66 protein-coding genes (2 of these 66 running past the window's edge) are annotated in these 56,195 nt (G+C 46.4%); 28 read left to right on the top strand and 38 right to left on the bottom strand.

What is annotated here, in order from left to right; translation table 11 throughout:
* Both ACNA6I_RS11665 and ACNA6I_RS11670 read right to left on the bottom strand, forming a co-directional pair.
* Positions 1–318: the 5' portion of a tripartite tricarboxylate transporter TctB family protein gene (locus tag ACNA6I_RS11665; protein WP_048005135.1), read on the bottom strand. Its footprint begins 129 nt before the window's first position; 318 of the gene's 447 nt are visible here — the first part of the coding sequence; its start codon is at positions 316–318; its stop codon lies off the left edge, out of view.
* A 65-nt stretch (positions 319–383) separates the two neighbouring features.
* Positions 384–1,379 (bottom strand): tripartite tricarboxylate transporter substrate binding protein, encoded by a 996-nt coding sequence (locus ACNA6I_RS11670; protein ID WP_048005136.1) that lies wholly within the window; start codon positions 1,377–1,379, stop codon positions 384–386.
* Between the two features lie 221 nt (positions 1,380–1,600).
* Here ACNA6I_RS11670 and ACNA6I_RS11675 point away from each other — a divergent pair, with 221 nt between their 5' ends.
* Together ACNA6I_RS11675 and ACNA6I_RS11680 are read left to right on the top strand one after the other, a co-directional pair.
* Complete coding sequence (locus tag ACNA6I_RS11675) at positions 1,601–2,626, top strand: ArsR/SmtB family transcription factor (protein WP_063190749.1); 1,026 nt, start codon at positions 1,601–1,603, stop codon at positions 2,624–2,626.
* A complete protein-coding gene (locus ACNA6I_RS11680; RefSeq protein WP_416313334.1) occupies positions 2,616–3,812 on the top strand; it encodes an MFS transporter in 1,197 nt (398 codons plus the stop codon). The genes ACNA6I_RS11675 and ACNA6I_RS11680 overlap by 11 nt, the downstream gene beginning before the upstream one ends.
* Positions 3,813–3,845: 33 nt before the next feature.
* On the opposite strand, the gene ACNA6I_RS11685 is transcribed toward ACNA6I_RS11680, so the two are convergent.
* On the bottom strand, positions 3,846–4,541 hold the full coding sequence (locus ACNA6I_RS11685; protein ID WP_416313335.1) for a lysostaphin resistance A-like protein: 696 nt from the start codon (positions 4,539–4,541) through the stop codon (positions 3,846–3,848).
* A 227-nt stretch (positions 4,542–4,768) separates the two neighbouring features.
* On the opposite strand from ACNA6I_RS11685, the gene ACNA6I_RS11690 reads away from it, so the two are divergent.
* Both ACNA6I_RS11690 and ACNA6I_RS11695 read left to right on the top strand, forming a co-directional pair.
* On the top strand, positions 4,769–5,698 hold the full coding sequence (locus ACNA6I_RS11690; protein ID WP_416313336.1) for an RNA polymerase sigma factor: 930 nt from the start codon (positions 4,769–4,771) through the stop codon (positions 5,696–5,698).
* Positions 5,695–6,288: a dienelactone hydrolase family protein gene (locus ACNA6I_RS11695; RefSeq protein WP_416313337.1), complete on the top strand. Its 594-nt coding sequence runs from the start codon at positions 5,695–5,697 to the stop codon at positions 6,286–6,288. Before ACNA6I_RS11690 ends, ACNA6I_RS11695 begins: the two co-directional genes overlap by 4 nt.
* Positions 6,289–6,295: 7 nt before the next feature.
* Here ACNA6I_RS11695 and ACNA6I_RS11700 read toward each other — a convergent pair whose 3' ends face one another.
* Together ACNA6I_RS11700 and ACNA6I_RS11705 are read right to left on the bottom strand one after the other, a co-directional pair.
* On the bottom strand, positions 6,296–6,478 hold the full coding sequence (locus ACNA6I_RS11700) for a DUF4083 domain-containing protein (protein WP_048015129.1): 183 nt from the start codon (positions 6,476–6,478) through the stop codon (positions 6,296–6,298).
* A gap of 63 nt (positions 6,479–6,541) precedes the next feature.
* Positions 6,542–6,991: a GNAT family N-acetyltransferase gene (locus tag ACNA6I_RS11705; protein ID WP_416313338.1), complete on the bottom strand. Its 450-nt coding sequence runs from the start codon at positions 6,989–6,991 to the stop codon at positions 6,542–6,544.
* Between the two features lie 226 nt (positions 6,992–7,217).
* Between ACNA6I_RS11705 and ACNA6I_RS11710 the strand changes: the two genes are divergently transcribed.
* Entirely contained in the window at positions 7,218–7,901 is a 684-nt protein-coding gene (locus tag ACNA6I_RS11710; protein WP_416313339.1) for a DUF421 domain-containing protein, read from the top strand.
* Here ACNA6I_RS11710 and ACNA6I_RS11715 read toward each other — a convergent pair.
* Together ACNA6I_RS11715 and ACNA6I_RS11720 are read right to left on the bottom strand one after the other, a co-directional pair.
* A complete protein-coding gene (locus tag ACNA6I_RS11715; RefSeq protein WP_048013555.1) occupies positions 7,870–8,325 on the bottom strand; it encodes an NUDIX hydrolase in 456 nt (151 codons plus the stop codon). The two genes, ACNA6I_RS11710 and ACNA6I_RS11715, sit on opposite strands and share 32 nt — an antisense overlap.
* A gap of 2 nt (positions 8,326–8,327) precedes the next feature.
* Positions 8,328–8,825, bottom strand: coding sequence for a GNAT family N-acetyltransferase (locus ACNA6I_RS11720; protein WP_416313340.1), 498 nt, complete (start codon positions 8,823–8,825; stop codon positions 8,328–8,330).
* 55 nt (positions 8,826–8,880) lie between these two features.
* On the opposite strand from ACNA6I_RS11720, the gene ACNA6I_RS11725 reads away from it, so the two are divergent.
* The gene (locus ACNA6I_RS11725; RefSeq protein WP_063190755.1) at positions 8,881–9,180 is read left to right on the top strand and encodes a TIGR04104 family putative zinc finger protein; all 300 of its coding nucleotides are present in this window, start codon (positions 8,881–8,883) and stop codon (positions 9,178–9,180) included.
* A 32-nt stretch (positions 9,181–9,212) separates the two neighbouring features.
* Here ACNA6I_RS11725 and ACNA6I_RS11730 read toward each other — a convergent pair whose 3' ends face one another.
* From ACNA6I_RS11730 to ACNA6I_RS11805, 16 genes are all read right to left on the bottom strand, one after another.
* Positions 9,213–11,288 carry a DUF4179 domain-containing protein gene (locus ACNA6I_RS11730; RefSeq protein WP_416313341.1) on the bottom strand — a complete coding sequence of 692 codons (2,076 nt, stop codon included), beginning with the start codon at positions 11,286–11,288 and terminating at the stop codon, positions 9,213–9,215.
* Between the two features lie 63 nt (positions 11,289–11,351).
* Positions 11,352–12,062 (bottom strand): alpha/beta fold hydrolase, encoded by a 711-nt coding sequence (locus ACNA6I_RS11735; RefSeq protein WP_252266254.1) that lies wholly within the window; start codon positions 12,060–12,062, stop codon positions 11,352–11,354.
* Between the two features lie 16 nt (positions 12,063–12,078).
* Positions 12,079–12,207 carry a hypothetical protein gene (locus tag ACNA6I_RS11740; protein ID WP_317949686.1) on the bottom strand — a complete coding sequence of 43 codons (129 nt, stop codon included), beginning with the start codon at positions 12,205–12,207 and terminating at the stop codon, positions 12,079–12,081.
* A gap of 46 nt (positions 12,208–12,253) precedes the next feature.
* Entirely contained in the window at positions 12,254–13,936 is a 1,683-nt protein-coding gene (locus ACNA6I_RS11745; RefSeq protein ID WP_416313342.1) for a M3 family metallopeptidase, read from the bottom strand.
* On the bottom strand, positions 13,933–14,502 hold the full coding sequence (locus ACNA6I_RS11750) for a 2'-5' RNA ligase family protein (protein WP_063190759.1): 570 nt from the start codon (positions 14,500–14,502) through the stop codon (positions 13,933–13,935). The genes ACNA6I_RS11745 and ACNA6I_RS11750 overlap by 4 nt, the downstream gene beginning before the upstream one ends.
* Positions 14,503–14,625: 123 nt before the next feature.
* Positions 14,626–15,834, bottom strand: coding sequence for an ABC transporter permease (locus tag ACNA6I_RS11755; protein ID WP_416313343.1), 1,209 nt, complete (start codon positions 15,832–15,834; stop codon positions 14,626–14,628).
* Entirely contained in the window at positions 15,827–16,756 is a 930-nt protein-coding gene (locus ACNA6I_RS11760) for an ABC transporter ATP-binding protein (protein WP_317949682.1), read from the bottom strand. Before ACNA6I_RS11760 ends, ACNA6I_RS11755 begins: the two co-directional genes overlap by 8 nt.
* Positions 16,749–17,624, bottom strand: coding sequence for an ABC transporter ATP-binding protein (locus ACNA6I_RS11765; RefSeq protein WP_367037377.1), 876 nt, complete (start codon positions 17,622–17,624; stop codon positions 16,749–16,751). Before ACNA6I_RS11765 ends, ACNA6I_RS11760 begins: the two co-directional genes overlap by 8 nt.
* Entirely contained in the window at positions 17,621–18,007 is a 387-nt protein-coding gene (locus ACNA6I_RS11770; protein WP_048005151.1) for a GntR family transcriptional regulator, read from the bottom strand. Before ACNA6I_RS11770 ends, ACNA6I_RS11765 begins: the two co-directional genes overlap by 4 nt.
* 16 nt (positions 18,008–18,023) lie before the next feature.
* The gene (locus ACNA6I_RS11775; protein ID WP_048005152.1) at positions 18,024–18,746 is read right to left on the bottom strand and encodes an ABC-2 transporter permease; all 723 of its coding nucleotides are present in this window, start codon (positions 18,744–18,746) and stop codon (positions 18,024–18,026) included.
* A 138-nt stretch (positions 18,747–18,884) separates the two neighbouring features.
* Positions 18,885–19,418, bottom strand: coding sequence for a cysteine hydrolase family protein (locus ACNA6I_RS11780; RefSeq protein ID WP_367037378.1), 534 nt, complete (start codon positions 19,416–19,418; stop codon positions 18,885–18,887).
* Positions 19,415–19,885, bottom strand: coding sequence for a DinB family protein (locus ACNA6I_RS11785; RefSeq protein ID WP_048005153.1), 471 nt, complete (start codon positions 19,883–19,885; stop codon positions 19,415–19,417). The genes ACNA6I_RS11780 and ACNA6I_RS11785 overlap by 4 nt, the downstream gene beginning before the upstream one ends.
* A complete protein-coding gene (locus ACNA6I_RS11790; protein ID WP_367037379.1) occupies positions 19,872–20,282 on the bottom strand; it encodes a nucleoside 2-deoxyribosyltransferase in 411 nt (136 codons plus the stop codon). Before ACNA6I_RS11790 ends, ACNA6I_RS11785 begins: the two co-directional genes overlap by 14 nt.
* Positions 20,283–20,287: 5 nt before the next feature.
* Positions 20,288–20,710: a GNAT family N-acetyltransferase gene (locus tag ACNA6I_RS11795; protein ID WP_048005634.1), complete on the bottom strand. Its 423-nt coding sequence runs from the start codon at positions 20,708–20,710 to the stop codon at positions 20,288–20,290.
* A 23-nt stretch (positions 20,711–20,733) separates the two neighbouring features.
* A complete protein-coding gene (locus tag ACNA6I_RS11800) occupies positions 20,734–21,435 on the bottom strand; it encodes a GNAT family N-acetyltransferase (RefSeq protein ID WP_367037380.1) in 702 nt (233 codons plus the stop codon).
* 8 nt (positions 21,436–21,443) lie between these two features.
* Entirely contained in the window at positions 21,444–22,163 is a 720-nt protein-coding gene (locus tag ACNA6I_RS11805; RefSeq protein WP_416313344.1) for a hypothetical protein, read from the bottom strand.
* Positions 22,164–22,341: 178 nt separating this feature from the next.
* Between ACNA6I_RS11805 and ACNA6I_RS11810 the strand changes: the two genes are divergently transcribed.
* Both ACNA6I_RS11810 and ACNA6I_RS11815 read left to right on the top strand, forming a co-directional pair.
* The gene (locus tag ACNA6I_RS11810; RefSeq protein WP_416313345.1) at positions 22,342–23,064 is read left to right on the top strand and encodes a 3-ketoacyl-ACP reductase; all 723 of its coding nucleotides are present in this window, start codon (positions 22,342–22,344) and stop codon (positions 23,062–23,064) included.
* Positions 23,065–23,126: 62 nt separating this feature from the next.
* Positions 23,127–23,561, top strand: a complete 435-nt coding sequence (locus tag ACNA6I_RS11815) for a GNAT family N-acetyltransferase (protein WP_416313346.1) — start codon at positions 23,127–23,129, stop codon at positions 23,559–23,561.
* Between the two features lie 29 nt (positions 23,562–23,590).
* Here ACNA6I_RS11815 and ACNA6I_RS11820 read toward each other — a convergent pair whose 3' ends face one another.
* From ACNA6I_RS11820 to ACNA6I_RS11840, 5 genes are all read right to left on the bottom strand, one after another.
* A complete protein-coding gene (locus ACNA6I_RS11820) occupies positions 23,591–24,580 on the bottom strand; it encodes a S66 family peptidase (protein WP_416313347.1) in 990 nt (329 codons plus the stop codon).
* A gap of 65 nt (positions 24,581–24,645) precedes the next feature.
* Positions 24,646–25,104 (bottom strand): DUF664 domain-containing protein, encoded by a 459-nt coding sequence (locus tag ACNA6I_RS11825; protein WP_416313348.1) that lies wholly within the window; start codon positions 25,102–25,104, stop codon positions 24,646–24,648.
* Between the two features lie 2 nt (positions 25,105–25,106).
* Complete coding sequence (locus tag ACNA6I_RS11830) at positions 25,107–25,727, bottom strand: class I SAM-dependent methyltransferase (RefSeq protein ID WP_416313349.1); 621 nt, start codon at positions 25,725–25,727, stop codon at positions 25,107–25,109.
* 60 nt (positions 25,728–25,787) lie between these two features.
* The gene (locus ACNA6I_RS11835) at positions 25,788–26,339 is read right to left on the bottom strand and encodes an ATP-binding protein (RefSeq protein WP_416313350.1); all 552 of its coding nucleotides are present in this window, start codon (positions 26,337–26,339) and stop codon (positions 25,788–25,790) included.
* Positions 26,336–26,761, bottom strand: coding sequence for an NUDIX hydrolase (locus tag ACNA6I_RS11840; protein ID WP_416313351.1), 426 nt, complete (start codon positions 26,759–26,761; stop codon positions 26,336–26,338). The genes ACNA6I_RS11835 and ACNA6I_RS11840 overlap by 4 nt, the downstream gene beginning before the upstream one ends.
* A gap of 155 nt (positions 26,762–26,916) precedes the next feature.
* Between ACNA6I_RS11840 and ACNA6I_RS11845 the strand changes: the two genes are divergently transcribed.
* Positions 26,917–27,333, top strand: a complete 417-nt coding sequence (locus ACNA6I_RS11845) for a VOC family protein (RefSeq protein WP_416313352.1) — start codon at positions 26,917–26,919, stop codon at positions 27,331–27,333.
* Between the two features lie 40 nt (positions 27,334–27,373).
* Here ACNA6I_RS11845 and ACNA6I_RS11850 read toward each other — a convergent pair whose 3' ends face one another.
* Both ACNA6I_RS11850 and ACNA6I_RS11855 read right to left on the bottom strand, forming a co-directional pair.
* Positions 27,374–28,048, bottom strand: a complete 675-nt coding sequence (locus tag ACNA6I_RS11850; RefSeq protein WP_416313353.1) for a response regulator — start codon at positions 28,046–28,048, stop codon at positions 27,374–27,376.
* Positions 28,045–29,631, bottom strand: coding sequence for an ATP-binding protein (locus tag ACNA6I_RS11855; RefSeq protein WP_416313354.1), 1,587 nt, complete (start codon positions 29,629–29,631; stop codon positions 28,045–28,047). The genes ACNA6I_RS11850 and ACNA6I_RS11855 overlap by 4 nt, the downstream gene beginning before the upstream one ends.
* A gap of 296 nt (positions 29,632–29,927) precedes the next feature.
* Here ACNA6I_RS11855 and ACNA6I_RS11860 point away from each other — a divergent pair, with 296 nt between their 5' ends.
* The 15 genes from ACNA6I_RS11860 to ACNA6I_RS11930 all read left to right on the top strand — a co-directional run bounded on the left by ACNA6I_RS11860 (position 29,928) and on the right by ACNA6I_RS11930 (position 45,476).
* Positions 29,928–30,854: a DUF1672 family protein gene (locus ACNA6I_RS11860; protein ID WP_416313355.1), complete on the top strand. Its 927-nt coding sequence runs from the start codon at positions 29,928–29,930 to the stop codon at positions 30,852–30,854.
* A gap of 74 nt (positions 30,855–30,928) precedes the next feature.
* The gene (locus ACNA6I_RS11865) at positions 30,929–31,654 is read left to right on the top strand and encodes a DUF1672 family protein (RefSeq protein ID WP_416313356.1); all 726 of its coding nucleotides are present in this window, start codon (positions 30,929–30,931) and stop codon (positions 31,652–31,654) included.
* 20 nt (positions 31,655–31,674) lie between these two features.
* Complete coding sequence (locus ACNA6I_RS11870; RefSeq protein ID WP_416313357.1) at positions 31,675–31,869, top strand: hypothetical protein; 195 nt, start codon at positions 31,675–31,677, stop codon at positions 31,867–31,869.
* Between the two features lie 356 nt (positions 31,870–32,225).
* Entirely contained in the window at positions 32,226–33,167 is a 942-nt protein-coding gene (locus ACNA6I_RS11875) for a DUF1672 family protein (RefSeq protein ID WP_416313358.1), read from the top strand.
* A 14-nt stretch (positions 33,168–33,181) separates the two neighbouring features.
* Complete coding sequence (locus ACNA6I_RS11880) at positions 33,182–35,239, top strand: SA1320 family protein (protein WP_416313359.1); 2,058 nt, start codon at positions 33,182–33,184, stop codon at positions 35,237–35,239.
* Between the two features lie 247 nt (positions 35,240–35,486).
* Positions 35,487–36,413 carry a DUF1672 family protein gene (locus ACNA6I_RS11885; protein WP_416313360.1) on the top strand — a complete coding sequence of 309 codons (927 nt, stop codon included), beginning with the start codon at positions 35,487–35,489 and terminating at the stop codon, positions 36,411–36,413.
* A gap of 80 nt (positions 36,414–36,493) precedes the next feature.
* On the top strand, positions 36,494–37,426 hold the full coding sequence (locus tag ACNA6I_RS11890) for a DUF1672 family protein (protein WP_416313361.1): 933 nt from the start codon (positions 36,494–36,496) through the stop codon (positions 37,424–37,426).
* Positions 37,427–37,548: 122 nt separating this feature from the next.
* On the top strand, positions 37,549–38,472 hold the full coding sequence (locus ACNA6I_RS11895) for a DUF1672 family protein (RefSeq protein WP_416313362.1): 924 nt from the start codon (positions 37,549–37,551) through the stop codon (positions 38,470–38,472).
* A gap of 61 nt (positions 38,473–38,533) precedes the next feature.
* Positions 38,534–39,460 carry a DUF1672 family protein gene (locus ACNA6I_RS11900; protein ID WP_416313363.1) on the top strand — a complete coding sequence of 309 codons (927 nt, stop codon included), beginning with the start codon at positions 38,534–38,536 and terminating at the stop codon, positions 39,458–39,460.
* A 61-nt stretch (positions 39,461–39,521) separates the two neighbouring features.
* Positions 39,522–40,454, top strand: coding sequence for a DUF1672 family protein (locus tag ACNA6I_RS11905; protein ID WP_416313364.1), 933 nt, complete (start codon positions 39,522–39,524; stop codon positions 40,452–40,454).
* Between the two features lie 100 nt (positions 40,455–40,554).
* A complete protein-coding gene (locus ACNA6I_RS11910) occupies positions 40,555–41,484 on the top strand; it encodes a DUF1672 family protein (RefSeq protein ID WP_416313365.1) in 930 nt (309 codons plus the stop codon).
* Between the two features lie 84 nt (positions 41,485–41,568).
* Complete coding sequence (locus ACNA6I_RS11915; protein ID WP_048013582.1) at positions 41,569–42,495, top strand: DUF1672 family protein; 927 nt, start codon at positions 41,569–41,571, stop codon at positions 42,493–42,495.
* A 131-nt stretch (positions 42,496–42,626) separates the two neighbouring features.
* Positions 42,627–43,556: a DUF1672 family protein gene (locus tag ACNA6I_RS11920; RefSeq protein WP_416313366.1), complete on the top strand. Its 930-nt coding sequence runs from the start codon at positions 42,627–42,629 to the stop codon at positions 43,554–43,556.
* 4 nt (positions 43,557–43,560) lie between these two features.
* A complete protein-coding gene (locus tag ACNA6I_RS11925; RefSeq protein ID WP_416313367.1) occupies positions 43,561–44,490 on the top strand; it encodes a DUF1672 family protein in 930 nt (309 codons plus the stop codon).
* 47 nt (positions 44,491–44,537) lie between these two features.
* Positions 44,538–45,476: a DUF1672 family protein gene (locus ACNA6I_RS11930; protein ID WP_416313368.1), complete on the top strand. Its 939-nt coding sequence runs from the start codon at positions 44,538–44,540 to the stop codon at positions 45,474–45,476.
* A 278-nt stretch (positions 45,477–45,754) separates the two neighbouring features.
* Here the strand turns inward: ACNA6I_RS11930 and ACNA6I_RS11935 are convergent, their stop codons facing one another.
* The 4 genes from ACNA6I_RS11935 to ACNA6I_RS11950 all read right to left on the bottom strand — a co-directional run bounded on the left by ACNA6I_RS11935 (position 45,755) and on the right by ACNA6I_RS11950 (position 49,558).
* Positions 45,755–46,537, bottom strand: a complete 783-nt coding sequence (locus ACNA6I_RS11935) for an ABC transporter ATP-binding protein (protein ID WP_048013587.1) — start codon at positions 46,535–46,537, stop codon at positions 45,755–45,757.
* A 17-nt stretch (positions 46,538–46,554) separates the two neighbouring features.
* Positions 46,555–47,535 carry a FecCD family ABC transporter permease gene (locus ACNA6I_RS11940; protein ID WP_416313369.1) on the bottom strand — a complete coding sequence of 327 codons (981 nt, stop codon included), beginning with the start codon at positions 47,533–47,535 and terminating at the stop codon, positions 46,555–46,557.
* Positions 47,532–48,539, bottom strand: coding sequence for a FecCD family ABC transporter permease (locus ACNA6I_RS11945; RefSeq protein WP_159644453.1), 1,008 nt, complete (start codon positions 48,537–48,539; stop codon positions 47,532–47,534). Before ACNA6I_RS11945 ends, ACNA6I_RS11940 begins: the two co-directional genes overlap by 4 nt.
* Before the next feature lie 95 nt (positions 48,540–48,634).
* A complete protein-coding gene (locus tag ACNA6I_RS11950; RefSeq protein WP_048015105.1) occupies positions 48,635–49,558 on the bottom strand; it encodes an ABC transporter substrate-binding protein in 924 nt (307 codons plus the stop codon).
* Between the two features lie 350 nt (positions 49,559–49,908).
* On the opposite strand from ACNA6I_RS11950, the gene ACNA6I_RS11955 reads away from it, so the two are divergent.
* Genes ACNA6I_RS11955 through ACNA6I_RS11965 form a run of 3 tightly spaced genes read left to right on the top strand, consistent with a single transcriptional unit; the run spans position 49,909 to position 52,690 of the window.
* Entirely contained in the window at positions 49,909–50,205 is a 297-nt protein-coding gene (locus ACNA6I_RS11955) for a hypothetical protein (RefSeq protein ID WP_416313370.1), read from the top strand.
* Between the two features lie 26 nt (positions 50,206–50,231).
* Positions 50,232–50,951 (top strand): hypothetical protein, encoded by a 720-nt coding sequence (locus ACNA6I_RS11960; protein ID WP_416313371.1) that lies wholly within the window; start codon positions 50,232–50,234, stop codon positions 50,949–50,951.
* Positions 50,951–52,690, top strand: coding sequence for a S9 family peptidase (locus ACNA6I_RS11965; protein ID WP_416313761.1), 1,740 nt, complete (start codon positions 50,951–50,953; stop codon positions 52,688–52,690). The genes ACNA6I_RS11960 and ACNA6I_RS11965 overlap by 1 nt, the downstream gene beginning before the upstream one ends.
* A gap of 5 nt (positions 52,691–52,695) precedes the next feature.
* Here ACNA6I_RS11965 and ACNA6I_RS11970 read toward each other — a convergent pair whose 3' ends face one another.
* The 4 genes from ACNA6I_RS11970 to ACNA6I_RS11985 form a co-directional block, all read right to left on the bottom strand.
* Entirely contained in the window at positions 52,696–52,992 is a 297-nt protein-coding gene (locus tag ACNA6I_RS11970; protein ID WP_159644459.1) for a hypothetical protein, read from the bottom strand.
* Positions 52,993–53,243: 251 nt separating this feature from the next.
* A complete protein-coding gene (locus ACNA6I_RS11975) occupies positions 53,244–54,419 on the bottom strand; it encodes an MFS transporter (protein ID WP_148795948.1) in 1,176 nt (391 codons plus the stop codon).
* Entirely contained in the window at positions 54,400–54,879 is a 480-nt protein-coding gene (locus tag ACNA6I_RS11980; protein WP_048005173.1) for a MarR family transcriptional regulator, read from the bottom strand. The genes ACNA6I_RS11975 and ACNA6I_RS11980 overlap by 20 nt, the downstream gene beginning before the upstream one ends.
* A 219-nt stretch (positions 54,880–55,098) precedes the next feature.
* Positions 55,099–55,587, bottom strand: a complete 489-nt coding sequence (locus ACNA6I_RS11985) for a DedA family protein (protein ID WP_318550309.1) — start codon at positions 55,585–55,587, stop codon at positions 55,099–55,101.
* 205 nt (positions 55,588–55,792) lie between these two features.
* Between ACNA6I_RS11985 and ACNA6I_RS11990 the strand changes: the two genes are divergently transcribed.
* On the top strand, positions 55,793–56,195 hold the 5' portion of the coding sequence (locus tag ACNA6I_RS11990; RefSeq protein WP_053072431.1) for a hypothetical protein. The gene runs 59 nt beyond the window's last position; only the first 403 of its 462 coding nucleotides appear in the window; it begins with the start codon at positions 55,793–55,795; the stop codon falls past the right edge of the window.

Below are 56,195 nucleotides of genomic sequence, written 5' to 3' on the forward strand. Positions count from 1 at the left end.
ATTGATGCTGATGAATAAAAAGGTGGTAAGGACGAAGCCAAGGGGCTCCAATAGCAGAATGAACATGAGGACAAATCCCAAGACCGCCAGGATGACCTTGCCCTCTCCTTTTGGAAGCTTTTCTTCCTCAGATTCTTCCGATTTACTGAAATAGAGCAGCACAGAAAGGAATAATAGAATGAATCCGAGAACGATCGGAACAGCATCGGAATCCACCGGAACATAAGGGTATTCAGGTAGCATAAAGCTGAAATATAAGTAAATGGCCGAGATAACGGCAAGGATGATGCCCATTTTCTTATTCATCGTATTGATCACGATTGCACACCGCCTATCAGGCAGGGACGATGGAACCCATCGCCCCGCGCCGGTATTTGATTTGATTATTGACCCAACCCGATTTCGTCGAGCAGCGCTTTCATTTCGTCATTCTGTTCTTTCAGGAAATCGTTGTATTCGTCGCTTGTCATGAACATTTCATTCCAACCGAAGTTTTCCCTGATTTCCTTCCAGCCTTCAGAATCGTTCAGCGCCTTGAATTTATCTTCATAGTACTTAATCTCTGCATCACTCATATCAGGCGGTCCGAAGAATCCTCTCCAGTTGATGAAGGTGGCATCGATCCCCTGCTCCTTAACAGTCGGAATATCTTCCAATACCTCTCCAGTCATCCGCTCTTCAGAAGTCACGCCCAACACTTTGATCTTGCCTGCCTTCACCTGTTCGATCGTTTCCCCTACACCAGTGGAGAACACTTGCACACTGCCGTTCAATAGCTGGGTAAGAGCCCCCCCGTCCTGGTCGGACACGTACTTGATCTTTTTCACATCCACTCCTGCGGCCTTAGCCACCTTGACGAATTGAATGTGGTCCATGCTTCCCGGAGCCGAAGTACCGACGATGGAGATGCTTGAAGGATCTTTCTTCATATCCTCGAATAGTTCATTAAGATTATTCCATTTCGCATCGGCATTCACGGCAAACGCACCGTAGTCGGCAATCATATTCGCAAGGGGGGTGAAATCCTCATACCCATACTTCGACTGGCCGTTCAGTGGAACAAGCAGGAGCGGCGGGGAGGCAACGAACATTTGATGCGGGTCCTTTTGGGCAAACACAGAAGACCAGGCCACTGCCCCTCCCCCGCCGGGTTTATTGACGACCCCGACGCCTTTGTCGATCAGCTTATCTTCTTCAAATACTTTTGCCGCCATCCGGGCTGTGGTGTCCCATCCGCCGCCGGCTCCGGCCGGTGCGACAATTTCAATCGCCTTCGTCGGCTTCCACGGACCGTCGGACTTTTGACTGGATGATTGTCCGGAGCATCCCGCCATGAATAAAATCATAGATAATACCGTAATCGTAAACCCTTTCTTCATTCAAACCCCTCCTCATTCATGTGTAGTATCAGGTGAATCTGTCCTCATCATAAAGGACTCCATTTTAAATGTAACCGTTTTCATAATAAATTGGATTTAAACCCTTTTTGCACATTTTGATCATTGTGCTCACGAAAATGGACTTGCTTCTCTATTATTTTCTAAATATATTGAATTTTACATTCGATTATTTTAGAATAATAGAAAAGGAGGAATCATCCATGAACTACCATTTGTCCCAGATGCAAGAAAGTCCCACCGTCTCCGTCGAATGGTCACCCGTATGGGAGATCATTCTAGGCATCAGCGCCTATACACACCGGAAGCTCCGCCATACCTTTGATTGTGATGAAGAGTGGTCCCGGGTCTCCCTGTCTGAAACACTCAAGGAGGATCTTCAGATGATCGAGGACACCAACCAGTGGTTTGCCCTTATGATGCTGCAATCAACGTTCTCCGCCTCCACGGTTCAAGATTTTTCGGATGAACTGTCCCGGATGGAGGAATCGACATTTTACTCAACCATCCTTCCCTACAAGGACCGGTATTCAGAACCACTGCGTCTTCAAACTTCTCACGATCGGGACTTCCACCGCTATGCAGATGAGTTCAAGACCCATGAATTCTTCGGCGGGTATATTGCTTCCCTTGCCACCCATTCGTTTTCACAAATGAAAGACCTCTTCCATTCCGTACTGAGTGGTTGGCAGGAAGGTATGGAGGAAAAAGCGGAATGGGCCAAGTGGAAGTCGGCGCTTGATCGGGAGGCCTCCATCCATGTCATCGACAAGGTAGCTTCCGTGACGGAATCGGTACAGCGGATAGCAGGGACGGCATACATACCCGAACCATCCATCTGGGAGATCAAGCTCATCCCTCAGATTTCCTATCGTCCATGGCTCCTTGAGCAAAGGACTCCTGATACAAAACTATTCTTCTATCCATTAAGGGAAGAGTATCTGTTGGAACAAGGGGTACCGGGAAAGGCGATGGTGAACGGGTATAAAGCATTGGGGGACGAGCTGAGACTCAAAGTCCTCCATCTTCTGCAGCATGGACCACTCAGCCTCCAGGAGTTGAGCATAAAGCTCGATGTGTCTAAGACGACGCTTCACCATCAGCTGTCACTCTTGAAAGCTTCCAAGCTCGTGACGTCTGCCAAAGGCGTCTATTCCGCGAATCCGCAGCGGATCACTGAACTCCATGAGGATCTCTCCTTCTTCTTGGGAAAAACCCATGAAGAATAAAGCATTCAAGGCCCTCTGGGTCGGGGAGATCGTCTCTGAACTTGCCGGGGCCGCCGGCGGCATCATCAATGGGCTCATCCTGTATGAGCTGACGGGTTCACGGGAATGGATGGGCCTCCTTTGGCTCGTCTACTTCCTTCCGTCACTGGTCTTGCAGGGGGTGAGCGCGCCATTCCTCAATCATGTGGCAAAGGAAAAAGTATTGAAGAAGATCCAACTGCTGCGATCGGCCGCTTATCTGTTCCCCCTCATTGGGTATATAAGCGGAATGGACACACTTGTCCTTGGCGGGTTAATTCTGCTCCAGCTGTGTCTGGGGCTCCTGCAACCGATCTATGCAAGTCTGTCCTTTTCCATCCTTCCTGACCTCTGCCGTGAGGAGGAACTCACGGAGGTCAACGGGATCCTCGATGGAACCATGAGGCTCATGAGCTTTCTCGCTCCCGGCGTGACCGCCCTCCTTCTTATCGTGGTTCCGACACAGCTGATCTATGCCCTCTCTTCAGGTTTGTTCCTATTCAGTGCGCTGTCTCTGTCACGGCTTCCTCAAACAGAAGCCGCGGAATGGACAAAAGGAAGCTGGTGGCATGAATTGAAGGAAGGCTACCGCGTCTTTTTCCGCTATCCCGTCCTAGTACGGATGACGGGTCTGTCATCCCTGGTCCAGTTTGCCGTGGGAGCGGCCATGGTGCTTTCCGTCCCTTTCATACGCGGGGAAATGGGCGGATCCCCGTGGGAATATGCCCTCTTCTCGGCCTCATTCCCCATCGGATATGTTTTTGGCACATGGCTGTTGAAAAAGATACCCCTGCACTCCTGGATCATGTATGCAGGACTCATAGGTGGCGGCCTGTCGTTCGCCCTTCTCTGGATGGCACCCTCGATTCCGGTGGCATGGGGATGCGAACTGTTGGGAGGACTCCTTTTCCCTCTCTTCAACGCAAGGAGCGCCGCGATTTTCCAACAGGCCGCACCGAGGGAACGACTGGCACAACTCAGTGCCGTCCGGCTCCTCATGCTGCGTATCACCATGCCATTAGGAATCCTGTTCGGTTCGAATATGTTCTTCACCCTTTCCACACGGAATGCCTTTCTTACAATCGGTCTCATCATCATCGTACCAGCGTCCTTCTTCTTGATCCGCTCCCATTATGGAGATGATAAAACCGATAGAGCCGCAGCGTGAAAAGGCACGGAGGAATCACCTCCGTGCCTTTTGTTATGAACTGACGACCGCCAGGATGGAAATGGCATTCAATAGACCATGAACGATTACGCCCGGCCAGATCGAGCCGCTTTTTTCATAAAGCCATGCAAAGACCAGTCCATCCACAAAATTCACGGGCATGGCATTGGTCGTCGGGTAATGGGCCGCCGTGAAAATAAGGGCGCTCGCCACGAGGCCGACTCCCACTCCCAACCTGACCCGAAGGAAGCGATACACAAAGCCCCGATAAAAAATCTCTTCGTACAGGGGTGATAGAACCGCAGCTGATAGAAGGGCAAGGATTATGTTGATCCCACTCATGGATTCTTTCAGACTATCGGTCTTCGCGTTATCCACATCATTTCCAATCTGCGCAGTGAGGAAAATAAGGATGGTCCCCGCTACCATAAGGACGATTCCCCATAGGACCATCCGCTTCCACTCACTTCTTTGAAACGCCCTGACGCCTGCTTCACCCCAGCCCCCTTTCCCCTTGATCCCCCAAAGATAGAGTGCTGTCAGTAAAAGGATGGCAATGGTCGGACCGACCAGCATCCCTCCATAAAGGGATGAGCCGAGCCACTCCTTATATACAGGCTGTATGTAGATCTTCACAATCACGACTACCCCGATGAACTCAAGAAGCATCAGTCCCCAAAGGATGCTCCACGTCCACTTATCTTGCTCCCAAAACCTTTGATTCCCCATTTGTTTATCTCCTTTAATCTTGATAGTTTCATCCTACCTGTTCCGACATGGAAACTTCAAGCGAATATGGAAAAACATTCAACATACCGGCCTTTGTCTGGTATGATGTTGACTAGAGAAAACCGTCGAAGTCGAGCAGGGAGACGTTCAACATTTTTCATATACCCCGTATAATCTCCGAGCGTTGATGCGTTATATAGATGAGTAGATGAAGAGGAGGAGAAAGAATGAAGCAGGATATCGCGCAAAATATGATAGAAGAAACAAGGATGGCACGGGATGCTTTTTCCACCATGGTAGGGGCGTTTTCAAGCGACCTGTGGTCGTATTGCACCTATATCGCGGGATCCCCGTGGGACGGTGAAGATCTGTATCAGGAAACACTGCTCAAAGCATTCGGGATGCTCCCGGAGCGTTGGAGTGATGTGACGGATCAGAAATCGTATCTATTCAGGATGGCCACGAATGCGTGGTTTGATTCGTGCAGGAAGCGAAAGCATGAGGTGGGCCGTCTCCCCGAAGGTGACATCAGCAGTGTACCACCCATGGACACCCTTGATTTGGAGGAAGCACTCCTTAAAGTCCACGAATCCCTTACCCCGAAGCAGGCGGCTGCCTTTCTCCTTGTGGATGTCTTCCGCTTCAGTGCAGAGGAGGCAGCAGCTATTGTCCACACGACGCGGGGAGGTATCTACGCGGCTCTTCAGCGCGCCCGGCAGAACCTTAAGGCAAACCACTCGGGGGAAGTGAACCCTTTGAAGACCAAAGACAACGAAACGAATGAGACCATTGACATGTACCTTGAAGCCTTCAATACCGGCAATCTCGATAAGCTCCTCAGCCTCTTCAGTTCAACTGCCCACAATGAAGCGTTCCTCGGGTTCCAGGAATACTCCAAAGCAGAAATGAAGAAAGGATCCATGCGTTTCGGGCTGCCGGGACACACTGCAAAACGGATCACGCTTTGGGGAAGGAACGTCATCGTGGTCATCACCGACGACGGAGAGCTGCACGATATCCAGGTGCAGGAAGTGGAAAACAATCAGATTGTGGTGCATGAAAGTTATTTCTTCAGGAAAGAATTCATGTTTGCTGCAGGAAAGGAACTTGGGGTAGCCGTTCAGTTGAACAAGCCGCCTGTGGATTGGCGATCATGAGAAAATGGAAAGCCGTCGTAGTTCTCCTCCATGAAATCTATGGCCTCAATGATCACATGAAACACTATGAGAAATGGCTCCGACAGCAAGGATTCGAGGTTGTCATCCCTTCCTTGATCCCTTCTGTGTTCAGCTATAAGGAGGAAGAAGTGGCTTATGAATCGTTTATGAATGAGATCGGCTTTCAGTCTGCCTCGAAACATGCGCGCGAAGTCATCGAGGAGTGTAGTCGCACCTTTGAACGCGTGTATGTCGTGGGCTTCAGCATCGGTGCGACGATTGCCTGGATGTGCAGTCCGATGCCTGAGGTAAAACGGACCGTCTGCTTTTACGGCTCTCGGATCAGGGATTATGGAGAGATTCGTCCACAGTCCCCCACCCTCCTTCTGTATGGGGAAAGTGAACCATCATTTCCGGTAGAAGAGTTCATCCGTCACATAAAAATAGAACATGTAACGGTCCTATCAGTGGCGGGAAGCCATGGGTTTGCCGATCCATTTTCAAAACGATTCCACAAGCCGTCCTATGAAGTCGCCCTTTCCCTCTTATCCGATCATCTTCATATAAAGCAAAAAGCGGGTCAGCACTGACCCGCTTTTACTTATCCGGTTTTTCCAGATGAGCCAGGATCCGATCAAGCTTCGCCTCCACCTCATCGATCCGCTCATTCCTTGCCATCGACCGATAGACGCTGCGCCGGATGAACAGCGTGAAGGAGACGAAAAAAAGGACAATCAAGCCGAAGAATAAAACAAGAAACAACCAATTCATGAATTCCATTATCTTTCCTCCCTTCTTCATAAAACAGAAAACGCCAGGATCAAGACCCTGACGTTTTCTCTTTTATGAAGTCACCTGGTAGATGACAGCCATTTCCTTGCCGAACCGATTCCCTTCATCATGAAAGCCAAGGCTTTCATATAGACGATGGGCACCCATGTTACCCGGATGGTACCCGACGACAATCCGCTCGCACCCTGGTAGCTCCGACATGATGGCAAGCATTTCTTCTGTTGCCCGCTTACCGATGCCCTTCCCTTGATGCCTGCGATCGACCATGATCCGGTACACCCAATAGCCGTCGAGTTCTTCCCGTTCCGTATTGAACATAAGGAAGCCGACTACCTGTTCCTTTTCATAGATGGCAAATGGTTTAAGACCGGGCTCGAATTTGGACTGTGCAATGGAGACGGCATTGGATTCCATATAGGAGGACTGCTCCTCCGTAAGCTCCAGTTGACAGCACTCATACCAATTTTCTTCATTCACTTCGACCAATTTGACTGATTTCAATGCAAGTTCCCCTTTCAAATGAGGGATAGCGCACGCGGCGTTTTCCCATGAGTGTAAATCGATTTCATCATGAACGCCTCCTTTATCATTAGGGCTATGCTTTTGCATGCAAGAAAATTATACCATACACCCCGCAAGAATTTACATAATAGTTAAAATAATCCTCACTAGATACATGATCCCTCCATCATCAGGAGATACTATCGTCTTGAGGGGGGAATCTGCCGTGGAAGATATCTTGATGACCGTTTACAGAACGACTTTCAGCTTTATCCTCCTCGTGCTGGCGACTCTTTTATTCGGTAAACATATCAACTCACATAAAAATCACTACAGCTTTGCCCTTTCCATCACGATCGGCTCCCTGATCGCCAATATGGCCTTCAACCATCGACTACAATTCAGTTCCATGGTGATTTCCTTCGTCGTACTGATTCTCCTTTTCTATATCCTTCTTCTGACTTCTGCCAAGTCCCGGAAGTGGAGGGGCCGCCTATCGGGAAGACCGACCACCCTCATGGAAAAAGGGAAGATCCTTGAGGAAAACATGAGGAAGCTGAAGTTCACGATGGATAACCTGAACCAGCAGCTTAGGGAACAGGGAATCTTTGATATCACGGAAGTGGACATGGTCGTCCTCGAAGTGAGCGGGATGTTGTCTGTCAGGAAGAAAGCACTCTACTCACCGCTCACACCGAAGGATATGAACCTCGCTCCTTCACCTTCAGGACCCCTTGCCGTTGAATTGATCATGGACGGGAAAGCAACGGAAAACCTTATCCCACTACACCGTGAACAACTGCTGTCTATTTGCAGGGACCGGGGAATTTCCTTGGATGACATCAACTATGCCGTTGTCACAAGCAGTGGCACGATTTTTATCGATGAGCATCGTGATGGACTCCGCTGAAGCGAGAGCGATATACCGCCTCACACTGTTGGATATTATGTATGAGAAAATCGGGGATTCCTGGATGCGCCAGGATTTCTTCCGTTGTCATCCATTTCACCTCATCGACTTCGACGGGACTCTTCGCATAGGCTTCTCCTTCTTGAAGCGTGCATATGTAGACGACATCAATCACATCAATGCCCGATGCCGTTTGGAAGATCGAACTGTTTACATAGTGGAGGTCGGTCACGTTGACACCCACTTCCTCATAGATTTCCCGCTTCAGCGTACGTTCAAGGATATCAGTGGATGCTTCTTCCCGTTCACATTTCCCTCCCACGAAGGAGAGCGCGCCCGGAGCATGCTCCTCTTTATCGCTCCTTTTGATCATCAACCAGCGATCCCCACGGCGGATCGCCCCTTCCACATTGACTACAAACATGTTCAAGCCTCCAATAGCTGTGCCATATAATATTCATCATGATACTGCCCGTCAATGTACAATGACTGGCGTTTTGTCCCCTCGATCTCGAACCCCATCCTCCGGTAAAGGGCGATGGCCGGTTCATTATCGGTGACGACCGTCAATTCAAGCCTGGTAAGGGAACGTTCCTTTGCCCACTCTATCCCTTCCCTTATCAGTGATATCCCTAGCCCTTTGCCGCGCCAGTCTTCCCGGATACCGATCACCATATATGCCCGGTGGGACGTTTTCCTCGTTGACTCGGTCAGGATCATGACGTAACCGACGAACTCACCGGATTCTTCCGCAGCCAGTATGGTGGAGGAGTCACCGATCCGCTCCAAAAATGTCTTGAACTGCTCGGGCGTCGTCTTCCTCTCTCCTCCCTCCATCATCATATACGGAGAAGTCTTCTCTACTTCCTTCATCAGTCTAACGATCTTCCCTGCATCGTCAGGATAGACTTTCCGAAAATCCACACAACCACCTCCATATTATGGTAAAATAAAACTATCTTTTGAAAGGAGTGATCTCATGCCCGTCTGTCAACACTGCAACACGGAATGGACATGGCAACAAACCTTCAAGAAGATCTTCACCTTCAAGCGTTCCCTCACCTGTCCGGAATGTGGCGCAACTCAGTATCTATCGCGGCGTTCGCGCAACCACATGAGCGTCCTGGCCATGATCCCGTTGGTAATCGGCTTGCCGCTTGTCGGATTATCCCTGCCTGCGTCGATCATCGTATCGATCCAGATGGTTACGTTTGCTGCGGTCCTCACGTGGATGCCAACATTCTACACCCTTACAAGTGAAGAAGAAGCCATGTGGTGAGAAAAGAGGGCCCCGGGAGGCCTTCTTTTTCATTAACGTTCACTTTTTTTCAGCTCCAGGGGAATTGAGTTATCCAGGAAAACGTCTTTATCATATCCGTCGATTTCAAATACAGTAGGCCTGAGCTCAGGGTCTGGCTCCCCTTGTTTCGTCAATTTGAACGTTTGCTTCACTGAAAGTGAACGTGGGTAATTCCCTTCCCTAATCTCCTTAAAGTCCCAATCTCCTTCTTCAACCTCTTTTCCATCCCTATCAACGTAGACGGTCTTTATTTCGCCATCATTCCATATATCCCCGCCACCTTCGGATTCTTCTCTAGACTGGATGTAGATTGAATCGAAGTCCCTCTTATCAGTCACTGGCATGTTCATGGTTACTTCCCATGGACGATCTTTTGGCGGTTCTTCCACCACAATCGATCCCCCTCCGTATTCATGGACTTGTGGGAAAGGTTTAGTGGGATCGATCTTGAACTCCAATCTTTCTGGCACATGCATCTGAAGACTTGAGAACACAAGTTCAGGCTCCTCCAACTCATCAAAATAAAGCGAAGTGAAATTCTGCTGGTAAGAGCTCCAAGAATCATTGTCATTCTCGAGGTACACCGGCCAGCTATACCAGTTCACCAAAGCGGCCCCTTCTCTCGTCTTGATAGAATTAAAGATCAGCTGGAAAGTGGGCGACGCGGGTTCTTCCTCTTCTCCTTCAGGGATACTATACTTAAGAGCAGTCGTTGTAGGCGCAATGATAAGCTCATCAAGCCTGACAGGCAGCCCCTCAACCTCAATTACCTGCTTGAGCTTCATGACCTTGGATTCATGCTTTTCAACAGGAATGTCGAATGACCAATCTCCTCTTGTCATCTCAAGTCCTTCACTATTGAGTTCATATATATCAAAAGGAGTGTTCATATCCGGAGGCACGGATATAAGCTGGTTGAGGTTGAGTTTTATGACGGCATCCTTTGTATCATCTACGATCGGAGGAAGTGAGAAGGTCCCTTCGTAGACATTCGTTTTTCCACCATTTCCTTCCTCACTTTTCCCCTCTTCCATGAAGATGCCCCTTCCTTCTCCATTCAGGAAGTCAATTTGATTTTCGATTGTGAAACCATTTTCCGTATCCACCATCAACCGCCTGTCCTTCTCCATATCTTCAATTTCATAATACACCAGCGTCTGGATTTCATCGGCGATGGCGGTCTTGATCGTGATCTTCACACCATTGTCTTCTGCTGTAAGGTTCAGGCGTTCACCGATTCCAGATTGATAGAACTCACGAAGCAGGGGATCTTCGTCATTCTTCCAGTCTGCATATGTATAGTAGATCGAGGCGAATCCATCTGTCATAAAGCCCGTAAATAGTAATAGAAAAGCCGCGACCAAGGCAATGATGCCCGTGCGCTTCCGCTTTTTGTTCTTTTTCTTTCTTGTCTCCAGCTCCGTGTCGATCAGCCCATCAAGCTTCAGCCGGAACCCTTCCGGAACATGGCTCTGCTCAAAGAATTCACGTAATTCCAGGAGCGTCTCCTGAAAGGTGGCAAGGTCTTCCTGACACCCGGGGCACTGGTGAATATGCATTTCAAATGCGACCTTCTCCGTCCGCTCGATGCTGCGTTCAAGATAGTCCACGTAGAGACGGTGGTACTCAGGACATCCTTCCACATCGGGGTGTTCACGAATGAAGCGAGTCCCCCTGAAGAGGTCTTCCTTCACCTCGTCCTCCGGCTTCTTCATGACCGAAGAAGCCGCTGCTAATGAAAGGCCTGCGCCATATACAAGCAAAATCGCTTCACGTTCACTCTCATTCATCCTGCTGATCACCGAAGGGAACTCATCCCCTTCCGCCGGCCTGGCAGTCCCCCTGCATTCTTTCATGAACAGAGCAATGAGCGCATTACGGTCCTTTTCCAAGGCATGTTTCTTCTTTTGATCATGAAGCGTAAAGATGCAGTTGAAAAGGATACGTGCAATCTCCTCGTCCCCACAACCATGGGAGCGGCCGATGGTGTAGAGAAGTGGCTCTATCTGCCGGAAGATCATGAGGGTCTTATTCAATTCCTGAACCTCCATCCCCATCTCATTCCGGGATGCGGCGGGCATTTCCATAGTCAGCACTCCCTGTCTAAAAAATCAGTCTATTTCTCCTATTCTACCATATGCTTCCTTCTCTTACAGCCCGTCTACGCGAGAAAGGAATTCTTTAAGGACCAAGGAATATACCTGTGGCTGCTCACTGTGGACAAGATGGGCGGCAAACGGGATGACCGCAACCCTCACATGTTCGTCAGCATAATAGAGTGCCCCGTTTCTTTCTGCGGGCTGACCTTCGCCCACCATATACAGGATGGGTGAATCGATGCCTTCGAAACTTTCTGTTTCTTGGAAAGGATACCAGTCCTCATCCCAGCCGAGTTGAATCAGCTTCCTCCAATCGGATCGATGAAGCCCATCAAAATATTGGCACGCTTCCTGGTTTTCCAACAGTCCTTTTTGCATGTCCACATCTTGACGATGAAGCTCCGACCAATTACCGGGTTTTTCAGGCGTGATCCCTGACAGGGTGACGCTTTTGATCAGATGGGGATAGCGCTTTGCGAAGAATAGCGCCACGATCCCCCCAAGAGAGCAACCAACCAGATGTACGGCACCCACCTCCAGATGCTCAATCGTCTCGGCAAGGTCTTTCGCCGAGTCTTCAAAGAAATTCTCATACTCATCAGATACGGATGAACCGTGCCCTCTCAGATCAGGACGTATGACCTGATAGGTCCCTTTAAAGAAGTCTGCCTGCTGTTCGAAATCGGTCAATCCCGTTTGTAAGCCTGTGTGAAGGAATACAAGGGGTGCTCCTTGTCCTGTTACGTCTGTATGTAAAATCATTTTTACTCTCTCCTCCTTAGCGGATGAATAACCTGGCGAACACCTCGAGCAACCACGACATCATGTCAACGATGACCCAGCGGCTCTTCTCCGGCTTCCTTTCTCCGGAAAAGATGTCGTGCTCGCTCCGCAGCTTGCTTCCCATACAACCACTTCCTTTATTTAGCAGTATAGGAGTAAGTACGTTTGAATCATTGATTTGGTTTCAGCTGGCGGGAAGAAAGTGCGGTGAATGTCTCTATATTTTCCTGAATTCGATCCAGGGCAGACTCCCATACGCATCCGCTGATCAGATGTTTCTGCATGAACTCCTCGACCGTAAGTGATGCAGTGTCCTCCAACATCGCCATTAAGCGTTGCTCCTTATCTTCTGCCTCTTTCAACTGATGATAGATCCCCGTACTGAGCAGGTGGGCCACCGTATATGGGAAGTGGCCGAACGGTTTCCGTGTGATATAAAAATGGCGAAGTGATGCCCAGAAGGTCGGATCAAGAGTCTTCATATCCGGTCCAAATACGTGGTTTTGTACATCGGCCATCCTCGTGTTCATCCTGCGCGCATCGACTTCACCCATTCGGCGGTTTTCGTACAGCATTTCCTCGAATCGATGACGGACATAGCTATTGAGGATGGTTCCGATGTCCCGACTGATCTGCTGATCAAGAAGATGCATTTTTTCCATGGGAGAAGCAGATTTCATGGCCTCCTCAATAAGAATCGATTCGAACAAAGTCGAGGCAATTTCCGTGAATGCTTGTGGACAATCCTGCAGAAACATGGGATGGTCCTCCAGAAGATGATAATGGTAGGCGTGGCCAAGCTCATGGGCTAACACACTCACACTCTGAAGGTCGCCTTCATAGCTCATCATGACCCTCGTCTGCCGCGCATTGGGAAAGTGTGCGCAAAAAGCACTGACTACCTTGTGACGGGACGGCGCTGCATCGACCCACTTGTGGTTGAACGCATGCTGGACAAACCGACCGGCATCCTCCGAAAAAGCTCCGATGAGATTTCCGATCAAGATTTTAGCTTCCTCATAAGGGATGGTCCCAAATTCCGTCTGCAAAGGGAGAGGGGCGAATTGATCCGTCCAGTGCAGATCTTTCTCACCTTGAAGAACCAATTTATGCTGGAGGAAGTCGTTGAACATCCCCTTCCGCTCGAGGACAGAGGCCCACATGTCATTGACGGACTGTTGCGTGATCCGGTTTGTTTCATAGGCCGACTGAACGGGATCCTCGCCCCTGCTGATCCGGAATCCAGAGATGTGATTCAATGCCTTGGCACACCAATGACTGACTTTCTCCCACTCCTTGGTCCATTCCTTGAAGAACTCGATCCTCGATGGCCGATTGTTCGAATAATAGACAAGCCTTACTGCTTCACCGAGGGGAATCTCTTTGCCTTTCCATCTGGGTTTCACTTGGTCCGAAGCCATTCCGTATAGCTCAGCCCAGGCATGAAGACCGTCCGCTTCGAGCTCATGGCTCCCAGGAGAGGGCAGACGCCAGGTGGACAGTACAGGTTTGAGGGAAACCAACTCCTCGGAATCGGCCAGTCGATTCCACTCGTCATCCGCTAACTGACGACATTCCCGCTTCACCTCTGACTCGATCTGTTTATAGCGCCCCATCAGCTCTTCTGCCTTCCCGGCCAACTGTTTACCCATCGGATCTTTCTTATCTTTCCAGGTGATGCACACTGCTAGTTCAAGATATTCATAGCACCTCGAATAGATTTCTTGAAGGGTCAAAATTTTTTCTGACAGAACTCCATTCATCGTAACGCTCTCTAACTCAGATGTAATCCGTGCAATATCCAGGTCCACATCATCGGGTATCAGTGGGTCGAGGGTCCATTCATCCATCATCCGTTCGTCACCCCACTCTTGGATAACCTCTTTGTATAAATCACAGGAGCCACGAGCTTCCCATTTTCTTCACCGACTTTCTCAATTATGGCAATGCGATCAATGGTTCCCGAGATCGGCTCTACATGCTTCTGGCAATAACCGAACACGTCGGACAGGTTTCCTGTAACAGGCTGGTTGGCCAATGTGCAATGGGGAATCCACTGTTCAGGCTCGTATAGCTCGTTGGAAGCCTCTTTGTAGTGGGCAAATGCTTGGTGATAGGCCCCATGCAGCTTCAATAGATCGGTGGTGATGACCGGAGAGAGGAAGACCGTGTCGTGATTCAGGAACGAGCCCACGGTATTGAAGGTGAGGGCTACCTCTTCCTTCCCTTCACAGTAGGCTTCAAGCTTTGAAATAAACGTCTCCTTGTCCAATTGCTCATAACTTGCTAGAGTCAGATGGGGCTTCCCATCCTTGACTTTATTCACATAATACGAGATGGATTGATCACAGAGCTCCTGCCAAATATCCATCACCTTTTGTTCTGTCTCTTCATCAAATAACGCGACAACCCAATACATGCAAGTACCCCTTCCTCTTTTCCATACATCCCCATTATTTCAAATAATCTGACGTTTGACAATGCAGCATGGGGACGGTTCCTGTGCGTCATTTTTTTGACGCATCGGAACCGTCCCCATGTCTCATGATTTAACCCATTTGATGATTTCTCCGATGCTGGCGTTCTTCCCATAGAGGAGGATGCCGACTTCGAAGATTTTGCCGGCGATCTTGATCATCACCCAGATGCTCAGGATGAGGACTGCGATGGCACCGATGATTTCGAGCCACGGCCATTGATCGAGTAAGGAAAGCCTCAGGATCAGGATGGCCGGTGAGGTGAACGGCACATAGCTGGCAATCGTCGCGATCAATCCATTCGGATCAGAAAGAACCGGTGAAATCAGGATGAACGGGAAGAATGGCAGCATGAGGATCATGCCTTGGAAGTTGCTTGTCGAGCTCATATCCTCCATCGTCGCACCGAGTCCGACAAAGAGAGCTGCGAATAATAGATAGCCAAGGAGCGCAATGAAGACGAGGAGCAACAGCTCAGGAACAAGCAGATAGTCCATGACCGGAAACTCATCGAAGCGGATCGCAATCGTAGGAAGAGCGACGGCAATCCAAAAACCGACCTGTAGGATCCCAAGGAAGAAATATCCGATGATCTTCCCTTGCATCAGCTCACTTGGGGTAAGGGAAGACAGGATGATCTCCGACACCTTCTCCTTTTTTTCCTGAGAAGCGCTTTGGACGATCATCATCCCCGTCATGATGATGGAAAACAGGACGAGGCCCGCCGCCGCTCCAGGCACTGCTTTCCGCAGAAAGTCACCTGATCCGTCTTCGCCAGCAAGTTCCTGCGCTGTGAACGAGATATCGGTGGAGACCGCCTGAAGCTGCTCATCCGTGAGTCCTGCCTCCGTCAGCCTAAGATGCTGGAGGGGCTGCGCCAGGATCTGCACGTCCGACGCAAACGAATCAGGGATCTCTTCTGTAGTCAGATAGGTGATCTGACCCTTTTCCACAGCCTCTTTGGTCAAGGGGATATACGCCATATCCTCCTCATCGCGGAAATCCTTCTCCATTTCCTTTTGATCTTTATCCGTCTGCGTCACGCTCCAATCCAGATCCGCCTGCTTCAAAAGCGGTGCCACTTCATCCTTCCAGATCCCCGTATCATCCTTTACATACACATGGACGGGCGTGTCCCCTCCCCCTGCGAATAGGGACGGCAGGACGGCAAAAATAATCGCAATCAATGGTGTGAGGACCAGTGAAATCAGGAAGGATTTGTTCTTGACGTTCCTCTTAAACTCCCATTTGGCTACTTTTAAACTATTACGCACTTTTTTCACGTTCCTTTCCTTGCTTATCGGTGGCGATATCGATGAAGATTTCATGCAGAGTGATGCGGTCGATCTTCAGTTCATGGATGGTCATGCCCTCAGGAAGTTTACGGATCCAAGACGGGATATGCACATCGGGTTCGAGATAAAGCGTTGACGTCTGTTCCGACTGCTCGATCCTCGACACCTGAGGGATGGTCTCCAGGAGTTCCAGGCTATTGACTCCCTGGATCGTGCATTTGAAGTTCGCGTATTTCTCCTTCACTTCGTCCATCGTGCCGCTGATCACTTCCCTTCCCTTATGGATCATGATGAGGCGGTCGGCCATTTCTTCCACAAGGTTCATCTGGTGAGCGGACAGGAGGACGGCTGTACCACTGCGTGCCAATTCACGGATTTCGTCTTTGAACACTTCCTGACTGACAGGATCGAGTCCGGAGAACGGTTCGTCGAGTATAAGCAGCTTCGGTTCATGGATGATGGAAGCAATGAACTGAACCTTCTGCCCCATCCCCTTGGATAGCTCTTCGATCGATACCTTGTCTTTCCCTTCAAGTCCGAATTTCTTCAAGTAATGAAGGGCACGCTCCTTGGCTTTTTTGATCGGGTAATCCTTCAGTTCAGCAAAATACAGGAGGATATCCATGATTTTCACATTTTTATAGAGTCCGCGTTCTTCAGGAAGATAACCGATGGCATGCTTCGGGATGACTCCCTGTTCTTCGCCGCTGAATTGGATGAGCCCCTCATCCGGGAAGAGGATCCCCATGATGCTCCGGATCGTCGTCGACTTCCCGGCTCCATTCGGTCCGAGGAGGGCTGTGATCTCTCCTGCCTTCACATCGAAGGACACGCCGTGCAGGACCTGCTGCTTCTTGAATGTTTTTTTGACATTGCTCACTTTCAGCATGGTTTTAGACATAATGCTTCTCTCCCTTTGTTAATAATTCAGTAACGACCGTTTCCAAATCCGGCACCTGCTCTTCCATGATTGAAATCGAATGCTGACGGAGGGCATCCCTTGTTTGATCTGGATCGTTTGTCAAGATCACCTTGCCGTACGTCCGTTTCAGCTCACCAGGCAATGGTTCGTCAAAAGGGACAGCTTGATCCAGCCACAAAAGTCGGTGTGAGGCGACCAACTCATCCTTCTCAACCGGCTCCCCCACTTCATCTCCCTCAAAGAAAATCAAGTAGTCTGCGAGCTTCTTCAGATCATCCACATGATGCGTGGCCAATAGAATCGTCTTCTCCCCCGTCTCCATGATCTCGGCAAGAAGATCGATGACGAGCTTACGGGACGGAATGTCCATGGAAGCCGTCGGTTCATCCAGCAGCATCACAGGGGCATTGCATCCCAAGGTGAGGGCGATACTGAGCTTCGCCTGCATTCCCGGGCTGAGTTTTTTGCCTTTTTTGTTAAGCGGGATTTCCAAGGTGGAAACGACCCGTTGAAATAACGATTCGTCCCAGTCCGGATAGTAGCGGGACATCAGCTGTCGGAGATCTTCACCTGTAAGAAAATCCACTCCATCCATCTGCTGAGACTGATAGGATAGGTGGGATTTCCAGTCCTCATCATCACCATTTACAGGCTTGCCGAAGATCGAGATAGTCCCTTTGTCCGGCTTTACCAGATTCATGATCATTTTGAAGAGTGTACTCTTCCCGGCCCCGTTCGTTCCCACCAGTGCGGAAATCGTCCCAACGGGTATGGTCAGATGTGGGATGGAGACCGTAAGCCCCCCGATGGTTTTCTCTACATTTTTTATGGTGATCGAGTGGTTCATTCCTCTTCCTCCTTTAAAATGGATTCCATCAGTTCACTGATTTCGCTATTGCTTAATTCATGCTGCCTCGCGATTGTAACGGCTTTTTTCAACGCATCATGGACGGCTTGCGATGCAACCGACTCCTTCTTGCCGGCGTCGATTTCTGCAACGAAGGTCCCCTTCCCCTGAGAAGTGCGGATAAAGCCTTCGTATTCCAGGTTCTGATAGGCCCGCCGGATCGTAATCGAGCTGATTTCGAGATCCTTCGCCAGCACCCGGATTGACGGCAGGGGAGATCCGGCCGCAAGCTGACCGCTTGCAATGAGGGCTTTCAGCTGATGCTCAATCTGATGATAGATCGGTTCCCGCGAATCCTTTGATAATCGGATCGGTATATTCATTGATATTTCCCCCTGCTTACATATAATCCATTTTGTTCATTTGTTTCAGCGCATGGCGGTATGCCCACCACGTGCTTAGTGTCGGGATGACGATGGCCAAGATCAGCATAATAAAGGGGTGATCGGAGGTGAAAAAAACAGACCATTTTAATATGCCAGTTTTGAATACATCTTTCATAAGTAGAAAAAGAGCACCACCAATTAATATTAACCAAATAAAGCTTGTGACCATCCTCAACTTGGTAATACGCTCACCGGTCTCCATTGTGGCATAAGCGCTGCAAGATGCTAGTGCGATCCCAGTCCAAAATATTGTCAGGACGACAATTCCTCCTGTTGACAATGCATCTTTAAAAGCATCTGACCAGATGTATGTCAATACCAAAGCGACCACAGTTCCAACAATGACCGGAATGTAGAGACTGATGAAACGACTGAAGATGATTACCTTCCTTTTTATTGGCAACTGGTTAAATAGCAAGAAGGTCGGTGCAGCGTAGAGGTCACCATCAATTTTCTGAATTTGGCTTTCTTTCGACCTTGTCCATGAGGGCATGAAGAAGATATACATGAGGAAGAACAAGTCGAAAACAGGTTGAATTTTTCCCAGGTAGCCCTCCATCAAATCTGAGAAAAAGTATGCATACAGAACCGCCATCATCAAGAGGGCTAGAATATGCCTTACAACGTGCCTAAAATCAAAACGTGCCAGCCAAATGCTTTCTTTCATTGTATTCATATCCGAGTACCTCCATGTTCGAGTGTTATACTGTGTATATGTATATGCACAGTATAAAAGAAGATACCTTACAAAACAAGATGTTTTTGGAAAATAAAACAATTAAAACCCAATTGAACAAAAAAAAGAAGCCTTAATTCAGCTTCTTTCATTCTCCCATTTTTCAATAATTTGACTTGATCGCGCCACATCGGCAAACCACCGCAGGACTCCATTGTGATGGTGGATGATGTCTTCTGCTTTCAGGACTCCTGAATCCCAGGTACTATGGGCATTGGAGACGAGCGTCACCTTATACCCCATGCTGAAGGCACGCCTGCACGTCGTATCTACGCACACTTCTGATTGGATACCGGTAAGAAAAAGTTCCTCCACTCCCCGTGTCTGAAGCTGTTCATGAAGATCCGTCTGATGAAAGGAATCAGGGGTCATTTTATGGATGACCGGCCCTCCTTTCACCCGTGGATGGATCTCCCACCCTGTTGTCCCGCGTTCCAATGGCTTTCCTTCAGGCGCCTCATGCTGGATCAGAAAAACTGGGATGTCCATTGACTCTGCTTTTGCTTTCAGGGTAGTGATTGTCTGCAATAATGCATTTGCATTGTGCACTTGTTCACCTTCATTGAACATGGCTTGTTGGACGTCTATGATAAGGAGCGCCCGCTTACTCAATCCCAGATTCTCACACGATTGACCCCGGCCGTGCGCAGATAATCGAGAAGTTGACCAGTATGTACAGCCTCATGGTAAGGAATACGGAGAAGCATATCACCCAAGTCCCGGACATACCCTGATTCACTTCGATCGATGCTGATTTCCTTGAGGTCCTCTTCCGTATAAGAACGGATGGTTTCCAGGAATGCCTCGTGATACCCAGTAGCAAAGGCAAGCTCATCCTCTACATTGGTGTACGGCCGGCTTTCAAACGGCGAATCGAACGCGTCAAGACTTCCTTTGTTTTTAATGGCCAGGTGGTAGTAATGTTCACTTTCCAGTACATGCCTGATCATTTCAAGCATGCTCATCGCTTCTGCATCCGGTCTCCAATGTAGCTTATCCTCTGGAATGCTCCTCCACACGTTGGTGCTCCTTCTTCTTACTTCCTCGATGTTAAAGATGATCCACTCAATGCTGCTCATATGATGCCTCCTGATATCTATAATGGTTGTTTATCAATAGTAGAAACTCGTCCAATCCTCCTGTGATGTGCCGGATTTCCGGCAGATGATAGAACGTGGTGCTCTCATTCAAAGACAATGGCACTTCCGAATAAAGGTATATGCTTTTTTTCCACGCAAGTGCGAGGCCAAGCTCGACATGAGTGCCTTTTCCTCCAGGAAGCAGGACGATCACCACATCCGCCTCCAAGATCGCCCTTTTCTCCTCTTGACCTATACGTTCAAGGTCTTTCGCCGTGCTCGCCCGCTCATTTTGCGTCCAATCATACGTCAGACGGTGTCCCGCTACACGAAGAGACTCGGTCACGGCCCTCACCATGGGAATGTTTTTAAAGCTCGACGCCACATAAAATTTCATGGCATTCAATGTCTTTCTTCAAACGTTTTGCGGAAACCGTAGAATGGGCGATAGGATTGTTGCTCGTAAAAGGTCTTTGACGTGGAACTGGCCAGCATCTCCACCCGGGTGCTCGGGTAGAGGGTGTGAACATAGTCCAGGAGTCTCGCTCCGATTCCGCATCCCCTGAAATTCTGGTCAATCAATAGTTCACAGATGAAAAGGGTGATGTGTTGATCCGTCAGCCCGCGGATATACCCGATGATCTCCCCCTCCGATTCAGCCACATAGGCGATCCCGGAATCGAGCCAGGCCTCCTTGGTCAGCTCCCTCTTACTCACAAGATTATTCCACTCTTCCTTTTCATTGAGGCTGTGGATTGCCGGAAAATCTTCTTCCTTGAACTTTCTGAATGTGACTTCACGGTTGTTTTTCAGTGTTAGTTGCATGGTTTTATTCACTCTTCCTGATTTTATTGTTGGAGCCGCTTGAAGACTTGCTTTCTTGAAATCAAATGACATCCATTTTGTATGAAGGTATGGATCATGGGGATATTTTTTGCAGAAGTATTGCCGATATAGACCTTTGCTCTAAAATTCTCCCGCAGAAGATGGAGAGCCAGCTGATGGAGGGCGACTCCTTTTCCCTCGCCTCTATATTCAGGGAAGAGGCCAAAATAAAAGAGCCTCCCCTCCGCTACCGTGTCGGGTTCGATATGGGGCATGATGATTCCAATGGGGTGGCCTCCCTCAAATACGGTGATGCAAGACTTTTCATACCCTTTCCCAAGCTCTGTTTCTGCACTCTGAAGCTGACGACGGGCATTATTTGAAGGCGGGTTCAACGAGCCTGACATGGCCCTCTCCAACATCTCAGCAAACCCTCCTATACCCTCACTGTTCCCCTCTTCCCATGACAATCCAGGGGGAGCCTTCTCATCCAGCAAACCTTTCCTCACTTCAACCAACGAGTCATGATAATGGAAACCATATTGATTCATAAGCCCCTTAGCCATTTCACTTGGCTCATCTTCAAATACCATGTTGATCTCACCTGCGTCATCATGCAGGCTTTCAGTCACTGCCTGTTGTAACTCAATCGGTGAAACATTCTGCGGCACCTCGTATGTGATGAAATAGTCACCACGGTATCGCTTAATAAGCCGATCATCCATGCTCATCATCACCTTTCCAGCTCAATATGCTCCCTCAACAGCTTCCACCCGTCGTCCTCCAGCCGCCAAACCAGCAGGCACTGTGCCGAGTAGGCTTTCCCCTGGATCATATTCGTCTCACGCCCTGTCAGCAGGACCTCACCCCCGCCCCTTTCCACCAAGGAGGTGAGGTGAAACTGTTTCTCTCCTCGATCAATCTGACGCAATACGTCATCCAGACCGTAATCATGCCCATAGGGTTCGATGCTTTCAAGACCCGCCTTCGCCCAGTATCCTGTAAATGATTTGGAGAAAAATGCCCGGATTCCTTCACTTCTTTTCGATACATATCCTTTTGACCACTCCACAAAATAGTCCTCTACAACTTGAATGACCGGGTGCTGATCCTGATGATCCTCAAACAGGCCGATCTTGTTTCCTTCAGGATCTTCAAATGTACACCAAGATGCCGGCACACCGTCTCTTCGCTGTATCGGTTCAATCTCCAGATCAAGTTCAGTCATCAGCCGCCCGCGCTCCTTCTCAATAGACCTCACCCCCATTCGCATCGGACCTCCTCCAGGCTCTCCTTCTGCCAGCTGGAACCAGGAACCCGGGACCAATTCCCATTCGGCAAATCCTTCATGAGGAACGAAGTCCGGTTTACGATTGAACAGTATTTCATACCATGCAAGACCTTCCGAAAAATCCTTTATCCTCATTTGAATGGTCACACTCGAATACGCCATTCAACCACTCCTCCTTTTAATCTTCAACATGCTGCGTATCGAAACAGAGAACGTCATACCTTGGTGTGGAGATTCCCTGAGTCTGTCTCCTACGCTTCCATTTCAATGGTGATTCCTTGCAAGCCCCTCCCGGACCCCGTACACTGTCCATAAGAACCTATTGAAAGGGGAATCATGGATGGCACAATCTATCGAAGGAAAGATCGCGTATATTACCGGTGCCGGCCGCGGCATCGGGAAAGCAACCGCACTTGAGCTTGCTAAAGCAGGCGTCCATCTCGGACTCATGGCACGAACGGAGTCCGACCTGGAGGAAACGGCCGAAGAAGCCAGAACCTATGGGGTGAGGGCCGTTACGGCATCTGTTGATATTGCAGACCTGTCAAGCGTCGAAGCAGCTGTTTCTTCGCTTCAATCCGCACTCGGTGATGCGGACATCCTGATCAACAATGCGGGAATCGGTGTATACGGAGAGTTCCTTGAACTCGAACCTGCGGAGTGGAAGCGTGCCTTCGAGGTCAATGTTTTCGGCACCTACCACGTGACCCGCACCGTCCTTCCTCAGCTTATCGAGAAAAACGGCGGGGACATCATCATGATCTCATCCAGCAGCGGACTGAAAGGTACAGCGAAAAGCTCTGCTTACTGCGGTTCGAAGTTCGCCCTTCAGGGATTATCTGAATCTCTCATGCAGGAAGTGCGCCCGCATAATATCCGCGTCATGACCTTGAATCCGAGTTTAGTAGCCACAGACCTTACGTTTGGTGATAAGCTCGAAGAAACCGACACGAGTAAATACATGCAGCCCGAAGACCTGGCCGAGCACATGGTATCACTTCTCAAGCTGGACCGCCGCATCTTCATCAAGCAATCCCTTCAGTGGGCGACGAATCCTTTCTGAGTATACAAGCCTTCACTATTCCGCTATACTCTTAATCATTAGCGCTGAAAGGACTGAAGCCAGTGAACATCAAGAGAATCGTAACAGAAGACGAATTGAAAGAAGCATTCGCCATCCGCAAAGAAGTCTTCATCGACGAACAGGGTACCCCCGATGATGAAGAATACGATGCTTTCGACAACCTTGAAGCCGATTGCACCCACATCCTTATTTATCAGGACGGGAAGGCGGTTGGTACGGGTCGCATCCGCACAGTGGAAGGAACCGGGAAACTTGAGCGCATCTGCATCCGTGAGCCATTCAGGAAAGGCGGCGTCGGGCGCCATATCATTCAGGAGCTTGAAGACATCGCATCGGAGCATGGCCTGAGCCGCGTAAAGTTGCATGGTCAAACCCATGCCGAAGGGTTCTATCATAAGCTTGGATATGTATCCGAGCCCGAGATCTTCTATGAAGCAGACATCCCCCATAAACTGATGAAAAAAGAATTAAAGTGATAAAGGCGCCCACCGGGTGCCTTTTCTTCTTATATCCACTCCTCTACGCACGTCACCGTCTTTTCTCCCGCGTCAAGCCTGATCCGTTTTCCGATTGCCAGAGGATGCATCGGGTGCGTATGACACGTATCGAACTCCGCAAGGACCGGCAGTTCTCTTCCATCGAGCTGCTCCAAGAGGAAATCAAGTGGCTTCTTTCCCGTTCCCCCATCATCGAACTGTTCATGCTTCCCAAGAATGATTCCCGCCGCCTTATCGAACAGTCCATGAACCTTCAGCATGGCAAAATTCTTCTCCACGACAGAGGCATGCTTGCCGCAGTCCTCAATCAGGAGAATGTCCCCTTTTTTCACTTCGGGGAAATACTCTGAGCCGATAAAGCCATACATGGTGCTGACATTGCCGCCCATAAGCCTTCCTTCTGCGCTACCGGGATTTCCTGTCACCCATTCATTCCGATAGAGCGTCTTATCCGTTGTCTTCTCCAGCCAGTTCACGGGTTCATCCGACCAGAGAGGCGGCATCGGGACTTCATACGGTACGACCGTGTCGTTCATGAAATAGTCTTCAAAAAAGCGATAGGTATCATCGACCAAGGGAGGAAACTCTCCAAACGATGGCACTAGGGATGGTCCGTAATAGGTGGTGATCCCTGTTTTCGCATAAATGCCCAACAGGATTGCCGTCGCATCCGAGTAGCCCACCAGAAGCTTCGGGTTCTCCTTGAACGCCTCATAATCGATATAGGGGAGCATACTGTTGGAATTCGTCCCCCCGATCACCGACATAATCATGGCAAGGTCAGTGCGTCGCAACAACTCATTCAGTTCATCTGCCCGCTCCTTCGGGGTCCCTGATCGATAATGATCCTGCTTACCCGTCAAGGCACCTTCCACTATGGTAAAGCCCTTCTCTTCCAAAAAGGCCTTTGCCCGCTCAAACCTCACCTTTGAATGCGCCGAAGCAGGCGAGGATGGAGAAAAAATCCCGATCTTATCTCCTTGTTTCAATCTGTTCATGCCTCTCTCTTCCTTTCTAGTTGCAGGGCTTTCCGCATGAGCCGGATCTGCCCTCTATGGTTGATTTAATCCTCCATTACATGGAACCACATGAAGTAGTGATTCGAAGGGTACCCGTCCCACCGGCACTCCTCATAGAGCCACTCATCCGGTTTATCGGCAAGGACTGTGAGGGTCTTCTGCCGGACACGACGCAATGTTGCAATATAAAAGGAAAGGGGGTGTCCAACGATTTCCTTGCGGCCACGGGCTCCCAGCCCGTAGGCAGCTCCCCATTCCTCCATTTCTACTTCATTCGGTTTCCGTCCGTCGAAGAATTCAATCTGGAATCCTTTCTCTACGGCGGCCATATGAAGGAGCAATGCCCCGATGGTGTTACCATCTGACGAAAGAAGGCCATCCAGTTCTTCCTGAGTGCACCCTTCGATGGAATCAAGCGTCGTCTTCCGTGCATATTCCATCTGGGATACAAGATGCCCGATCTGGGGGGCGTACCCTTTTTGTTCCTTTATGTAGATGCCCATGATTACCGTGATCTCCGAAGGATGATTCCTTGAAAATCGAGATCCCTGCCCAGCTCTTCTTTTGCCAGGCACCGAAACGATTCGATCTTAAAATGCCGTTCAAGGACCTCTCTCAATCGTTCATTCGTGTAGAGGGCGAAGAATCGTTTAGGCTCATAGAAATCCCCTTCCCATATCCCCTCTGAATCCTTGCCTCCATAGACACCCATGAAAAAGACCCCGCCTGGCTTCAGTACCCTTTTGATCCCTTCAAGTACGCCGGGCAGATCATCCTTCGGGCAGTGTAGCAGGCAGTTCATCGCCCATACGGCATCGAACGCTCCATCGGGGAACGTTAACGAATCAAAGCTCATGACCTCTGCCTTAAGCCCTTTCTCTTTGCACAGCCGAATTGCTTCCGGTGACAGATCGGTGCTGAACGTATCCAGTCCTGCTTCTTTGAAGAATACGCTATCCTGCCCTGACCCGGCTCCAACCTCAAGGAGTCTGGTTTTGTTTTCCCTGAACAGGAGCGACAGGAAATGGCTGCGCACTTCCGCCTTCCAATTCTCCTTGAGCTCGCGATCCCTGGAGATGGCAGCAGCATTATATGAATCGGTTAATTGATCTTTGATTTTCTGCATATGTACCTCCTTGTTTTAGAACGTATGTTCTTGATTCTACAGGGATACTTCCGATTCCTTCTATTCTTCTATACTTATTATCTTTTTTATCGCATCGATTACGATGATCACCTCCTCTTCACTCCTGATGGTAAGGAGATGATCAGCTTCTCCTTCAGAGGGGCCGTTTCCGTGATAGCCGTTCTGTCTCTGCAACACTTCTTCATATGAAGTGGTGGTCGTCCTAAAGATCGTCGTGCTGCGGCCCGATTCACCGATCCGCTTGAAAAGGACGGAATCTGGGATTTGAAAGTCGACCAGAATCGTCTTGAAGCCTTTCTGTTCAAAGCTTGAGAGCAGGTCACGCCTCCCATCCCGGTCCAGATTGGAGTTGCTCAGGATGATATGATGTCCGGTATGCTCGACCGCATGGTTTAAAATGGTCTGTGAAAGGGCCATTTTGAAGGTGTTTGGGCCCTTCTCAGGGACAAGCTTCCGGTAGTGGGTGTTGATGAACTCTGCCTGAATATCCTGATCGAGGACGATAGAATCAGGCAGCTCCCTTTCAAGCGCCCGGGCAAAGGTGGTCTTGCCGCTGTGGGTCTTCCCTACGGTAAGGACGGCCAGCCTCATTGATTAAACTCCACGTGTATGGGATGACGGGTGTGCTCCAGCGAATCTTCAATCCGTTGGCGGAAGTTGGAGTGGTTCACCATGCTCAGAGCCACATCCACCGGAAAGAACCCCACTTCCAGGCTCTCCGCGGATGTCGTCGGCTCACCGCCGATGGCCTTACCGAGGAAGAGGGTGTTGCAGATTGATTGCTTCACATTCTGATAGATTCCACAAAATTTCACGATTTCGATATCGATACCCGACTCTTCCTTCGTCTCCCGGATGGCTGCGTCCGTCAGGGATTCTCCTTCTTCGACCTGCCCACCCGGCATCTCCCATCCCCTTCGCGGCCCCTTGATCAAAAGGATTTCACCTTTTTCGTTCAGCACGGTCACGGCCGCAGAAACAATATGCTTGGGTGGTGTGTATGACATTGTCATGATCAATCCTCTTTTCATAAATTATCCAATTCTATTATTTCAGAAAAATCCAGCATACTCAATGCTTTTCAGCCTGAAACCTTTGTTGAAGGGATTTCCGGACTCATAGCGAATAGTTGATAGAAAGATCATTTCCAATTAAAGGAGGTGTCAGGATGTTTCGAGTAGGATCCATCTTTATTCCGGTGACGGATATGGAGCGTTCAATGGCGTGGTATGAGGAGCATCTCGGGGTGAAGAAAATCGACGAGTGGGAAGACGGGGTCGGGTATTGCCTGCCTGACGGTCTCACCCAGCTTGCCCTGGTGAAGGTGGAGTCACGTCAGGAAACCGAGTTCACAATCAGGGGCGACAGGAAGAATGCGTACTTCAATTTCCTCACGGATAATATTGAAGCCACTCATGAAGGTTTCAGAAGGCACGGTGTCACGGTCACAGCGCTTGAAGATTTCGGGGGTATGAAAGCCTTCGATTTCAACGATCCCGACGGGAACCAGTTCTCCATTGTGGATGAAGTAACCGGATCACCTTTTCACAGCGAGGAAGTACGGAAACTTCAAGGGAAAAGCTAGAACAATAAGAAGGAAGCTCTCCGCGGGAAGAGCTTCCTTCTTATTTAGCCATGAAATATTTTCGCTCCGGCCTGCCTACGATTCCGTATTCAAGCTCCGCCGTTCCTTCCCCCGTTGAGACCATGTACTCCAGATACCGCCTCGCCGTTGCACGGGATGCCCCCATCCTGGAGCCCATTTCTTCAGCTGAGATTCCTTTGCCCGTATTCTCCACGATCGCCTTCACCTTGCTCAAGGTGAGGGGATCGATCCCCTTCGGCATGCCGCTTCCATTCAGCGGCGTTTGATGCAGACCGAGCAACCGGTCGATGGTGGCCTGGCTGACCTCTTCCTTCTCCTTCAGCATCTCCCTTCTCTTCTGGTACTGCTGCAAGGTGGAGGTGAACCGCTTCAAGGATACGGGCTTGATGATGTAATCAAGAACCCCGTTCCTGAGGGCCGTCGCCACAAGCTCCCGGTCGTTCGCCGCAGTAATCATGATCACATCGACATGGGGGAATTGGCTACGAATCGCCGGCAGGAGATCCGTCCCGAGCTGATCCTGCATGTAGATGTCGAGAAGCAATAGATCCGCTTCCTCTTCTCCCAGCAGGCGGAGGGTTTCCTCCCCGTTCAGGGCCTTCCCGGCAACGGTGACCCCTTCGATCTTCTGGAGGAATCGCTCATGGATGGACGCCACCCTGAAATCATCCTCCGCTATGATCACTTTGATCATCCTTCTTCTCCCCTTTTCTCTTCTTTTGGAATGAACACGGTAAAGACCGTCCCTCCGCTTTTCGGTACATGAAGCTCAATCGTTCCGCCAAGCCTTGTGACCGTCTCCTTCACCAGCGTCAATCCCACTCCCCGGTTCTTCCCCTGTTTCGAAGAGATCCCACGCTGGAATACATCCACATCGTCAGGGATCCCGGCTCCGGTATCGGCGACTTCGAACACAATATCCTTCCCGATATCGGTGGTAAAGAAAGTGACTTCCCTCGTCTCCTTGTGAGCAACGGCATCAAAGGCATTATCCATGATGTTTCCCAGTATGGTGATGAGGTCACTCATGGCAACCCTTTTTGGTAACGGTTTCAAAAAGCTCGTTGGATCGATGCTGAACGTCACTTTATATTCAGATGCCTTCCCGATCTTTCCTAATAGGATGGCCTGCACCTTGCGATCATGGATCTGTTCGAACACGATCCGGTTCTGGCTTCCATGCACGTCGGCCTCTGAGTGGATGAGATCGATGGCCTCCTCATATTCCTCCAGCTGCAGAAGGCCCGAGATGGCATACAGCTTATTGGTGAACTCATGGGTCTGGGCACGAAGATCTTCAGAATACTGCCGGACCTCTGAGAGGGTATTGATCATTTCCGTCACTTCCGTCTTCTCACGGAAGCTCGCCACCGCTCCGACAATCCCGTTCTTATCCATGATCGGTGTCCGGTTGACGATTACCACTTTTCCGTTCAGGAGCATTTCCTGATCGTTTTCATAAATATCGTTCCGCTGGATATCATACATTTCCGTATTCGGTATCACTTCCTGTACCGGCACCTGGGTTTTCCGCCCACTCACACCAAGGAGCTTCCTCGCAGAGTTATTCATCATCGTGATCAACCCCTTCTCATCCACAGCGATAATCCCTTCTTTTATGGAAAGGAGGATGGCATTCCGCTCCCGGTACAGAGCCGCAATTTCCTTCGGCTCCAACCCGTGTGTATCGCGGCGGATATTCTTCGCCAGAAGGACCGCCCCCACGGCTCCTGCCACCAATACGAGAATCGAGACAATCCCATACGTACGGAGCTTCTGAATGAACAGCGTGTGAATATCCTCCTCGAGGAAGCCGACGGACACGAGCCCGATGATCTTCCCGTTATCATCAAAAATCGGCGCCTTTCCGCGCAGGGACGGACCCATGGAACCGACGGCTTTGGACGTATAATACTCTCCATTGATGAGGGCCCGGTCATTATCCCCTCCCACCATCCGCTTACCGATCTTCTCTTGCTGCGTATGGGAATAGCGAATGCTGTCCTTATTCCCTACCACGATGAACTCCGCCCCCACCTGCTCCTTCATCTGGATCGTCATGGGCTGAATGATCTTCGCCGGATCCTCTGTATGAAACGCTTCCCGGATACCAGGGATAAGGGACACCGTCGTCGCCACCTGCAAGGCCAGCTGACCGACTTCCTTCTCCGTTTCCTTGGATTCGAAATAAGCAAACGTGCCGCTCAGGAGAAGGATGACCGATGACAGCAACGTCAGGATCAAGACCAAGAGCTTCGTCTGCAGCGATACATTCATCCCTCTGACCTCCCCGGTCTCATTTCTTTCATTTTAGAAGGACGTCCGCCGTTTGGCAATAGGATTTCTGAATATTCAGATGTAACGAGTGATCCCTTAACTTTTCAACTGAAGAACGGGACATGCTGGTTATTTCGATAAAGAAAGATTGATAGAATAAGAATATTTTCCCATAAATATGGGTACATCCATAAATTAGGTGGCTGTAACATATCAGAAATCCGTTTTTCTAGTACGATTAAACGGTTGCTATCTACTGTATTACAGAAGTACATATCACTAGGAGGCTTGAAACCATGACACGAAAACGGAAGCTGCTCCTATGCACAACGAGCGTCTCATTTTTATTAGGCGGCTGTCTAGGCATGGACAGCGAACAGACCAATACAAACCAAGATGGGTTGGACCGCCCCAAGAACATATATGAAAGTGTACTCACCTACACCGGAGATGGCTACGATCTTCCCGGTGGCGAAAAAAATGAAGCCTTCGCTAAAGAGCATGAAGATGAAGTGGTCAAGGCCACAAAAGATTTTCTGAAGAAGGAATACAATATTGATGTAAAAGTCCACAACATAGTGGGAAATAAAGACGGAGTGACAGTCTTTTATGAATCCACCGGACGAATCCACTTTTACGCCACTGCGATCGTACCGATTGATGTTCGCAATGAAAAAGTATTGGCCGACTCGGTATGGACCCTCGAAGGTGAAGTAGAAGATGCCATTCGAGGTGGACTGTATGGATATATCATGGCTGATGAATTTAAAGAGTTGCACAAACTCATGGTTGGATTCACTGAAGACTTCCCCATTGTCGGCCGTACACAAGAGTCTCTTGAAAATGTAAGAGCAAGAGGATATACGACCCCTTACTACTTCACTCAATCGATTGATCTGGATGAAGCCATAAATCCAGTGTATGACTTATATATAAGGAATCCTGATACTCCAAAAGATCAGTTAAAAGCTGCCTATGCAAGCGAAAAATTCAACCCTAAATACTATAGCGTAGCCATCCAATTCTTCATGAACGAGCCTGATGCCCAGCCTTCTCAAGAAATAGTGGATTCCATTGTAAAAGCACTCGAAGAAAACGAGAATATTCCAAATGGATCCTATTCTGTCCATTTGAATGATCACTATGTCATCAAGGCTAAATCTTCCGGTAACAAAGAGAATACGTTAGGCTATGGTCCTCCAAATAATATTGTCAAAGAATAGAATCCGAGATTTCTGAAACAAGTCAACCTGACCCATACTAGCAGCAAAATTGTGATAGGGGGATTCATAAACAAATGAAACGTAAACGAACATTCATCGCATGTGGTATAAGCATGTTATTGATTGGAGGCGGTTGTTCAAATGTTGACACGGGAACAAAGTCAGAAGTGCAGAAGTACAATACAAAGCAAGACGAGTTGAATTGCCCCAAGGACATATATGAAAGTGTACTCACCTACACCGGAGATGGCTACGATCTTCCGGGAGGAGAAGAAAATGAAGAGATAGCTAAGGAGCATAAAGATGAAGTAATTAAAGCGACTAAGGATTATTTAAAGAAAGAATACAACACAGATGTAGAAGTGCACAATATAGTGGGAAATCAAAATGGCGTGACAGTTTTTTATGAATCTGTAGGGAACATACACTTTTACTCAACGGCCATTGTACCAATTGATACTCAAAATAAAAAAGTATTAACCGATCAAGTTTGGACTTTAGAAGGAAGAGTCGAAACGGCCATCAAAGGCCCTTTGTATGCTTATATCATGGATAACGAGTTTGAAGTTCTTGATGACTTACTCGAAAGCCTAGAAAAAAACAATCACATAGTGGGTAGATTGGAAGAATCCCTTGAAAATACAGGTGGTAATGGTTATATGACACCATACTATTTTGTCGTTGTGAGTGATGACGAAGCGATGACACCTGTTTACAATCTGTATATGAAAAAACCTTCTGCTTCAAGACAAGAACTAGCAGCCGAGTACCTCCCATCAAAATTCGATCCTGAAAAATAGGATTCTCAGTACAATTCTTCATGAAAGATCAAAAAAGTAAACCCGACAAAAACGTTTTGGATTTAATCGTGATTGAAATTGAAAGCAATGATGGAGTTCCAAAAGGTCATTACGAAGTAAGGCTACACGATAACTATGTAATCAAGTCCAAGTCCGAAGGTTTTAAAGACAATTCTTTAGAAAGAGCTTATCCAGACGAAATAATAAAGAATTAGTATGAATATAAATGGAATGCCTTTCTTCTCATCAAATTACGGCTCCCCCTCTATATCCCTTTTAAAATAAAGAATTGTACATCAATGAATGAATCAATAAACAGATAATTTTTTCCAACAAGAGGGTTAAATCTATAAACTGGAGGGTAATGGTATTTCAGGTGACAAAAGACTCAAACACCTTGGAATTGTCATAAATCCGAATGACAAAAGATTCATGGCAAGACAATCCTTCCTGGTGACGTTTTTCCTGTTTTTGAATTTATGGGTACATTCACCTGTTAATACTTTACAGTTTCTTTTACAATAAAGAAGTTCTTTTACGTACATCATCCCATTAGGAGGATTGTTAACACATGAAACATAAATGGAAACTGTTCGTATGTGGTATAAGCATCTCATTATTATTAGGAGGTTGTTTTGGAGTGGACAGCGGAAAAAAATCAGAAGCTAAGAAGACGGATACGAAGCAGGGAGATCAGAACTATCCCGCAGAAGAATATGAAAGTGTGCTGACTTATACTGGTGAGGGCTATTTCCTTCCAAATGGAAAAGAAACCGACAAAATTGCTAAATCTCACCGAGAGGAAGTAATAAAAGCTACAAAGAACTATCTATCAAATGAGTATAACCTTGAAGCAGAAGTTCATAATATGGTCGGCAACAAAGATGGAGTAACTGTTTTTTATGAAACAAAAGGAACTCTACATTTCTACGGTATCGTCATCGTTCCAATTAACCTACAGAAAAAAGAAGTAATGGCGGAAGAAGCATTTTCACCGGAAGGGCAAGTAGAAGATGGCATCCGAGGAGCTTTATATGCTTATATTATGGAGGATCAATTTAAAGCCCTTGATGAACAATTATCAACCTTAATAAAAACAGAAGAGATTGTCGGACGTAGGGTAGAAGCAATTGAAAATGTGGGGGGATCAGGCTATAACCCAACCTTATATAATGTGGTGGTAGCAGAAAATGAGGCCATGAATCCTGTATATGATCTTTACACCCGTAATCCCAAAGTATCGAAAAAAGAACTTCAATCTGCTTATAAAGAAGAAAAATTTAATCCAGAGGATGTATATATAACTATTCAAGCTTTCATGAAGAAAAAAGGTGCTGAACCCGATGAAAAAATTTTCAATAAATTAGTAGAAATCGTACAAGGCAACCACCCTATTCCTAATGGTACTTACAATGTGGCATTACATGATAACTTAATTCAAAAAAGTACGTTTGAGGGGTTAAAAATGAACTCGCTAGATAAGCCATTGATAATTCACTCATCGGAGCAATGAGGGGGAAATGAACCATGGAAACAGCAATAGAAGAGAGGCGTTTTAATGGAACATCGGAACCTGATCTAGTTGAATTAGCTGGAGATTGGGTTTATCAAAAACCGAAATACGGTGATCCTATAAATGTTAATGATGTTAAATTTGTAGTCGTTAATACTAGATATGATGACCCAACAGGACTAGATGCCATGACTGTAAAAAATGTAGAAACAGGAGAATATTCTATAATATTTCAAGGAACTCAAAAAGACGCTAAATACGGTAAAGAGGACTTAAAAACCGATGCTCTATTGACTACCGACATGCCTACGATCCCTCAACTAGAAGCATCAAAAGAATACTATATTGAGATGAATGAAAAATTCGGAATCTCCTCTGTAGCTGGCAACTCACTTGGTGGTCCTCTAGCCTTTTCTGCCTTACAAGTAAACCCTGAATTAAGGTGTGTAACTATTAATCCAGCTCCCGCGCCAAAAGGCTATTTAGATCCCAATAAAGTTTACCCTAATGCATTAAATTTCTATGATAAACACGATCCATTAACCTCTATTACAACTCCACTTGGAATGGAACGAGTTCCTGGTGAAGTCGTCACCATTGAAGCTGGTGCAGCCATAATCTCAAGTATGGGATCAATTCATACAGGTTTTAAAGAAGGTTCAATAACAGTCCGTGGGATAACCATTAGTACTGCTGCGGATGACCACATTGTTACCAGTATTTGGACTGGAGAAACATTAACAGGTGAATCCTCAACCAGAATCGATGTGAATCTTAAAAACCTAGATATTCTGTCTAAAGGACTAGTTGGTGCTAGTAATGACTTTGGTTTAGCCCAATCTTACATGGAAAAGTCCGAAGAAATTGTTTTAAATGAAGAATCGATCTTTACTATGCGGCTGGAAACCATGATATCAACATTTAACGATATGATTGAAGACTCCATCTATGATCCAGTGCTAAAGGGAATTACGCGGGCGCAATCTGCCATTACGAGTGAAGTAAGCGATTGGTTATCAAAACTTGATACAGCTGAACAGCATTTTCAATCCATAAACGCAATCCTTAATTCCCCTCCTGTAGAGTTGATTGAACATATTATTAGCGTTGACATCAGTGTTGAGAGTTTATTCCAGGAAGCACGGGACCATATTAATAAATTTTTTCTTGAAGTTTGTTCACTTTCAAATGGAATCGCACATATTAATGAAGATGTAATTCCCTCCCTTTTAAGTGAGGCCCAAAACAAAGTAGATGATTTTTTAGTAAATGAAATGAGAGATCATTATACTATCGTCAATTCAAATACTGAGAAAGTAAGCCAACAAATTGTTGATTTTGGAGAAAAAGTAGTTAATTTTAAGGAAGAATTAGAAAAGAGAGACCTCACTTCGGCACTAAGCATAAAAATGCAAGCAAATGCAATTAGTGATATAGTGAAAATTCCTGGTAAGTCTGATTTTTTGTTAGAAGAGTCTAATCATCTTCTCCTAGGAATGAAGCTAAAAGAGTTAGTATTGGAAAGCTCTTTTAACCATATTAGTAATCTAACACATATTTTAATAGGTGTTCCGGCTGCTGCCATAGCCAGTATTGTTGGAGTTATTGAGACAGCGGTCAAAGGGATTAGCTTGGCAATTAGCAAAGTTTTCGACTTTTCTCATTCCATTTCACTTCCTGCTTCTCTCTTCCCTCAATTTCAAGAAATAGAGCAAAAATTAAAATCGCTAGCAAATTCCATCACCCGACCACTGGATGATATCGGTAGCATGCTTGGAGGAGTCAGAGATTCTTTCTTCAGATTAAGCATTTATTTACCAGACCTCTTACGAGAATTTAAACCCTACCTTGACGATGCTATTTTTACTATCATTAACTACAACGATATTAATGTACTCAACTTGTTTGCTATGACTCAATTAAAAGAACTAAAGATTCTCCTACAGGATGTTTCATTCCAATTAAGTGAACATAGCGCTAAATCAATCGAGGCCTTAGGAGAAACATCTGATCTGGTTATTGAAAATTTGGACATGTTAACTAGTCAAATTAAAAAAGTTACTTTCGAATAATTTTTTTGCAACTTAAATGTAATTTTATTGAATAAAAGGATGACACCCACCACAAAAGAAAGGATATCTCGATTCGATGATATCCTTTCTTTATGCCCTGCTCTCCTTGAAAGGATGTGTGATGGTCCATTCATTTAGCATTTCTTCTTCTACGATTAAGATATCATACCTTTTATACTTAACTTAACATCTAACACCATTCAGTGTTAATTCCCCACTATTTAATCAGGATTGCGAGGTGAAAAAAATGAAAAACTACATCAAGCTGATTGCCTGTAGCATCTGTGTGTCCTTCATACTGGGAGGTTGTTTAGGGGATGAAGTCGGAAAAGAGTCAGCTGAACACCAGGATGAGCTGGAGTACCCTGAAGATCAGTACGAAAGCGTCCTGACCTATAAGGGGGAAGGCTATGACCTTCCTGGCGGTGAGAAAAAAGAAAAAATTGCTAATGAGCATAAAGAAGAAGTGGTTAAAGCGACTAAGGAGTATTTGAAGAAGGAATATCGTACCGACGTAGAGGTCCACAATATGGTAGGGAATCAAGATGGGGTAACCGTTTTCTATGAATCTACCGGCCCCTTGCATTTTTACGCTACAGCCATCGTTCCGATTGACTCCAAAAACAAAAAAGTCATGGAAGATAAAGTTTGGACGCTGGAGGGTGAAGTGGAAGATGCCATCAGGGCAGCTCTTTACGTTTATCTATTTGAAGATGAATTTAAGGCCCTTGATAAGCAGGTTGAAGGTTTTTCATCTGAATTCAATCTTGTGGGTAGAACAATAGAGTCCCTTCAGAATGTTGGTGGTATCGGGTATATGAAACCTTTCTATTTTACTCAATCAATGGATTTAGACGGAGCCATCAATCCCGTTTACGAGCTTTACATGAAAAATCCTGACGCTTCTCGAGATCAACTAAAAAGGGCCTATAAACCTGATCTATTCAATCCAAAGTATTTTAGGGTTTCCATACAATTCTTCATGGAATACCCAAAGGCTGCCCCCGATCCAAAAGTGTTAAAAGAAATGGTCAACACAATCGAAAGCAATAGTGAGATACCAAAAGGCACGTACAGTGTGTATCTTCATGACAACTTTGTAGACAAGAAATCATCTGAAGGCGTAAAAAAGAATTCGCTAAGCCAGTCAGCACCCGATTACATCATAAAGTAGAAAATGATTGGATATGCTTCTCCATTTATAACCAGATTAGAATCAATCCCTTCTCCACAAAAATTCGAGGAGCGTGAAACATGAAAAGTCAGATTAACCTATTTGCCTGCATTATCAGTAGCACCCTTCTATTGGGAGGATGCTTTGGAGCAGATCAAGGACAAATGTCTTCTCAAAAACAGGATTCACTGGACCGACCTGAAGACCAGTATGAAAGCGTCCTGACTTACTCCGGCGACGGATACGCTCTTCCTGGTGGTGAAAAAAATGAAAAAATCGCGAAAGAGCATAAGGATGAAGTAGTCAGCGCGACCAAAGAATATTTGAAGAAAGAATATAATACTGATGTGGACGTTCACAATATGGTAGGGAATTCCGATGGGGTTACGGTTTTTTATGAATCCAAGGGACCTTTACACTTCTACTCAACCGCGATTGTCCCTATAGATAGCTCAACCAAGAAAATTTTAAAAGATGAAGTCACTACGATTGAAGGTGAAGTGGAAAGGTCAATCAAAACTGCACTGTATGCCTTTATGATGCCAGACGAATTTGAAGAATTAGATCAACAGATTGCAGAAATTGTAGAAGCTAATCCATCCATTACCGGCAGGACTGAAAAAGCTATACAGAATGTTGGTGGAAGTGGGTATATGAGTCCCTACTATTATGTACAGTCCTCATTAATAGATAAAGGGATTACACCAGTTTACGAAAAATATTTGGAGGAACCAGATACTTCTAAAGAAGCATTTCTCGATGTCTATGATAGTTCAACATTCGAACCTGATTTTCTACTGTTTAACATCCATTTCTTCATGAAAGATCCAAATGAAAAACCTGACAAAGAAATCTATAACAAAATCATTGAAGCTTTTGAGAATAATAATAGCCTTCCTAAAGGAAGATATCTAATTAATCTAAATGATCATTTTATCCACAGTAGAACATCTGAAGGGTATAAACAAAATTCCCTTAGTCAGAATCCGCGAGAAGGAATTATTAAGAATTAAGTTAATGTGCCTCTTCTTATCTTAAACAAAAAAGAATTCCGTTATGACTTTAAACCCTATTAAAAAAGAATGACTTACTCTTCCGTGACACATCTATGACATTCTAGTTAGGAGTGTGAAGGATGAAATATAACATCATACTGCTCTCATGCATTATCAGTATCTCTTTCCTCTTAGGAGGCTGTCTCGGATTTGATAAAGGACTAAATTCTAAGGAACAGAATTCACAGGATCGTCCTAAAGATCAGTACGAAAGCGTCCTGACCTACTCCGGAGACGGCTACGATCTTCCTGGTGGTGAAAAAAACGAGAAGATTGCGAAACAAAATAAGGATGAAGTAATTAAAGCAACGAAGGATTATTTAAAGAAAGAGTACAACATCGATGTGGACGTTCACAATATGGTGGGGAATCAAGATGGGGTGACCGTGTTCTTTGAGACCACTGGACGCTTGCATTTTTATTCTACAGCCATCGTTCCAATCGACACAGAGAATCAAAGAATACTCTCAGACAATGTATGGACATTAGATGGGAGAATTGAAAATTCTATACGTGGATCTCTTTACGCATACATCAATGAGGATGAGTTTAAAGAATTAGATAAAGAAATGGAATCTGTGGCAAAGACCTATGACATAGTTGGCAGTTCTCTTGAGTCTTTACAAAATGTTGGTGGTAACGGTTATAGCACCCCTTTTTACCATGTAACATCCACAAAGGTGGATTTGGCTATGAGGCCCGTTTATGACCTCTATCTCGAGAATCCAAAAGCGACGAAAGAAGAACTTGCGGAAGCGTATGACACCAGTAATTTTGACCCGAACTATACCTTTATTACGATTCAAGGCTTTATGAAAAAAGAAAAAGCAAAGCCCGATCAAGATGCATTCAATAATATTGAGAAGTTTGTGAAGGAAAACAACAATTTGCCCAAAGGAACATACGAAATTTTCCTAAACGATCATTATGTACAAAAAAATAAAGGTACTGGCCTAAAAATGAATTCTATTAAATACTCTACTCCTATCATAAAAGACAATTAAAGAGTGGTCCCCTTCCCTTCTTCCAGGACCACCGATGACATACTTTTTAAGGAGTGTGAATATGAAAAACCCCATCAAGCTGGTCACATGCAGTATCTGCATCTCTCTCCTCTTAGGAGGTTGTTTCGGAATAGATAACGCACAGAAGTCATCCAAGGAACAGGATCCATTGGACAGGCCCAAAGATCAATACGAAAGTGTCCTGACCTACACCGGTGACGGCTACGATCTTCCCGGTGGTGAAGAAAATGAGAGAATTGCTAAAAAGCATAAGGATGAAGTAGTAAAGGCTACTAAGGATTATTTAAAGAAAGAATATAATATCGATGTAGAAGTCCACAATATGGTGGGAAATAAGGATGGGGTGACCGTGTTCTTTGAAACGACAGGACGCTTGCATTTTTATTCTACAGCCATCGTTCCAATCGACACAGAGAATCAAAGAATACTCTCAGACAATGTATGGACATTAGATGGAAAAATCGAAAATTCCATTCGTGGAGCTTTATATGCCTACATTAACGAGGAACCATTTAAAGAATTAGATAAGGAAATGGAATCTTTAAGACAGAGATATGACATCGTCGGCAGATCTCTTGAATCCTTACAAAATGTTGGTGGTGGCGGCTATAACACCCCATTTTATCATGTCACATCCACTAAGGATGATATGGCGATGAAGCCCGTGTATGACCTCTACTTGCACAATCCTGATTCAACAAAAGAAGCATTAATGGCAGCATATGATTCCACTAAATTTGACGCAACGTATGTACTGATCAATATTGAAGGCTTTATGAAAAATGAAAAGACAGCGCCGAATCAGGATGCATTCGATAAGATGGAAGAAATGGTGAAAGAAAATAACATGCTGCCTCTAGGAACGTATAAACTCTTCTTGCATGATGGCTATGTGCAGAAAAATAAAGGTTCAGGCTTAAAAATGAATTCAATTAAATATTCTACTCCCATCATTAAAGACAACTAAAGAGAGGTCCCCTTCCCTTCTGCCTGGAAAACCGATGATATACAGTTTAAGGAGTGTGAATATGAAAAATCCTATCATGCTGTTCGCATGCAGTATCAGCACCTCTCTTCTCTTGGGAGGTTGTTTCGGAATAGATAATGCACAGAAGTCATCCTCGGAACAGGATCCAGTGGACCGTCCCAAAGAGAAGTATGAAAGCGTCTTGACCTACACCGGCGACAGTTACGATCTTCCCGGCGGTGAAAAAAATGAAAAGATAGCTATAGAGCATAAAGATGAGGTAGTAAAAGCAACAAAAGATTATTTGAAGAAGGAATACCATACCGATGTAGAAGTTCACAATATAGTAGGGAATAGCGATGGGGTGACAGTATTTTTCGAGTCAGTTGGTCCGTTACATTTTTATTCGGTAGCTGTTGTTCCAATCGATTCAAAGAAAAAGAAAATTTTATCCAGTGAAACTTTCACCCTTGAAGGAGACGTTGAGAGAGCCATACGCTCTGCTTTATATGCATATATCATGGAAGATGATTTCCAATCTTTGCATGAGCAGATAAAAGAAATTATTGATTCCACACCAACTATCACGGGGCGCACTATAGAATCACTAGAAAACGCTGGCGGTAACGGTTACATGACCCCTTACTATTTTGTTCAGTCATCAACCTATGATGAAGCAATCATGCCCGTATACGAGGAATATATGAAAAACCCTACTACTTCTCAAAGCAATCTAAAGATGTTATACGATAAAGACCTGTTTAGCCCAAAGGACTTAACATATTCCATTAATTTTTTCATGAAAGAGCCTGATGCAAACCCAGATAAGAAAACCTTTGATTCCATTATCCAGTCTATCAAAGATAATACTGAAATTCCCAGCGGTACTTATATGATTAATCTCCATGATCACTATGTAATTAAGAGTAAATTTGAAGGATATAAACAAAATTCCTTAAGGCTGGCAGACTATGAAGGAATCATAAAGGAATAGAAGGTTTATGAATGAACACTCTAATAAAGTTGGTCCAATTTAACAATGATCCAAAATTTTTTAAAAATAAGAAGGACCACCTTAAACAAGGAGTGTGAATATGAAAATCATTAATCTGGTCGCATGTAGTATAAGCACCACTATCCTACTGGGAGGGTGCTTCGGTGCGGAAAACGGACAAAAGTCATCCAATGAACAGAATTCACTTGACCGGACAGAAGATCAGTTTGAAAGTGCCCTGACCTATACGGGGGAGGGCTATGATCTTCCTGGCGGGGGAAAAGCTGAGAAAATTGCTGCTGAGCATAAAGATGAAGTGGTGAAAGCAACGAAAGATTACTTAAAGAAAGAATATAACACCGACGTAGACGTTCACAATATGGTAGGTAATCAAAACGGGGTGACCGTGTTCTATGAATCGGTTGGGGATGTACATTTCTATTCCACTGCCATAGTCCCCATAGATATAGAAAACGAGACCGTATTATCCAGTAACGTGTGGACACTAGAAGGTGAAGTTGAGAAAGGAATTGAAACAGGGTTGTTTGCATTGTGGAGAAAGGAAGAATTCGACCAATTGGATTCACTTCTGGAAGAGATCCTACAGGAAAATAAAAACATAGTGGGAAGAAAGCTTGAAGCGATTCAAAACGTTGGTGGAAACGGTTTTATGACTCCTTACTATTTTGTTCAACCTTTAAAATATGAAGATGCTTTCCAAGACGCAATCGACCTTTATTTAATAAGTTCTGACCCAGATACCCAAGACATCATCAGTTCCATTAACCAAGAGATCAATAGTGATGACTTTTTGATCTCCATACAGTTTTTCATGAAGAATCCTGAAGCTCAACCCAGTCAGGAAATATTTGAGGCCATTAAAGAAAAAGTGGAAAACGCTAATCAAATCCCCCCTGGAAAGTATGTGCTGTCCATTAACGACCACTATATCCACAAAGAATCATCGGAAGGATATAAAAAGAACTCTATCAGTCTGGAAGAGTTCGAAGGAATAGAAAAAGATTCGTAATCTGGAGCCATCTGTTTTTGGCATGATGGTTTCTATTAACATTATATGTGCAAACCATTTCAGCCTTAGGAGGATTTTTCAATCATGATAATTAGATGGCTCCCGCTCTCCTTCCTCTTCGTTCTACCACTCCTATTGGGAGGTTGCTTTGGATTCAACAACACTACATCTACTAAACAGCAAGCAGGTCCGGATCGCCCTGAAGATGTATATGAAAGTGTCCTCACCTATACCGGGGATGGCATGCACCTTCCCAATGGTGATAGGACCGAAAAAATTGCTACAGCAAAGAAAGAAGAAGTCATCACTGCAACTGAAAACTATATCAAAGAAAACTACCACGTAAAGGTAAAAGTCCATAATATGGTCGGAAGTAAAGATGGGGTTACGGTCTATTTCGAATCCTTAGGCAGGCTTCACTTCTATTCAACTGCCATCGTACCGATCAATCCATCTACCGGGAAGGTAGCCCAAGATAAAGTCTGGACCTCGAGTAAAGAAGTGGAAGATGCGATCAGGGCTGCATTATATGCATACATCATGGAGGAGGAATTCCAGAAACTTGACAATCTGCTTGAGGAGCTCCAAAAAGAAAACGACATCGTAGGACGCACGAAAAAAGCTGTAGCAAACTCAGGCGGACTTGGTTATGAAACTCCTTATTACTTTGTACAGGCTGTGGACCTAGATGACGCCATCAATCCCGTTTATGAACTGTTTATGGAAGACCCCGATGCACCTAAGTCCGAACTAAAAAATGCTTATCGCGCAGAGAAATTCAAACCCGAAAACGTAACCTTTTCTATACAGTTTTACATGAGTCGTGAAAATACTGAACCTGATCAGGAAGTATTCAATTCAATCGTAGAGGCAATCAAGAGTAACCAAGACATTCCCAACGGCTCTTACTCGGTCGATCTTCATGATCATTATATCCTCAAGAAAAACGGTGAAGGCTATAAGGAAAATTCTTTAAGCCGATCTGCTCCTGATGAAATTATTAAGCAGTAGCTTTTTTGAGAAAGTCATACAAATGAACAGTGGATGCCTCTTCTCATGATGCACCATTTACTGAGGGTGAAAGCGATCCTTCCCTCTCTTTGTTCTTTAAGGAACAACATTCTGTAATGGGAGTGAGTAGTATGAAAATCAAGTGGTCGGCGATCACAGTCAGTCTGTGCCTCCCTCTCTTATTAGGAGGGTGTTTTGGGACAAATCAAGAAAAACAATCCGTTTCCAAGGATGAAGATGCACGGCCTGAAGATCAGTATGAGAGTGTCCTCACTTATACCGGTGAAGGCTACAACCTGCCAGGGGGAGAAAAAAACGAGGAAATTGCGAATGAACATAAGGGTGAAGTGGTTCAAGCAGTCAAAGACTTCGTAAAAAAAGAATATAGTACCGATGTGGAAGTCCACAACATGGTTGGGAATCAGGATGGCGTGACCGTATTCTTTGAGTCAGTCGGATCGTTACATTTTTACTCAAGTGCCATTGTACCGATTGATACTAAGAACAACAAGATCCTGAAAAAAAATGTATGGACACTAGAAGGTGAAGTGGAAAGGTCAATAAAGTCCGCTCTCTATGCCTATATGTGGGAGGACGATTTCAAAGCATTGGATGATCAAATCACAGAAATTCTTGACGACCATCCTTCGATTACCGGCAGGACTCTAGAATCCCTCCAAAATGTCGGAGGAAGCGGATATATGAGTCCCTATTATTTCGTACAAGCCTCATCAACAGACGAAGCCATTCAACCTTTATATGAACAATATCTGCAGGATCCTGATACTTCCAAAGAAACGTATAGCAAGCTGTTCGATGATTCCCAATTTGAACCGGATTATTTACTTTTCAATTTGAATTTTTTCATGATAGATCCTCAAGATCAACCTGATAAAGAAACATTCAACTCCATCATTGAAACAGTCGAGGCGAATAATGAACTTCCCAAAGGAAGATACTTGATTGATTTGAACGATAACTATGTCCTGATCACGAATTCAGAAAGCTATAAACAAAATACCCTTGGTGAAGACCCGACAAAAGGAATAATTAAGGAGTGAGAAAATGAAAATCAAGTGGAAGCTACTCACAAGCAGTCTATGCCTCTCACTCTTATTAGGTGGGTGCTTCGGTACTGATAAATCTGTTACCCAAAAGTCCTCTGACGGGAAAGATGATGTTCCCAGGTCTGACGATATGTATGAAAGCATTCTGACCTATACCGGCGACGGCTACGACCTGCCTGGGGGTGACAAAAATGAGAAATTCGCCAAGGATCATAAGGATGATGTAGAAAAAGCAGTGAAGGACTATCTAAAGAATGAATTCAACACGGATGTAAAAGTTCATAATATGGTGGGCAATCGGGACGGGGTCACGGTATTTTACGAATCGACCGGCCTTTATGCCACTGCTATTGTGCCGATCGATTTAAAGAACAAGGACGTGTTGGGTGATCACGTTTGGACGCTGGAAGGCGTTGTTGAGCGTGGAATAAAAGGAGCTCTATATGCCTACCTTTTTGAAGATGAGTTCAAGGAATTGGATCGGATATTGGGAGAGTTAGAGAATGAAGAAGACATTGTGGGGAGAAAAATAGAAGCGATAGAAAATGTAGGCGGGATCGGTTACATGACGCCTTTCTACTTTCTCGCAAATTCAACGGATGACGAGGCCATAGAACCTGTGTATGAGTTGTACATGAAAGATCCAGAAACCCCTAAAGCAGAGTTGCGCAGTGCATTTGATAAAGAGCAATTCATACCTGAAGACTACCTATTCTCTATACAGTTCTATATGGAAGATCCTAATAAGGAGCCAGACGAAGCAATCTTAGAAAGAATTGTAAATACAATAGTGGATAGCACGACTATACCGTCCGGAAACTATGCCATTAATCTCCATGACAACTATGTTATTAAGCATGCAGCTGAGGGATCAAAAGATAACTCGATTAACCGAAAGTTTCCGGATGAAGAGATCATCAAAGAATGACTAATTAGGGATGTTCACTAACGTTACCCAGAAAGGATTGATTCAAAGTGAAATTCAGGTGGGTGATACTAGTATGTGGAGTCAGCTTCGCTATGCTAATGAGTGGTTGTCTTGGAGTAACTGATAAACAACAGTCTGTATCAAAGAAGAAGGAGGCTGGGCAAAGTAACCCTGACCGCTCTGAGGGCATGTATGAAAGCGTCCTTACCTACACCGGCGACGGCTACGACCTTCCCGGCGGAGAGAAAACAGAGAAAATCGCGAAGGAGCATAAAGCAGAAGTCGTGAAAGCCACTAAGGATTATATAAAGAAAACGTACAAAACCGATATTGAAGTCCATAATATGGTGGGCAATAAAGACGGGGTCACGGTGTTTTTTGAATCCAAGGGGAATCTCCATTTTTACTCCACTGCGATCGTGCCCATCAATGTGAAGGAAGAAAAGGTTATAAGCAGCGGAGTATGGACGTTGGAAGGAGAAGTTGAAGGAGCGATTTGTGCTGCTCTTTATACGCTAGTAAAAGAGGAAGAATTCAATGAACTCGATCAGCTGTTACAAACGTTCCCCTCTCAATACCCGATAGCCGGCCGAACAATGCATTCCATTGAAAATGTAAGGGGCAAAGGCCATATCACCCCCTACTATTTCATACAAGCCACTCATCTAGATGAAGCCATCCGACCCGTCTACAATTTATATCTAAACGATCCAGACACCTCAATAGAAAAGTTGAAAGAAGCCTACCTAAGTGATAAGTTCGACCCTGAGTTTTTCACTGTCTCGATTCACTTCTTTATGAAAGAAAAGGATGCACAACCAGACCGGGAAATCTTTGATGAGATTGTCACAGCCGTTGAAACCAATCAGGATCTACCCGCTGGAACCTATTCCGTCTACTTACATGATCATTATGTAATAAAAAACAATGCCGCGGCATTCAAGGATAATTCTTTGAGTAGGTCTGACTATATTCGTAAGGACTGACCTTCTCTCCTCCCCTAATAAATTGTTGGGAAGGAATCTCCTGGTTCCCGATCAAAATGACGTTGAAGGGCTAAAAATGAACTTTCTTGATGTAACTTACAATTCTTCACACCTTAGAATCTAAGACAAGCAGAGGATTTAGAAGTCAAAAGAATTATGACTTTTGCTAAGAGGGTGGGATATATATCAGCTTGCCCCCGCAAGGTAAAGACAGGAAAAAACCTAAAAAACACAGGAGCAGTCCGACAAAATCAACAATCGGAAGCGCCCCTGTGATTTTATTTAACCCCAGTCGGAATGCACAGAGGCGATCCATCTACGGGGTTTTCAATGATGGTGGCCGATACGCCGAATACATCTTCGAGCATTTTTTCGGTGAATACGTCTTCTGGTTTTCCTTCATGGTAGATGCGTCCATCTGCTATGCTGATGAGATGATCGGCGTAGCGGGCTGCCTGATTCAGGTCGTGAAGGACCATGACGATGGTGCATTGGTGCTTATGGTTAAGAGTCTGGAGAAGGTCCAGGATTTCGATTTGATGGGCGAGATCCAGGTAAGTGGTGGGCTCGTCCAATAGGAGGAGTTCGGTTCCCTGGGCGAGGGCCATGGCGATCCAGGCGCGCTGTCGTTGCCCTCCTGATAACGCATCGAGCGTCCTATCGGAGAGCTTCTCCATTTTTGTCGCTTTGAGGGCTTCTGCCACGATGGCGTGGTCCTCTTCCGTGTGCCGGGCAAACAGGCCCTTGTGAGGGTGGCGTCCGTAATAACACAGATCTTCCACGGTCAGATCCTCTGGTGCTTCCGGAGATTGCGGAAGGATGGCGAGCTGTTTTGCGATTTCTTTTGATGACTGGCGGTGGATATCCTTCCCGTTGAGATAGACATTTCCCTGTGTGGGCCTCAACAGTCGGGCCAGGGACCGAAGGATGGTCGACTTTCCACAGCCGTTGGATCCGATGATGATGCTGATCTTTCCATCGGGGATGTGCAAGTCGATGTTATCGATGACCTTGGTATCGTCATAGGACAGTGAGAGCTGTTCGGTTCGTAATGTTGTCATCTATCTCTTCCTTTCCGTTACTTGCCCTGTTCCTGGCGCAGGAGGTATAAGAAGTATGGTGCCCCGATCCCGGCGGTCACGATTCCTGCCGGGATTTCCACTGGTGGGACGATCCCTCTTCCGATGGCATCGGCAATGAGGAGGAATAGTGCTCCTGTCACGGCGGAGAGGGGCAATACGTATTTGGCTCGACTGCCGACAAGTCGCCGAGCGACATGTGGCGCAATAAGACCGATGAACCCTATGGAACCGGCGACTGCGACCGATAAGCCTGTCAGGATCACTGCAAGCGTCAAAAGTGTATAACGCACCAGGACCGTGCGCTCTCCGAGTCCAAGGGCAATGTCATCCCCAAGATTCAAGATATCGAGCTTTGATGTAAAGATGATGAGTATCGGGATGAGCAATAAACATGGAAGCAAGATCCAAAGCTCTTCCCATCCCCTCCCCCACAAGCTTCCCGTCAGCCAAAGGAGTGTTGTATTCACATTATCAGGGAATTTGATAGTGAAGTATTGGATTCCCGCCTGACAGATTGCTCCCAACGCTACGCCTACAAGTGCAAGCGTATGGGGTTTCGCCCCCTTAGACCTTGAGAATAACATCAGAATGATGGCAATGACGGCGGCACCGGTGAACGCTGAGACGGGTAGTGCCAGCATGGATGCCCCGGGGAAGACGATCAGAACGAAGACGGCGAACAAGCCGGCCCCCTTGGTGATCCCGATGACATCCGGTGAAGCAAGGGGATTTCGCAAGATCCCCTGCAGGATTGCTCCTGCCACTGCCAGGGAAGCTCCGATGATGATGGCCATCAATCCCCTGGGTAATCTGTATTCAAACAGGATGAAGCCATTCCCGCTACCTCCTGATAAGGCAGAGATCACTTCCGCCGGAGAGATCCATACGGCTCCGATACCAAGGCTGATGATGAAGGTCCCTGTGAGGACCAAGAACAAGATTGTCAGTAGGATATAAGGATGTCTTTTTGTTTTCACTGCTTGATCCCCCTCCCTTTCCTGGCGAGATAAAGGAAGAATGGTGCCCCGATGAGCGCAGTGACGATTCCGACCGGAGACTCATATGGATAAGAGATGTATCTTGAAAGGATATCCGCATATACGAGAAGAATCGCACCGAATAGAGCCGCAAAAGGTAGCGTCCGTTGATAGTCCCCTCCAACCAGTTTCCTGGTGATATGTGGGACGATCAATCCAATGAAACCGATGGGACCCGCTACGGCAACAGAAGCTCCTGCCAGCACGATGACCAGGATGCCCGCTGATAGCCGGATCCATTTTACTTTCTCTCCAAGGCCAGTCGCCATATTCTCACCCAATACAAGGATCGAGATGGAGCGGGACAGGATGAAACTGAGTATAAGCCCCCCAGCTGCCCAAGGAACGAGGATCTTCACATGGGTCCAATCTTTGCCGCTGATGGAGCCCACAAGCCAGTACACCACATCGGTGGCCTGTTCATTCAGTACGATCGCTCCTTGTGTGAGGGAAGAGAGAAATAGGTGCACGGCCATACCGGCAAGGGCCAGCTTGACATGGGTGGTCTTTCCCCCAGTCGCAAAAAGATAAACCGTGAGTCCACCTAGTGCGGCACCCAGGAATGCCGTGTACACAGTCCACTGGGAGTTCATGCCCGGCCAGATGATCAGTGTGGTGACGATGGCTAGGGAAGCTCCGGCATTGACTCCGAATACTTGAGGCGACGCCAGGGAATTCCGTGTAATGGCCTGCATCAATGCTCCTGCAACAGCAAGACTTGCGCCAAGCAGTACCGCTAGAACCGCCCTCGGAAGTCTGAGCGTCTGTACAATGGCTGTTGTCTTCGAATCATCGGTCGCAACCAGTGATTTGATCACATCGGGAAGTGGTATCGGGGACGAACCAAGCGCGATTTGAAGAAGTATTCCAATGACCAGGATCACGATGCCGGTGACGGCCACTATATATAATTTTCTATTTTTACGCACTGCCTTGCCTGTCATCATCTACCCTCTCTCTATCAGTTCAACTATGTATAGAAATCAATAAAGAGAAGCAAGAATAGCGCTCGGCTACTCCTGCTTCCCGAATCGGATCCTTACTCCTCATTCAGTAATCGAACGGTATCCTTCCCGATGGCTTCGGCTGAAACGACACCGCGGAATCTTGTCCAAAGATCTCTGTCGACCACATAGACTTGATCATTCTTCACCGCTTTGAGATTTCTCCATAGAGGGTTATCCTTCCACTCATCAGTCAGGAGTTTCCCTTCATTGTTGGCAAGGATGAGCACGTCGGGATCTACATCTGATAGCTGTTCGAGATTCATTTCAGCATAGGCTTCGTCATCCTGGATGGCATTTTTGAAACCAAGTTTCTCCAGGAACTGGCCGTCATAAGATGCTGAGGTATGAGCTTGAAAGGACGTGTCCCTCACTACTGCAGGCATAATGGTTTTGCCTTTTTCTTCTTTCAGTTCGTCCTGAAGTTTTGCCAAGGTTTCCTTATGCTCACTCAGGCGTTCTTCAGATTGTTTCTCCTTCCCTACTGCTTTTGCAATGGTTTGGAAGGCGTCAAGATTTTCTTCATAATCCGATTCACGGCTCTTCAGTTCGATTGTGGGAGCAATTTTCTTCAAGTCTTCGTAAATCCCTTTATGCCTTTGTACATCGGCTATGATCAAATCGGGTTGAAGTGAACTGATCACTTCAAGATTCGGTTGTTGCCGAGTCCCAACGGATGTATAGTCGATTTTCTTCCCTACCAGATTTTTGATCATATCTTCTTTCTTATCATCTGCAATACCGACAGGCTCCATTCCAAGGCCATTCAACGCATCCACGAATGATAATTCGAGCGTTACGATCCGTTTAGGATTTTCAGGCACTTCCGATGTCCCAAGTTCATGTTTGATGGAAACCTTTTCTTCCGATGTTTCTGCCGATTCCTTCTTCTGTCCACAGCCGGCCATGACCAGCAACGCAGCAAGAATGACCATGACAATCCATAATGGTTTTCGCATGTCTCTTTCCTCCTGATGTCTCTTCGAGTGATAATCATTATCACCAATGTTATCTTTAAATAGGTTTAACGTCAACGGATTGCTGTAAAAACAACGATGAAAATAATGAAAACGCTAAATTTATTATATAAAAAAGTCATTCTAGATACGTAGTATGCGTGGAATGATATTAGTACGTTGCAAATTATGATTTAAATCCCACAAAAACCATTTATATCCACATTTATTCGTGATACCATTTTTCGTAAAGCAACCAGCTTGCGTGGAGTGGATCCCCATTATGGGAGGATTCTAGCTCCTCCCTTTTCTTTTACAAGGGTGATGCATCCAATAGGAAAGAGGCCACTATAATGAAGAAAATCAAAGTCATCGAATCAACCAATCTACATCTCAACGAAATGACCCACCATCATCTTGATCTCTTAGATCCTGAAGAGCGAAAAAAATTACGTGAGTATGTGATGGGGAACAAAGACTTCCACATTAGTCATGAACCGACCTTTTTCTATGAGGCGATGGACTGGGTTCACAGGCAGTGGGATCACCATGGAATCAATCAGGCGCCTGCTGGCAGCTCCACTCTCGACATACTGAAGCGTGCTGCTTTCGGTGCGTGGAATATGCTTCGGTTACCAGGGACGTGTTGATTGCTTTTGGCCATCCTGCCAGAAGTGTGAATATCCTTAGTGCCGATGCAGACTACGGCGGGGCCGGAAAGGGGCATATGGGAACAGAGGTGTGGTCAGATCACTTGGATAAGTGGGTGTTCCTGGATCCACAGTTTAATTGCTATCCGATGAAGGACGGTATCCCCCTCCATTTCACAGAACTTGTCGAGCACTATGATCACGTCCAGTTTCATCCTCCTTCAGAAGAAACTTTAAGAGAATACCCGTCCTTTGTTTCGGATTACTTTGGATACATACGCACCAATCGGAAGGAACATGGGCACACCATACGGATGACCCTTCCTTTGCAAGGACGCGAGCAGCAACTTGCATTTGAAGCCATGGAACTTGATCATGCCAGTTACACCAACAATAAAGATGACTTCTACCCTGCTCTGAATCATACAATGATCCTTTTTGAATACAAGGAAAAGAAAGATCTACCAAAGCTGATCCAGGACTATAACATTCAAACAGAAGAGGAATACGAAGCCTTCCTTCCCCTCCTATCTGCCAAGCCTGACTACCGGCTCACCTTCATCCATACGGCGGAAGCCTTCAGCCATTATGAAGTTTCCATCGATGCAGGTGACGCCATTGTTCTTTATGACAATGAGTTGGATTGGAGCCTGGTTGAAGGCATGAATCCGATCACAGCTCGTACCGTGAATGACTGCGGGGTGAAGGGTGTCCCCGTTACCATGACCATCTATTATGGAGAGTGATGACATTGATAGCCATTCAAGACCTGTATCAAACAACCGCCATCGCCTGTTTCACGGTTGATGACGAAAGAAGGCGCATCCTGTTCAGTACGAACCACGGAGGTTCCTATGATGTGTGGGAACTCTGCTTCGACTCCCTTGAGACCAACCGTCTCACATTCTTAAATCAGCATAGTTCCAGCCTCTTCACCTATGATGGGAGTGTGCTTGCAACATTCGATCGCGATGGAGATGAGCACTACCAGTGGCATCGAGTGATGGATGACGGGCAAATCATTCCTTTATCCGAGGAGGAAAACGGGTCGACGGCCTACTTTGCCAGCTTCACTTCACAAGGGCATATTTACTATTCCACCAATCATTTGAATCCGCTCATTAACGTCATGCGTTATGATGCTGTCCTTGGAACAAAGACCCTTGTGCAAAAAGGGGAGGCGGCTCCCATCGTGTGTGCAGCCGTTGCGCCGGATGAATCGTCTTATGTGTACACGGAATCCTATTCCAATACCCATGTGCCGGCCTACTGCATGGTGGACGGAGTCAGTCAGCCCATGATCCCGGATGCTATAGGTCCATACAGCACCCAGGATGTCCTATACGACGGAGGCGACCGGATCTATTTCCTGACAGACTATGGTGAGGACTTCCACTACCTTGCTTCGTATAAACCTTCTACCGGATTGTTTCAGAAGGAACTCTCGATTGAGGGCGAGAACATGAAGGGGCTCTGCAAGGTGCAGGATGAGTTGATTCTGACAACTGAGAAAGGGGTACGGGATCATTTGCACCGTTACTTCCCTGAGGAAGGAAACTGCACGAGAATCGACGCTCCCTGCGATACCTTCAATCAACTGAGGGCAACATCGGACGGCGCCCTTCTCCTTCTGGGAAGCTCTGCCCATGCCTCCGACGCCATCTATCGATTGAGTCTGGACGGACGCTGGGAGTGCCTGACTCCCTATAGGGTGAAAAACAAGCGGGTCAAACCGGTGGCTGTCGAGTACCCCTCCTTCGACGGACTGACGATTGAAGGAATCCTGTACCGCCCGGATGAGCCAAACGGGGTGACGATTCTATGGCCGCACGGTGGACCGCAGAAATCGGAGCGGTTGAAGGATCGCCCCCTCCTGCAGTACTTGGCGCTGAATGGATACACGATCTTCGCCCCCAATTTCCGCGGGAGCATCGGGTATGGGGCTTCGTTCATGAAACGGGTGGAAGGTGATTGGGGCGTCGGGCCAAGGCTTGACTGTGTAGCGGGAATGGATTGGCTGATTGCCGAGGGGCTTGCGGAGAAAGGCAGGATCGCAGTCATGGGCGGGAGCTATGGCGGTTACATGAGCCTTCTTCTGTCTGGGAGACATCCGGAGTATTTCTGTGGGACCGTTGATATCTTCGGGATATCGGATTTGATTTCCTACGTGGAGGCAGCTCCGGAGACACTAAAGCCCCTGATCGTCAATCTGGTGGGTGATCCCGTCGGGCAGCGCGAAAAGCTTGTTGCTGAGTCCCCGATCACGTATGTAGAGGATATGGCGGGTCCTATGCTCATCATACATGGCAAGAATGATGCGAGAGTGCGCCCTGAAGAATCGGAGCGGATCGTCGGACGACTACGGGAGCGCGGCATCCCCGTCCAGTATATCCTGTTGGAAGACGAGGGCCACAGCTTCTCGAAGCATGACAATGAAGTGATGGTGTACCAGGAGATCAAGCACTTCCTGGATACCCTTTTATAAAGCGATTACGGCTCGGATATCCCGTTGGCAATGAGCAGCAGATAGATCATGAAGCTGGTCACGATGATGAAGACGCCATTTGCCAGGATGCTGAACAGCTTCACGAAGCGTTGTTGCGACCTCATCCCCATGAAGAGAGCCAAGATGAAGCCCGCATCGATCAAGGAAAACAGGGTGATGGGCAACCACAGATCGGCTTTCACAAGCTTCCCGATCGGGAACACGAGAATGGAGGCCACCAGCAGGACGGCCGTCAGGGAGACTGCCTGCAGCGAACGTTTATCGAGTTTTTCATTTTCCATTTTTAGTACCTCCCAAAAATAATGGATTGGAGTGCATATGTATCATTAGCTTAGTCATTCTTACCTTGATCCTTGGTTTCGGATTCATGATTTCAGCAATCAGAGACCATTCAAAACGTGTCCAGGAAAAACAGGACCGGCAGATTGAATTGCTTCAGGAAATCACTCAATTACTTGACGACAACGAAAAAGATCGCTAACCCGCTTTTCCATAATCCCAGAAGTAAAGGGGCATGGCAAGCACCTCCCCTTTAGATGGGGTATTTCTTCTTACTAGAGGAGATGACTGAATAAAAGGAAAAGCTCAAGGCAAGCAAAAGTGCCGATAGGATCAGGAATGTTCCTTTCTCCCCCATCTCCCTGTAGAAAAGGCTGAATACGACCGGCCCTGCCCCCATGCCGATATAGCGAGTTACATTATACAGCGCCATGATGCTGCCTTTTCCTTCCTTGTAACGGGATGTCAGTAATGTGGCAAAGAGAGGGGTTGCTGCTCCCAGGCCCATTCCAAACAATATAAGAAGGAAAAGGGTGAGAGGCAGCAACCATTGATCCATTAGCGCGAAAAGGATCAAGCTCACAGAGACAGCGCCCATAACATGGGAAAAGTTCAATTTCACCTTTTTAAAAAGGTAGCTTCCTGCTACTATGCTTCCCGTTACCGGCACATAAAGAAACCCAATCCACTTCAATCCGATATGAAAACGGTCGGCGAGGAGCTCCGGGAGAAATACAAGGATCGCCATATACACTAGGAAAACCACTAGACTGAGCGAAAGGATCACAAATACGACCGGATCCCGCATTAAATCCAAATACCTTAGGGATTGGTGCAATTTTTCTTTTTTCACGGTCGTATTCCTTCGTCGTACGTTCAGGAATAAAAATAAGAGGCTTAGCCCTGCCAGGAACCAGAACACACCGTGGAACTCATATCTGGCACCGATGATTCCTCCGAGAACCGGTGCAGCCGCCGGTGCTATGGAGAGGAACATTTGATAAGTCCCCATCGCCTCCCCCTGTTTTCCTTCAGGAGTTTCACCCATGATGGTAATCACCGCGATCAACGGCAAAGATGCGGCACCAATGGCTTGTAGGCACCGAAAAAAAAGAAAAGCATAAAAACCTTGGGACAAGGCGCAGCCGAGACTCGCCAAGGCGACGAGCACGAGACTTCCTACAAGTATATGTCCTGTCTTTGTACGGTCCAAATACGGTGCCATGATCAGTTGTATAATGGCTGTAAGAATGATGAAGAGCGATACTGTGCTATTTACAGCCAGACCGTTAATGTGAAAATATTCCTTTATCGAGGGAATCAATGGGGTGTAAATATTTTGGTTAAGCGAAGCAAAGAAAGCTACTAGGGACATGAGATACAAAATTGATTGATTGCGTGAACGAGTCTTAGAGTTGGTCATGTTCATGTCTTATGCTCTCGGTCATTTTTTCCAGAAACGATGCAATGGTCCGTTGTTCCTCCACTGAAAATGCTTCGATCATATTCATGAACGCCCTTTTTTTCTCGTTGTGAAGCTTCATGTGCATGTCGTGGACTTTCCTGCCTTCGGGTGTCAGCTTATAGTAGACTTCTTTTTTGTTATCATTCAGTTTAACCGTCCTAATCAGCCCATCTTCTTGCAGTTTGCGGGTAACCTTTGTGATGTTAGCCTTGGAAATCATCATCGTTCGGGAAATCCCCTTATGATTGATGGGTTCATGGTCACCGATGCACTGAATGACGTGGATGCTCGTCATGTTACCAGGTAAAAGATCAAGTGGTTCATCTTTGTTAAGGTAGATGCCGAATAAAGATTGAATTGAATCGGCTTTCTGCTCATTCAGGTGAAGTAATTCTAGATACGATTCATAAATGATTTGTTTCATGCAACAAACTCCTTTTTGTTTACTAGTGAACAAAAACAGAATAACACGGTCACAATCCATTTGCAAATATTAGTTTACCTGTGAACTATTATACTAATCTCCATCATCTCACTAATCCTTAAGCTCACACTGTTGGCCCTTACTTCATAAAAACCATAACATCATCAAAAAATTGAACGAGAAAAGCCAACGAGACCAGTCCCGTTGGCTTTTACAATTTTATAGTGTAATGACACCTGCCATCCTCCCGATGGTGATGAAGACCGACGTCCAAAGGAGTGATCCGATGGCGACGAACAGGAAGTACTGTTTAAGATCCATCCGGGCAATCCCTGAGAAATAGCAGGTGATATGCCGTACGCCAGGAATGAAATAGCCGATGATCAAGGAATAAGATCCGTACTTCTCCATCCATTGTTCGACCTTTCGCATGCGCTTTTCTTTGAGTCCGACCCATTTCCCGTATTTATCAAGGAACGGTCGACCTGCTTTGTAACCGATGAAGTAACTGATGGTCATCCCGACAAGGGCGCCTCCAAAACTGAACAATACGGCCAGTTCATAGTTGAGGGTCCCGACATTTGTGAAATACCCGACCAGCATCATCAGGACCTCATCCGGGACAGGCAGTCCGACGATCCCCAGTGTGAGTAATAAAAAGACGGCTATATAGCCATAATTGGCGATGATTTGTTCAACTGATTCCAAGCTCATACAGCATTAAACTCCCTACGTGAATTCCAGGCAATGATGTTCCATATTCTTATACGGTTCAACACCGGCCAGAGTTTCAGTTCATGGATATTCTTTCAAAACACTCCTTCTATCATACCATAGGGAGCAGGTTTTCTATAGATTTTTCCAGAAAATCCATGTATTATTATACAAGAATAATTAATACGGAGTGATATGTATGATCATTGTTTTATCCCTGCTTCTAGGTGCCCTGTCTTATTATAGTGTCATATCATTTTTAGAAGTTAAAGAAGACATTGTCCGCAAGCCCGCTTTGGTGCAGCTGAATATTCTCATGGTTATCCCGATTGTGGCGATAGCGATCTTATCATTTGTCGTATACCATCTTCACACCCATCTCGAGGATCGCATTTCTCATGCGCTACTGGTCCTCAGCTTATGGCTGCTGTGCACCACTGCACTGTTTATTATCCGGAATGCCGGTAATCGCAGACTTTCAGTGATCATCCTCGCCTTGATCAGTATGGTTGCAGCCATTGCCATGACCCCGATCGACTTTTATAATACTGTGTTCGAGGGACCCCATTATGGACTTCCCATAGGAATCAGTATATTTTTCA

It is taken from the genome of Rossellomorea sp. FS2 (assembly GCF_047915635.1).
In the GTDB taxonomy this organism is placed as follows: Bacteria; Bacillota; Bacilli; order Bacillales; family Bacillaceae_B; genus Rossellomorea; species Rossellomorea marisflavi_A.

Coding starts and splice junctions, on each gene's coding strand:
- ACNA6I_RS11670 (WP_048005136.1), bottom strand. CDS start 1,379: ATGAAGAAAGGGTTTACGATTACGGTATTATCTATGATTTTATTCATG.
- ACNA6I_RS11675 (WP_063190749.1), top strand. CDS start 1,601: ATGAACTACCATTTGTCCCAGATGCAAGAAAGTCCCACCGTCTCCGTC.
- ACNA6I_RS11680 (WP_416313334.1), top strand. CDS start 2,616: ATGAAGAATAAAGCATTCAAGGCCCTCTGGGTCGGGGAGATCGTCTCT.
- ACNA6I_RS11685 (WP_416313335.1), bottom strand. CDS start 4,541: ATGGGGAATCAAAGGTTTTGGGAGCAAGATAAGTGGACGTGGAGCATC.
- ACNA6I_RS11690 (WP_416313336.1), top strand. CDS start 4,769: ATGAAGCAGGATATCGCGCAAAATATGATAGAAGAAACAAGGATGGCA.
- ACNA6I_RS11695 (WP_416313337.1), top strand. CDS start 5,695: ATGAGAAAATGGAAAGCCGTCGTAGTTCTCCTCCATGAAATCTATGGC.
- ACNA6I_RS11700 (WP_048015129.1), bottom strand. CDS start 6,478: ATGGAATTCATGAATTGGTTGTTTCTTGTTTTATTCTTCGGCTTGATT.
- ACNA6I_RS11715 (WP_048013555.1), bottom strand. CDS start 8,325: ATGTTTGTAGTCAATGTGGAAGGGGCGATCCGCCGTGGGGATCGCTGG.
- ACNA6I_RS11725 (WP_063190755.1), top strand. CDS start 8,881: ATGCCCGTCTGTCAACACTGCAACACGGAATGGACATGGCAACAAACC.
- ACNA6I_RS11730 (WP_416313341.1), bottom strand. CDS start 11,288: ATGGAAATGCCCGCCGCATCCCGGAATGAGATGGGGATGGAGGTTCAG.
- ACNA6I_RS11735 (WP_252266254.1), bottom strand. CDS start 12,062: ATGATTTTACATACAGACGTAACAGGACAAGGAGCACCCCTTGTATTC.
- ACNA6I_RS11740 (WP_317949686.1), bottom strand. CDS start 12,207: ATGGGAAGCAAGCTGCGGAGCGAGCACGACATCTTTTCCGGAGAAAGG.
- ACNA6I_RS11745 (WP_416313342.1), bottom strand. CDS start 13,936: ATGATGGATGAATGGACCCTCGACCCACTGATACCCGATGATGTGGAC.
- ACNA6I_RS11750 (WP_063190759.1), bottom strand. CDS start 14,502: ATGTATTGGGTTGTCGCGTTATTTGATGAAGAGACAGAACAAAAGGTG.
- ACNA6I_RS11760 (WP_317949682.1), bottom strand. CDS start 16,756: ATGTCTAAAACCATGCTGAAAGTGAGCAATGTCAAAAAAACATTCAAG.
- ACNA6I_RS11765 (WP_367037377.1), bottom strand. CDS start 17,624: ATGAACCACTCGATCACCATAAAAAATGTAGAGAAAACCATCGGGGGG.
- ACNA6I_RS11770 (WP_048005151.1), bottom strand. CDS start 18,007: ATGAATATACCGATCCGATTATCAAAGGATTCGCGGGAACCGATCTAT.
- ACNA6I_RS11775 (WP_048005152.1), bottom strand. CDS start 18,746: ATGAATACAATGAAAGAAAGCATTTGGCTGGCACGTTTTGATTTTAGG.
- ACNA6I_RS11785 (WP_048005153.1), bottom strand. CDS start 19,885: ATGAGCAGCATTGAGTGGATCATCTTTAACATCGAGGAAGTAAGAAGA.
- ACNA6I_RS11790 (WP_367037379.1), bottom strand. CDS start 20,282: ATGAAATTTTATGTGGCGTCGAGCTTTAAAAACATTCCCATGGTGAGG.
- ACNA6I_RS11795 (WP_048005634.1), bottom strand. CDS start 20,710: ATGCAACTAACACTGAAAAACAACCGTGAAGTCACATTCAGAAAGTTC.
- ACNA6I_RS11800 (WP_367037380.1), bottom strand. CDS start 21,435: ATGGATGATCGGCTTATTAAGCGATACCGTGGTGACTATTTCATCACA.
- ACNA6I_RS11805 (WP_416313344.1), bottom strand. CDS start 22,163: ATGGCGTATTCGAGTGTGACCATTCAAATGAGGATAAAGGATTTTTCG.
- ACNA6I_RS11810 (WP_416313345.1), top strand. CDS start 22,342: ATGGCACAATCTATCGAAGGAAAGATCGCGTATATTACCGGTGCCGGC.
- ACNA6I_RS11820 (WP_416313347.1), bottom strand. CDS start 24,580: ATGAACAGATTGAAACAAGGAGATAAGATCGGGATTTTTTCTCCATCC.
- ACNA6I_RS11825 (WP_416313348.1), bottom strand. CDS start 25,104: ATGGGCATCTACATAAAGGAACAAAAAGGGTACGCCCCCCAGATCGGG.
- ACNA6I_RS11830 (WP_416313349.1), bottom strand. CDS start 25,727: ATGCAGAAAATCAAAGATCAATTAACCGATTCATATAATGCTGCTGCC.
- ACNA6I_RS11835 (WP_416313350.1), bottom strand. CDS start 26,339: ATGAGGCTGGCCGTCCTTACCGTAGGGAAGACCCACAGCGGCAAGACC.
- ACNA6I_RS11840 (WP_416313351.1), bottom strand. CDS start 26,761: ATGACAATGTCATACACACCACCCAAGCATATTGTTTCTGCGGCCGTG.
- ACNA6I_RS11845 (WP_416313352.1), top strand. CDS start 26,917: ATGTTTCGAGTAGGATCCATCTTTATTCCGGTGACGGATATGGAGCGT.
- ACNA6I_RS11850 (WP_416313353.1), bottom strand. CDS start 28,048: ATGATCAAAGTGATCATAGCGGAGGATGATTTCAGGGTGGCGTCCATC.
- ACNA6I_RS11855 (WP_416313354.1), bottom strand. CDS start 29,631: ATGAATGTATCGCTGCAGACGAAGCTCTTGGTCTTGATCCTGACGTTG.
- ACNA6I_RS11860 (WP_416313355.1), top strand. CDS start 29,928: ATGACACGAAAACGGAAGCTGCTCCTATGCACAACGAGCGTCTCATTT.
- ACNA6I_RS11865 (WP_416313356.1), top strand. CDS start 30,929: ATGAAACGTAAACGAACATTCATCGCATGTGGTATAAGCATGTTATTG.
- ACNA6I_RS11870 (WP_416313357.1), top strand. CDS start 31,675: ATGAAAGATCAAAAAAGTAAACCCGACAAAAACGTTTTGGATTTAATC.
- ACNA6I_RS11875 (WP_416313358.1), top strand. CDS start 32,226: ATGAAACATAAATGGAAACTGTTCGTATGTGGTATAAGCATCTCATTA.
- ACNA6I_RS11880 (WP_416313359.1), top strand. CDS start 33,182: ATGGAAACAGCAATAGAAGAGAGGCGTTTTAATGGAACATCGGAACCT.
- ACNA6I_RS11885 (WP_416313360.1), top strand. CDS start 35,487: ATGAAAAACTACATCAAGCTGATTGCCTGTAGCATCTGTGTGTCCTTC.
- ACNA6I_RS11890 (WP_416313361.1), top strand. CDS start 36,494: ATGAAAAGTCAGATTAACCTATTTGCCTGCATTATCAGTAGCACCCTT.
- ACNA6I_RS11895 (WP_416313362.1), top strand. CDS start 37,549: ATGAAATATAACATCATACTGCTCTCATGCATTATCAGTATCTCTTTC.
- ACNA6I_RS11900 (WP_416313363.1), top strand. CDS start 38,534: ATGAAAAACCCCATCAAGCTGGTCACATGCAGTATCTGCATCTCTCTC.
- ACNA6I_RS11905 (WP_416313364.1), top strand. CDS start 39,522: ATGAAAAATCCTATCATGCTGTTCGCATGCAGTATCAGCACCTCTCTT.
- ACNA6I_RS11910 (WP_416313365.1), top strand. CDS start 40,555: ATGAAAATCATTAATCTGGTCGCATGTAGTATAAGCACCACTATCCTA.
- ACNA6I_RS11915 (WP_048013582.1), top strand. CDS start 41,569: ATGATAATTAGATGGCTCCCGCTCTCCTTCCTCTTCGTTCTACCACTC.
- ACNA6I_RS11920 (WP_416313366.1), top strand. CDS start 42,627: ATGAAAATCAAGTGGTCGGCGATCACAGTCAGTCTGTGCCTCCCTCTC.
- ACNA6I_RS11925 (WP_416313367.1), top strand. CDS start 43,561: ATGAAAATCAAGTGGAAGCTACTCACAAGCAGTCTATGCCTCTCACTC.
- ACNA6I_RS11935 (WP_048013587.1), bottom strand. CDS start 46,537: ATGACAACATTACGAACCGAACAGCTCTCACTGTCCTATGACGATACC.
- ACNA6I_RS11945 (WP_159644453.1), bottom strand. CDS start 48,539: ATGACAGGCAAGGCAGTGCGTAAAAATAGAAAATTATATATAGTGGCC.
- ACNA6I_RS11950 (WP_048015105.1), bottom strand. CDS start 49,558: ATGCGAAAACCATTATGGATTGTCATGGTCATTCTTGCTGCGTTGCTG.
- ACNA6I_RS11955 (WP_416313370.1), top strand. CDS start 49,909: ATGAAGAAAATCAAAGTCATCGAATCAACCAATCTACATCTCAACGAA.
- ACNA6I_RS11965 (WP_416313761.1), top strand. CDS start 50,951: ATGACATTGATAGCCATTCAAGACCTGTATCAAACAACCGCCATCGCC.
- ACNA6I_RS11970 (WP_159644459.1), bottom strand. CDS start 52,992: ATGGAAAATGAAAAACTCGATAAACGTTCGCTGCAGGCAGTCTCCCTG.
- ACNA6I_RS11975 (WP_148795948.1), bottom strand. CDS start 54,419: ATGAACATGACCAACTCTAAGACTCGTTCACGCAATCAATCAATTTTG.
- ACNA6I_RS11980 (WP_048005173.1), bottom strand. CDS start 54,879: ATGAAACAAATCATTTATGAATCGTATCTAGAATTACTTCACCTGAAT.